We start from the raw sequence: 57,465 nt of genomic DNA on the forward strand, positions 1-57,465 counted from the left end.
AGGGCATCAACCGCCGCCTCCAACACCATAATCGAACTCATGTTCGAATACTAACGACACCCACCGACACGTAGCCGCACCCTGAAACAGCTGTGACAGAAGTGAATTCAATCGGGCGGTGTCAGCCCACTGACCTCGGCCACGATTCCCAGCGACCTCAGCTGCAGTTTCCGGTCGGGCGCATTGGGCACCACGATGAGCTCGTCGGCGTCGGCCAGCTGCGCAAAGTCATCCAGGTATGCGCCCACATGGTCAGGTGTCCCGACGGCGAAGTACTTCGTCATCGCCTGAATCTGTTGTCCAGCAGGGGACTCGAGAGCGGCGAGGGCCTCGTCGTCGGTGAGGCGGGGGCCGCCGCCGCGATGCAGGAAAAGCTTGGCGCGTTCGATCAATGCCGCGCGATGCTGCTCCCGCGCGGTGGCTTCGTCGTCCGCGGCAATCACATTGACCCCCGCGATGACATACGGTTCCTGCAACTGCTCGGAAGGCTGGAACTCTCGCCGGTAGAGCGCGACCGCATCCTGCAGTGCCGGCGGCGCGAAATGCGAAGCGAAACCATAGGGCAGGCCTAATACCGCCGCCAGCTTCGCGCCGAACAGCGATGAGCCGAGGATGTAGAGCGGCACATGCGTGCCGCGTCCCGGCGTTGCGGTCACGCCCTGGACCCGACTCTGCTCGCCCAGATACGCCTGCAGCTCGATGACGTCCTGCGGGAAGTGCTCGGCGTCCGCGGGAGAGTGCCGTAACGCGCGCAGAGTCACTTGGTCCGTCCCGGGGGCCCGGCCGAGGCCGAGGTCGATGCGTCCCGGGTGCAGGGTCTCGAGCGTTCCGAACTGTTCGGCGATCTGCAACGGCGAGTGGTTGGGCAGCATGATGCCGCCCGCGCCCAGTCGGATGGTTGACGTCTGGGTGGCGACATGTCCGATCAGGACACTCGTCGCCGACGAGGCGATGGACCGCATGTTGTGGTGTTCGGCGTACCAGACGCGGTGAAATCCCAGCGCTTCGGCGTGCCGCGCGATCTCGACGCTCGCGGCGAAGCTCTCCGCCACGGTCTCGTTCGGCGCCACCCGCGCCAGATCCAGAATCGACAAAGGTCTCGCCATGAACTGGAGCAACCCTCGGAGTTTCTTCGCTATTCCCCCGTGGGACGCACCATAGAAGGTACAAACGGATGGTGCCCTTCATTCCGACCGCAGCGGAACTGGCGGGTGCTCTCGCCGAACTGCTCGACGACCTCCAGTCCGAGCTGCCCTCATCTTCGGTGCATCGCGCCCGTGTCGGTGCCAACATCGCCAGGATTCTGCAGCGAGAACTGACCTTGCCTGCGGCGCCGCCTACCGGGGACCCTTCATGGGCCGATCTGGTCGAGGCGGTACGCGGTGAGCTCGCGGTCGTCAAACCTGGGTACGACGCCTGGGAGGGGCAGTGATGAGGCCCCCCGGCGAAGAGCATCGGGCAATGACGGATCTGAGCGACGGGCTGACTCGCTACCTGCACGACGAGTTCGGCAAGAAGTTTGAAGTGTCGGGTGTGGTCGGCGTATCCGCTGGTGCGCGGCGGCGAAATGTGCTGCTGGACGCCACTTCCGGGGGTGAAACCCTCGAACTGGTCGCGACGATTGTGCCCGCGGTCGTGCAGCAGGTTCCGGTGAGCAGTGAGGCTGGGGTCCGTGAGTTGGCGCGCAGCCACGGCGTTCCGGTGCCCCGGGTTCGCGGTGTCTGTTCCGAATCCTCGTATCTCGGTTCGCCCTTCATGATCTCCGAGCGCATCGCGGGGGAGACGGTACCGCGCAAGGTGCTTCGCCTGGTCCAATCCACGGGAATCGCCGATCTGGTGGCGGACCAGCTCGGTGCGGCCATGGGACGACTGCACGGGATCGACCCGGCGATGGCCCCGCCCGATCTACCCGGTGACCCGGAGGCCGAACCGGCAGTCGTCATGCTGGAACAGATGCGCGAGGGGGTGGCGGCGCTGCTTTCGGATCGGCCGGTGTTCCAGCGCACCCTGTCCTGGTTGACCGAGCACATGCCCGGTCCTCCGGCGCAGCGGTGCCTGGTACACACGGATATTCGCAACGGCAATGTCATCGTCGGCGAGGACGGATTGCGTGCCGTGCTGGATTGGGAGGGCGCCACGCGTTTCGGGGATCCGATGCGGGATGTGGCCTGGACGGCCCTGCGGATGTGGCGGTTCGGTGAGGACGAGCGCGAGTTCGGCGGGTTCGGGGGCCGTGACGTGTTCGTGCGCGCATACGAGAACGCCGGTGGAACATTTCACGTCGACCGATTCCAGTGGTGGAAGGTCCTCGGCACCTTGTGGTGGGGTGTGGGTCTTGCCGCGCAAGCGAAGTCGTATCTGGACGGGAGCGTGCGGGATATTGTGATGGCCGCCAGCGGTCGCCGGATACCTGAGATCGAGTGGGACTTGTTGATGTTGACGAAGCCATCGATAAATCCATAGGTACCGGAAGGAACCAGATGAATTTCGAACTGCCGCCCGAGCTCGTCGACTATCTCGCCGAGCTCGACGAGTTCATTGACCGTGAGATCGTGCCGCTCGAGCAGGCCGATGACAACATCCGGTTCTTCGATCACCGACGGGAAGACTCCCGAACCGATTGGGAGCGTGGCGGTCTGCCCAACGGACAGTGGGAAGCACTGCTCGGTGAGGCACGTCTGCGTGCCGATACGGCGGGTCACCTTCGGTACCCGTTCCCCGCGGAGTTCGGCGGGCGGGACGGCTCCAACCTGGGGATGGCGGTCATTCGCGAGCATCTGGCTCGGCGCGGCCTTGGACTGCACTGTGACCTGCAGAACGAGCACGCCATCGTGGGCAACAATGTCGGGCTGCTGCTCATGCTGGAGTACGGTTCGGCGGAGCAGAAGGCCGAATGGGTGGAGGGACTGGCCAGCGGCACCAAGTTTTTCGCGTTCGGTATCACCGAGCCGGAGCACGGCTCCGATGCCACCCATATGGAAACCCGGGCCACAAAAGATGGTTCGGACTGGGTAATCAATGGCGAGAAGACCTGGAATACCGGTGTGCACATCGCTGATGCCGACCTGATATTCGCCCGCACCTCGGGTGATCCCGGTGATGGACGCGGCATCACCGCATTCCTGGTGCCCGCGGACGCACCCGGCTTCAAGGTCGAGGAGTATCTCTGGACCTTCAACATGCCCACCGATCACGCCCGTGTCTCGCTGACGGAGGTACGGGTTCCCGACTCGGCGATCTTCGGCGGAGAGGGACGCGGGCTGGGGGTGGTACAGCACTTCTTCAACGAGAACCGGATCCGGCAAGCCGCTTCCAGTCTGGGTGCGGCCCAGTACTGCATAGACCGATCTGTCGAATATGCCAAGGAACGCAAACCCTTTGGTAAACCATTGGCATCGAACCAAGCGATCCAGTTCCCGCTCGTCGAGCTGCAGACTCAGTGCGAGATGCTGCGCGCGTTGATCCACAAGACGGCGTGGTCCATGGATACCTATGGTCCGTTCTCGGTCTCGGAACAGGTCTCGATGTGCAACTACGTCGCAAACCGGTTGTGCTGTGAGGCCGCTGATCGCGCCATGCAGGTCCATGGCGGGATGGGGTACTCGCGGCATATGCCGTTTGAACACATCTACCGCCATCACCGGCGCTACCGGATCACCGAGGGCGCCGAGGAGATTCAGATGCGCCGGGTGGCGGGGTATATGTTCGGCTTCATGAATCAGAAGGCGCCCAAGGGGGTCTAGTGGCCGAAACGTCTCCGCCCGTCGTGGTGGTCATGGGTGTGGCAGGGGTCGGCAAGTCGACCGTGGCGCAGGCTTTGGCGCAGCGCCTGGGCGCGCCCTGTGCGGAGGGGGATGACTTCCATCCGGAAGCCAACATCGCCAAGATGTCGGCGGGCATTCCGCTGGACGACTCCGATCGATGGCCGTGGCTGCAGCGGATCGCCGAATGGATGTCCGAGCGCGGGCGGGAGGGGTCCGGCGGCGTGGTGACCTGCTCTGCGCTCAAACGCCGTTACCGCGACGTTCTCCGTGCGGGATACCCGGATGCGTTTTTCGTGCACCTGTCCGGCGACAGGGCGCTCATCGGTGACCGAATGGCGCATCGCGCAGGACATTTCATGCCGACATCGTTGTTGGACTCGCAGTTCGAGATTCTCGAACCATTACAACCCGACGAGAAGGGTGTCGAGCTGAATGTGGGCATCGGGCCGGAGGAACTGGTAGCGGGAGCACTGAGGCAGCTCGGCGCATGAGCGCGAACCTGCTTCTGCTGGCCGAGCCGGCAAAGATCCCGCACACCACGAGCGACGTTCGGCTGCTTACCGCGGTGGTGCTGAGCATCGGCGTGATCATCCTGCTGATCACCCGGCTTAAGCTGCATCCGTTCCTGGCGCTGCTGCTGGGGTCAGGGACTCTCGCCGCCGTCGCGAGTGTTCCGTTCGACAAACTGCTGGGATCCTTTGTCACAGGGTTCGGCTCGACCATCGCCGGTGTGGGACTACTCATCGGATTGGGGGCGATGCTGGGTCGCCTGCTCGCCGATTCCGGCGGTGCCAATATCGTCGCCGATGCCGTGCTCGCTAGGTCCAGTCCGCGCATGCTGCCGTGGGCGGTGGCGCTGATCGCCGCAGTGCTGGGGCTGCCTCTGTTCTTCGAAGTGGGTGTGGTGCTGCTGATTCCGATCGTGCTCTTGGTGGCACGCCGGGGAAATGTGCCGCTGCTACGTGTGGGCATTCCCGCGCTGGCGGGCCTGTCTGTATTGCACGGACTGGTCCCGCCACATCCGGGTCCGTTGGTAGCGGTGGACGCGCTGAAGGCGGATTTGGGTGTCACCCTGGCGTTTGGTCTCGTGGCGGCGGTGCCCACCCTGATTGTCGCGGGGCCTCTCTATGCGCGGGTCGCGGAACGCTGGGTGGGGCCCCTGGCCATTCCCACCGCGACGGCGCCCGAGGTCGAACGCAAGGGGCCCGCCCCGAGTGTCCTCGCGGTGGTGGTTACCATCTTGCTTCCGGTGACGCTGATGTTGGCGAAGGCACTCTCCGATGTGGTGATCGATAATCCGAAATCGTTGGTGCAGAGGATTTTCGATACCGTCGGCACGCCACTGGTGGCGCTGTTGGCGGCAACCCTGGTGGCCATGGTGACCTTGGGAAGGGCTTCGGGGCTCGACCGCATGAGTGTCTCGGGAGTCATCGAGAAGTCACTCGGCCCCATTGCGGGAATCGTCTTCATCGTCGGTGCCGGAGGTGGGTTCAAGCAGACCCTGATCGATGTGGGCGTCGGGGATGCCGTGAGCACCTGGTCAGAGAAATGGCAGATTCCCGCCCTCGTGCTGGGATGGCTTATCGCAGTGCTCATTCGGTTGGCGACCGGGTCCGCCACGGTAGCGACCATCACCGCCGCCGGCATTGTCTCTCCGCTTGCGGCGGACATGTCTACCGCACACGTGGCGCTGTTGGTGCTTGCGATAGGTGCGGGATCGCTGTTCTTCTCCCACGTGAACGACGCCGGATTCTGGTTGGTGAAAGAGTATTTCGGGATGACGGTGGGGCAGACTCTGAAATCGTGGTCGGTGATGGAAACGGTGATTTCGGTCGTCGGATTCGCGATGGTGCTGCTGCTGAGCGCCTTCGTCTAACTCTTTGTCGCACTCACGAATTGCGATAAGCCCCGGACTTCCTGTTCGATGTCCTGAAATCCCGCGTGCCGCAGTGCCGACGTGATGTCGGACCGGTCGAATCCGTGCAGGCCGCCGAGGGCCGCCAGTTTCACGGATGCCGACCGGAGTAGCGCGGGGCCGCGTGTGCAGCTGGTCATTACCGCGATGCGCCCGCCCGGAGTCAACACGCGAACCATCTCGTCGAGAACCTTGAACGGTTCGGGCACCAAATACATTGCGGCAAAACAGCACACCGCATCAAAGCTTGCGTCATCGAACGGCAGAGTGCGCGCGTCCGCACGCAGGTAGCCGACACCGTCGGCGGTATTTGTCCGGATCGCGCGCCGCAGCATGGGCTCGGAGAAGTCCAGCCCGACCGCCAGTGCGTCGGAGTCCAGGTGCTGTCCCAGATACCTGGTGAAGTTCCCGGGCCCGCAGGCGACATCGAGTAGTTGGTGGGCCCCGTTGAGTCGCAGAGACTCTGCCGCGCGGCGTCGTTCGGCGGCCGGAGTGATGCCGGTGTAGAGCACCGTCTGCCCCCAGCGCCAGGGCCCTTCGTAGACCGCGGCGACGACGGGATTGTTCATGGCGCGCTGTGCGCCACGCTGGGGCTGGTCCGAAGGCGGCGGGAGCAGATCCAGGTATCCGGCCGATGAGTGTGCGCCACCGTCGAGCGCGTCGGGCCGGATCAGCTCGCGAATTCGGTCGAGTGTCGTCGTCATCGGGCCTCCTGCAGCCGGTCGTCATCGCGAAGGTGTTGAGCAAAGAAGGCGTAGACCCGTTGCCAGGCATCTGCTTCGGCTTCGGGGGAGTACCCGAATCCGGCGATCCGCATCAGCGGTTGCATGGGCAGTTGGTTGGCGAAGCTGTGGCCCGCGTCGTATTTCTTGATGTCGTGCTCGATGCCGTGGGCGTCCAGCGCCTTGCGCAACCGGGGCTCACCCCGGACCACGAATGGGTCTCGCGTGCCCAGGCTCGCGACGATGGGGCACGATCCCTCGAAGTGGTCTCCATAGGGGCCGGGCATCGCACCGTAGAAGGGTGCGGCGGCGTCGAATCCCTTGGTCGCGGTGATCATCGCGAATCCGCCGCCCATACAGAAGCCGGCCACCCCCACTGAAGTGGTGGTGTAAGGCAATGTTTGAGCGTAGTCACGGGCGGCCAGCACCTCCTCGACGGCCCGCCCGCGACGAGTGGCGAGATTGGTCAAGACCCTGGTGATGCAGCGGATCCGGCCACGTGAGTACAGATCGGGTGCCAGCGCCACGTAGCCGTTCGAGGCGACATTCTTGGTGATGCGGCGCAGGTCGGGAGTCGAGCCGTTGATGTCGTGGACCACGATGATCGACGGCCAGGGTCCGTCGCCGTCAGGTGTCTCCAGGATGGCGCTGATCTCGCCATTCGGGGTCGGAATGTGGATGTCGGTCATGCCGGGCGGGCCTCCGTGACATAATTGTTTAACGCTGACGTCAAATTAAATGAAAAGGTAGGCTGCGGCGCGATGTCTGTCAATCCCCGGAGGTCCAGGGGGCGCCCGCCCCAGACCGACGAGCAGCGTGCGGCGACGCGCGCTCGTATCCTGGTCGCCGCTGGTGCGGTCTATGCCGAGCACGGCTACCGGGGCACCACGGTCGCGCGGATCGCCGAGCGTGCCGAGCTATCGAAACCCACCTTCTATACGTTCTTCGACGGTGTGGCAGAGGTGATTACGGCGTTGGTGACGGAGAGTCAGCAGCAGATGCTGGCGCAGTGGGCGCCGGTGGTGAATGCCGGAGGCGCCCTGATGGAACAGCTCAGCGCGGGCCTGGACGTGTATCTCGATACGGCCGAACGCGGCCGTGATTCATGGCTTGTTTTCCATATCGAACAACACGATCCTTCGTCGCCCGCTCGCCTGCTACGGGCCACCTACGAGAGCCGGCTCATCGAAGTCATACAGCAGGCGCTGATCGCGAGCGGCAGGCCCGCGCCCACTGCGGAGACCTTGGGTGTGCTGCTCGCCAGCATGCAGGCGGGTTGCTATCGATATCTATCCACGCCCGGTGATGGCAGGCGTGCGGTGCGCGCCGCGATGTTGCGCAGTGCGTTCGCGCTGTTGGGCACGCCGCAGGACTGGCGCCAGGCCGCCGAGCGTCCAGAGCTGTTCGGCGAGGGCTAGATGCTGAGGTACTGGGGTGTCAGGACGATGGAATACAGGATGGTTCGGTAAGCCCGCGTCGGATCGGTAACCCATTGGCTCACCAGGAAATACAGCGTCTGGGTGCCGTCGGCGTTCATGGTGACACTAACGACCTGGGGTCCGTACGGCTGCAGCAGCTTGTGCGGATCCCGGGAGATGAACGGGTCATCCGGCCGCGGATCGGACGGATCGTTGCGGATCAGCACCGTCATGGGCTCGCTGACCAGCTCCTGCGGGGTCCGGAACAGCTTGAGCCCGATGTGTGCGTCGCCGGAGCCATTGGAATCCAGCAGTCCGAAACCGCCTGCGGGCAGGGCGAACAGCTGATTTTCGCGATCCCCGCCACCGGTGATCTGACCGATCTTCTCCCAGGCGGACGAGTCCAGGAACGCCGGATCGTCGATGGGCGGCGTGAGCCAGGCGAATCGTGGCGCCCAGGGCCCGGTTCCGACATTGCCCGCCACCAGCATGCGGCGACCGGGTACCGAGACCCCGCTCGGTTGCGAGATGCCGACCATGACTCCCATCGGCCGGTATGACGACTTACCCGACTCGCTCACGTCGTACACGGTGGTGTCGGCCGACACGAAGGTGCTGCATCCCGGCGACGGAATGCACGAGGCGAACAAGAGCGAGCGGTGCGCCAACTCCGCCGATCCGGTGGGCAGCAGCCGGGCGCCGTCCTGTGCATTCGAGGGCAGCACAAGGGGTTTTGAGCGCCCGCCCAGTGCGACCGAGGGCCTGGCGGGGTCTACGGCTATCAGCTGGATGCCGTCGCCGGTGTTCAGATAGTCGCCGGTCCATAGGCAGGCGCCGCGGTTGGTGTGCACACCGAGGTCGAACGAATCATCGCTGCAAGCGGTTTGGAAGCTGGTGTTCACCGACGGCATGTGGGGAATCGGGTTGCCGTGGACGTCCTTGAATTCCTGCTGTTGGGTTGGCCCGATCATCGCGAGCGAGTCGACGAGCGGCACCATGCGAGGCGGCAGTGGGGCAACCGTGGGCGTGTCCGGGTGAAAGGGCTTTGGTGGCACGTGCTTAACGTGACCGACCCACAATGACGAGGCGGGTACGCCAAGCTTGTCCAGCAGCCGCCCCAGCAGCGGAACGCTGACGCCGATCACATTCGATGGATCGCCGTCGATGCCTTCGACGAACCAGCTGCCCAAGCCGTCGAGTGTGAATGCGCCCGCTACCTGAAGCGGCTCGCCGGTGGCCAGGTAGGCCTCGAGATCTTCTGCCGATGGCGTGCCGAAACGCACTGTGGTCGATCGCGTTTCACTGACACGTGCGACGGGTTTACCGTCGATGACCCGCACCAGGCAGTGTCCGGTCAGCAGCTCGGCGGAGCGTCCGGCCATCAGTCCCCAGCGGCGGCGAGCTTCCTCGATGGTGCCCGGCTTGCCCTGCAACGTGCCGTCGAGGAAGAGCATCGAGTCACAGCCCAGCACCACCGCATCGGCGGCCACCGCCCCGGCCAATGTCGTCGCGACGTCAAAAGCTTTGGCGCAGGCCAGAACCTCTACGGCGCGCGTTGGCGTGGTACCCGAAGGCTGCGTCGCCATGACGAGATGTTCGTCGACGTGCGACACGATGACGACCGGGTTGAGACCGGCCTGCTCCAGGATCCGTTCGCGCGCGGGGGACGCGGACGCGAGTACAAATGCGGTCACGGGGCCTGTGACGGCTGCCTAGAACGTGCCCTGTGGACGCGCCAGCTTCGCGCGCTCGAACAACGTGACTCGCTGCCAGCTGTGCGGGCTGTAGCGCAGCATGTCAATCGGCTCGGCCCAGAGGTTTCGGGGCTTGAGGCTCTCGGTCTCGGCCTTCGAGGCCAAAGCGCTCAGCGCCGCGACCAGAGCCGCGATCTCCGCGTCGGTCGGGTTGCCGCTGAGAACCTGCACGTCGGCAGCCTTCACCTTCCCGGAATCGCTTTCGGCGGTTACGGTCTCGTCGGTCACGGACGCACCTTCTTCATTCGTCACAGCGGAATGTTTCCGTGCTTCTTCGGTGGGAGCCGCACGATCTTGCGATCGAGCAAGCGCAGCGAGGTGGCGATGTAGCCGCGGGTGTGCGACGGCGGGATGACCGCGTCGACGTATCCGCGCTCGGCAGCCATGTACGGGTTCACCAGGGTGTCCTCGTACTCGGCCTGCAGCTGAAGGCGCAGGGCGTCCACGTCGTCGCCGTTCTTGGATGCCTCGGCCAGCTGCGAGCGGTACACGAACCCGACCGCGCCGGAGGCGCCCATGACCGCGATCTGGGCGGTGGGCCAGGCGACGTTGACGTCGGCGCCCATGTCCTTCGAGCCCATGACGCAGTATGCGCCGCCGTAGGCCTTCCGGGTGATGACGGTGATCTTCGGAACGGTGGCCTCGCCGTACGCGTACAGCAGCTTGGCGCCGCGCCGGATGATGCCGTTGAACTCCTGCTCTGTGCCGGGCAAGAAGCCGGGCACATCCACCAGGGTGATGATCGGGACACCGAAGCAGTCGCAGGTGCGGATGAACCGCGCGGCCTTCTCGGAGGCGTTGATGTCCAGGCAGCCCGCGAACTGGGTGGGTTGGTTGGCGACGATGCCGACGCTGCGGCCGTCCACGCGGCCGAATCCGACGATGATGTTCTGTGCGTATCCGGCCTGCACCTCGAGGAACTCGTCATCGTCGAGAATGCGGGTGATGACCTCGTGCATGTCGTACGGCTGGTTCGGGGAGTCCGGGATCAGCGTGTCGAGCTCGATGTCCTCATCGGTGAGGTGATCCTCGATGGCGCCGTCGGTGGGCTCCGGACCCGGATGGCGCGGCGGCTCCGAGGCGTTGTTCGACGGCAGGTAGCTCAGGATGTCGCGCACGTAGTCGAAGGCGTCCTGCTCGCCGGAGGCGACATAGTGCGTGGTGCCGGATTTCGCCTCGTGGGTGTGCGCGCCACCGAGCTCCTCCATGGTGACGTCCTCGCCGGTGACGGTCTTGATGACGTCCGGGCCGGTGATGAACATCTGGCTGGTCTGGTCCACCATGACGATGAAGTCGGTCAGCGCGGGCGAGTAGACGTGGCCACCGGCGGCCGGGCCCATGATGAGCGAGATCTGCGGGATGACGCCCGACGCGATGATGTTGTTGTGGAAGATCTGGCTGTACAGGCCGAGGGAGACCACACCCTCCTGGATGCGGGCGCCGGCGCCCTCGTTGATGCCGATGAGCGGGCGGCCGGTCTTGAGGGCCAGCTGCTGCACCTTGACGATCTTCTCGCCGTACACCTCGCCGAGGCTGCCGCCGAACACCGAGACGTCCTGGCTGAAGATGCACACGTCGCGGCCGTCGATGGTGCCGAAACCGGTCACCACGCCGTCTCCGAGCGGGCGCTTGTCGCCCAGGCCGAAGTTTGAGCTGCGGTGCTTGGCCAACGCGTCCAATTCCACGAACGAGCCCTCGTCGAGCAGCGCGTAGATGCGCTCACGGGCGGTCAGCTTGCCCTTGGCGTGGATCTTGTCGACGGCGGCTTCACCGACCGGGTGCAGTGTCTCCTCGCTGCGCCGACGCAGATCGGCGAGCTTGCCCGCGGTGGTGTGGATATCCGGCTCGGTGGTCGTCATGGGTCCCGATGTTATCGCGCCCCACCCGGCAGAACACGCATGGGCCTTAGAGAGTTCTCAGAAATTTTCTCGAATAGATGTTCACCGATAGCGGTAGATAGAAGGAGACGTACGAACAGCCTGCGTTGGATGCCGACCTGGTGTTCACGATCGTGTCCCATTTCGGCCAGCTCGACGTCGCAGACACCGAGGCAGCGGTGCGTTCGGCGGGGGAACTGGCCGGATCGCCGGTCGGTGTCCGCTGGTCCGATGGCGAGACCGTGGTGTGGCTGGAATGCGCGGGTGCGATGGGTGCAACATCGGCGATATGACCGCTACGTCCACCCCCGGCACGAGCGCGCCCCGGGCCGATATCGCGTCCATGCTCCTCGACCGTGTGGGCGACAGTCATCCGGGGCTGCGTACCCGCGATCGCGACTGGACGTGGAATGACGTGGTCGGTGAGTCCGCCGCTCGGGGCGCACTCGCGCGGAAGCTGAGGGCCGGCGGGCCTTTTCATATCGGGGTCCTGTTGGAGAACGTCCCGGATTTCGTCTTCTGGCTCGGCGCCGCCGCCCTGACCGGGGCCACCATCGTGGGCATTAACCCCACCCGTGGGCCGGCGGACATGGCAGCCGAGATCCGTCACACCGACTGCCAGCTGATCGTCACCGATACCCAGCACCTCGACCGGCTGCGGGGACTGGACCTCGGTGTCACGGCGGACCGGTTCCTGGTGATCGACAGTTCCGGATACCTTGCGCTGATCGACGAGAATCGCACCGTGGCAGCGGCCTCCGAGGGGGTGGATGCCGATTCGCTACTCCTGCTGCTCTTTACTTCCGGCACGACCGGCGCCTCCAAGGCGGTGAAATGCAGCCAGGGACGGCTTGCACAGATTGCCTACCTGGCCACCGAGAAATTCGGGCATAGCCGCCGCGATGTCGACTACTGCTGTATGCCGCTGTTCCACGGGAATGCGTTGATGGCGTTGTGGGCTCCCGCACTGGCCAACGGTGCCACGATCTGTGTGACACCGACATTCTCGGCGTCGCGTTTCCTGCCCGATGTGCGCTACTTCGGTGCGACGTTTTTCACCTACGTCGGCAAGGCACTCGGATACCTGTTGGCCACCCCGGAGCAGTCCGACGACGCCGATAACCAGCTGATGCGAGGATTCGGCACTGAGGCGTCGCCGGAGGATCAGGCGGTGTTCCGGCGACGGTTCGGCGCGGAACTGTTCGAGGGCTATGGGTCCAGCGAGGGCGGGGGAGCGGTCGCACTGGATCCCGATGCGCCGACTGGCGCGCTGGGGCGTCCGGCCCACGAAGGTGTGTCGATCGTCGACCCGGGAACGCTCAACGATTGTGTCGCAGCCATTATCGATGAGCACGGGCGTGTGCTCAACGTCGACGATGCGGTGGGGGAGATCGTCGACAAACAGGGCAGACGCGGCTTTGAGGGCTACTACAAGAATGACGATGCCGACGCCGACCGCATCCGCAACGGGTGGTACTGGACTGGTGATCTCGGCTATCTCGACGCGGCCGGATTCATCTATTTCGCGGGTCGGCGTGGCGACTGGATCCGGGTCGACGGGGAGAACACCTCGGCGCTGACCATCGAACGGGTGCTGCGGCGCCACCCCGCCGTGATCGCGGCAGGGGTGTATGCGGTGCCCGACCCGCGCTCCGGCGATCAGGTGATGGCATCCATCGAGGTGGCCGACCCGGATGCGTTCGATGTGGACGGTTTCGTCGAGTACCTGTCACTACAGGAGGATCTGGGCAGCAAGGGAATTCCACGTTTTCTGCGGGTGTCGGCCAACCTGCCGGTGACCGGGTCCAACAAGGTTCTCAAACGCGAGCTGCAGGAGCAGCGCTGGCATACCGACGAGCCCGTGTTCCGTTGGGAGGGAAGGGACGCCCCGGTGTTCCGGCGGATGGGACCGCTGGACAAAACCGCACTCGATGCTCAATTCACCGCATATGGGCGACAACGGCTGCTGTAGAGCGCAGTATGAAAGTAAGTCAGCGAAAGGACAGCCCGCATGCAGACTGACGGCGCGATTCGCGAAATCGATAGTGGCACAGTGATGACTCGCTTTGCCCGGGGATGGCATTGCCTGGGATTGGCTGAGTCGTTCCATGATGGTGAGCCGCACGGCGTCGAGGCATTCGGCACCAAGCTGGTGGTGTTCGCCGATTCCCGCGGCGATATCAAAGTGCTGGATGGATATTGCCGTCACATGGGTGGCGATCTGTCGCAGGGCAGCGTCAAGGACGACAGCATCGCGTGTCCATTCCATGATTGGCGTTGGGGCGGTGATGGAAAGTGCACGCTGGTGCCCTATGCCAAGCGCACCCCGAAGCTCGCGCGCACGCGTAGCTGGCCCACTCTCGAGGTGAACGGCCAACTCCTCGTATGGCATGACCCGGAGGGATCCGCACCGCCTGTCGAGCTCGCCCCGCCGGCGATCGAAGGTTACCAAGAGGGAAAATGGTCTCCATGGCAATGGAATTCGATCCTCATCGAGGGATCGCACTGCCGTGAGATCGTTGACAACAATGTCGACATGGCGCACTTCTTCTACATTCACCACGCCTATCCGACGTACTTCAAGAACGTCATCGAGGGGCAGACCGCCAGTCAGTTCATGGAGTCCAAGCCACGGCCAGACTATGTTCCTAACCCCGAAAAGCTTTGGGAAGGAACGGGTGTACGGTCGGAGGCCACATACTTCGGCCCGGCATACATGATCGACTGGATCCACAACGACCTTGGCCCCGGATTCACCGTCGAGGTGGCGCTCATCAACTGCCACTACCCGGTAACGCACAATTCCTTCGTCTTGCAGTGGGGCGTAGCCATCCAGGAGATGCCCGATTTGCCCGCGGAGAATGCGCGTAAGCTCGCCGCCGCGATGGCCAAGTCCTTCGGCGACGGGTTCCTGGAGGACGTCGAGATCTGGAAGAACAAGACGCGCATAGACAATCCGCTGCTGACCCAGGAGGACGGCGCGGTGTATCAGCACCGTCGCTGGTACGAGCAGTTCTACGTGAATCTGGCTGATATCACCCCGGACATGACGGAACGCTTTGAGATCGAAGTGGACACCACGCATGCCCACGAGGTGTGGGTGCACGAGGTCGAAGAGAATCTCGCCGAGCGGGCCGTCGCCACATCTCACTGATCGCCCTAGGCTGGGCAGGTGACCGCGGACAAACTCACCCTCACCGACAGCCCCGGCGGACAGTGGCGCCGTATCGACGTCGTCGACGAAACCGGATCCACCAATGCCGATCTGGTCGCGCGTGCCGCGGCGGGGGAGGACATTGACGGCGTCGTGTTGCTCGCCGAACACCAGACCGCCGGCCGCGGGCGCCACGGACGTAACTGGGGCGCCCCCGCGCACACGCAGCTGTCCATGTCGGTGGGTATCGGTGTGGGTGAGGTGCCGCCGGACCGGTGGGGTTTGGTGCCGCTGCTGGCCGGTGTGGCGATCGTCGACGCGGTCGCGGAGGTCACCGGAATCCAGGCCGGGCTCAAATGGCCCAACGATGTGCTCGTCGAAGGACGCAAGCTGTGCGGGATCCTGGCGGAGGTTGCCACGCCCCAGTCGGCCATCGTGCTCGGTCTCGGTCTCAACGCCACCTTCACCGAGCGCGAGCTGCCGGACCCCAATGCCACCTCGCTGGCGATCCTTGGCTGGGCCAATCCCGATCGCAATGAGCTGGCGCGTGCGGTGCTGCGTGAGCTCGGTGACCGCGTCGAGCATTGGCGCACCGGGCGGGGTGTGGACGATCAGCTGTTGGCGGACTACCGCGCACGCAGCGTCACCCTGGGGGCGAAGGTGCGTGCCGAGCTGCCGGGCGAGCGTGAACTGATCGGCGTCGCCGTCGGGCTCGGCAACGACGGACAGCTCCGTATCGAGAGTGCCGATGGCACCGTCACCGCGGTCACGGCGGGCGACATAACGCATCTGCGCCCGCACGGCGAGCAGTAAAGTCGCCGCACGTGGGGTATCCGGAGAACGTCCTCGCCGACGACGAGCAGGTGGTGTTGCACCATCATCCGCACTGGAAGCGACTGATTGGCCCGGCGCTGGTGCTGATTCTGTCCACCGGCGCGGCGGCCTTTGTCGCCGCGATGGTCGATAACACCGACTGGCAGGCCACCGCGAAGAACGTGGTGATGATCGCGATCGGTGTCGTCTGGCTGGTGCTGGTCGGCTGGCTGAGCGTGTGGCCATTCCTGAACTGGCTGACCACGCATTTCGTCATCACCGATCGGCGCGTGATGTTCCGTCACGGATTGTTGAGCCGTTCGGGAATCGACATCCCGTTGGCACGGATCAACAGCGTGGAGTTCCGTCATGGCCTGGTGGACAGAATTTTGCGCACCGGCACGCTGATCATCGAATCGGCGTCACAGGATCCGCTGGAATTTCATGAGATACCGCGCGTGGAATACGTCCACTCGCTGCTGTATCACGAGGTCTTCGACACCCTTGGTTCTGAAGAGGGCGACAGTCGCTCCACTGGGCGGGGCCGGGAGCGGCCTCCCGCCACGTGATGCGCTGAGCCGTACAGGCCACGGCCGACCTCGGTGCCGTGATGCACGGTGGTGCTGTTCGGCAGCCCCGTATGCGGGTGCACGGAGTTGCTGCTTTCTGACGCGTCATCCTGCTCGGTCTCGCCGGTCACAAGGGTGACGGGGGCCTGGTCGTGGCGCCCGAACTCGTCGGGAAACACCCACCGGCGGAAGGCCCAGAACCGGAACGCCATCTGCAACAGATTGCCGATGAGGTAGGCGCTGATGAAGTCGGCGATGTTCTCCACCGTCAGGCTCACATTCGGCACGCGCAGCTCGAGGATGTAACTCGACACCCACAGCGGGACCATGGCGATGAGCACGCCGATGCCGCTGACCGCGAAGAACAGCAGCGCTTCGTGGTGCCGCTCGCGGCCTCCGCGGTCCCGGAAGCTCCACTCCCTGTTGAGGATGTAGGAGGCGATGACGGCGATGATGCCGGAGATGATCTTCGCGGTGAGGGGCTTGGGCTCCAGGATCGTCAGCTTGAGCGCATAGAAGATGCCCGAGTCGATGATGAACGTGGTCCCACCGACGATCGCGAACTTGATCAGCTCGTGGTGCTGCTCGGCCACAGGCCGGATAAACCGGGGCAGCCGGGCGATGGTGGCATCGGCGAAAGACACAAATGGCGAGTGTACGGAAAATGGCATGGCAGCGCGAAGCGGTCCGCCGACCTCATTGGCTACGGGTGTGTATGTGATCGCGGTATTTCAGCTGCTGACGATGGCTGGGGCGGACCGTTCCGGCCGGGCCGCGTGGCCAGCATGACAACATATGTCTGTGTCCGAAACTCCCGTCGTCACCATGATCGGTGGTGGTCAGCTGGCCCGGATGACCCACCAGGCGTCGATTGCGCTCGGTCAGACACTGCGGGTGCTGGCTCACGCGGCCGATGAGCCGGCGGCTCAAGTCACCCCCGATGTCGTGTTGGGTTCGCATACAGATCTCGACGATCTGCGGAGGGCGGCCAAGGGTGCGACCGTGCTGACCTTCGATCACGAACATGTCCCCACCGCATTCCTGGAGACGCTGCAGAGCGAGGGCGTCAACGTGCAGCCGCCGCCGTCGGCTCTCATCTACGCGCAGGACAAGACGTTCATGCGGCGGAAATTGAAGAGCATCGGCGCCCCGGTCCCGGGCTTCGCGGACGTCAGGACCGTCGCCGATGTCGAGAAGTTCGCCGCCGAGACGGGCAGCCGGGTTGTGCTGAAGGCGGTACGGGGCGGATACGACGGCCGCGGCGTGTGGATCACCGACAATCTGGACGAGGCGCGCGCGGTGGCCGCCGAGCAGTTGGCCGCCGGGGTGGAGCTACTCGCCGAGGAACGCGTCGATATGCGCCGTGAACTATCGGCGATGGTCGCCCGTTCGCCGTTTGGGCAGGGCGCCGCCTGGCCCGTGGTGGAAACCGTTCAGCGGGATGGAATTTGCGCCGTGGTGATCGCGCCGGCGCCAGGGTTGCCGGAGGAACGGGCGATGGAGGCAGAGCAGCTCGCACTGCGCATCGCTACCGATCTGGGTGTGACCGGGTGTCTGGCGGTGGAGCTGTTTGAAACCAATGACGGGCGGCTGCTGGTCAACGAGTTGGCGATGCGCCCGCACAACTCCGGCCATTGGAGCATGGACGGTGCGCGGACAGGACAGTTCGAACAGCACCTGCGTGCGGTGCTCGACTATCCGCTCGGCTCCACCGAACAGCTGGCCCCGGTGACCGTCATGGCCAATGTGCTGGGTGCACACGAGACGCCCGCGATGTCACTCGACGAGCGGATGCACCACTTGATGGGACGCATCCCGGAGGCGAAGGTGCACTTGTACGGCAAGGGCGAGCGCGCGGGACGCAAGCTCGGGCATGTGAATATTCAGGGCCGCGCGGATGGTTCGGCGGCCGATCCGCAGTACGTGGCCGAGGTGCGGGAGCGCGCCGAGCGAGCCGCGCACTGGTTATCGCACGCGGTATGGACCGACGGATGGACGGAAGGGCACTAGGGATGGTGAGCGCACGGGTCGGCCTGATCATGGGCAGCGACAGTGACTGGTCGGTGATGTCGGATGCCGCGAATGCTCTGGCGGAGTTCGAGATTCCGTTCGAAGTGGGTGTTGTGTCGGCGCATCGAACGCCGGGGCGCATGCTGGAGTACGCGCAAACAGCCGCGGACCGGGGCATTCAGGTGATCATCGCCGGGGCGGGCGGGGCGGCGCATCTGCCCGGCATGGTGGCCTCGGCCACCCCGTTGCCGGTCATCGGCGTTCCGGTACCGCTCGCGCGGTTGGACGGCCTGGACTCGCTGCTGTCCATCGTGCAGATGCCCGCGGGCGTGCCGGTGGCAACGGTGTCCATCGGCGGAGCGCGCAATGCGGGACTGCTGGCCGCGCGGATCCTCGGGGTATCCGATCGCGGGTTGCGCGAGAAGGTTGTCGCCTTCCAGGCGAGCATGGAAGCAACGGTTCTCGAGAAGGATGCTGCGCTGCAGCGCAGACTATTAGGCGACTAAATTGACCGTGACGTACAGTTAACGGCGACTAACTGTTCGATCCTGGAGGCTGTGATGGCTGGAAACCCGTCGTTTGACCTGTTCAAGCTGGCTGAGGAGCACGACGAGTTGCGTGCGGCGATCCGTGGTCTGGCCGAGAAGGAGATAGCTCCTTACGCCAAGGATGTCGACGAGAAGGCGCGCTTCCCTCAGGAAGCCCTTGATGCGCTGGTCGCCTCGGGCTTCAACGCCGTACACGTTCCCGAGGAATACGACGGTCAGGGCGCCGACAGCGTGGCCGCCTGCATCGTCATCGAAGAGGTCGCGCGGGTATGCGCCTCCTCCTCGCTGATTCCGGCGGTGAACAAGCTGGGCACCATGGGCCTGATTCTGAGCGGCTCCGAGGAACTCAAACGCCAGGTGCTGCCGTCCATCGCCAGCGGTGAGGCGATGGCCTCCTACGCGCTGTCCGAGCGCGAGGCCGGAAGTGATGCGGCCAGCATGCGCACCCGCGCCAAGGCCGACGGCGACGACTGGGTGATCAACGGCTCCAAGTGCTGGATCACCAACGGCGGCAAGTCGTCCTGGTACACCGTGATGGCGGTGACCGATCCCGAGAAGAAGGCGCACGGTATCTCGGCGTTCATGGTGCACAAGGACGACGAGGGATTCACCGTCGGCCCGCTGGAGCACAAGCTCGGCATCAAGGGTTCGCCGACGGCAGAGCTGTACTTCGAGAACTGCCGGATTCCGGGCGACCGGATCATCGGTGAACCGGGTACCGGATTCAAGACCGCGCTGGAGACGCTGGACCACACCCGCCCGACCATCGGTGCGCAGGCCCTCGGGATCGCGCAGGGTGCACTGGACCAGGCCATCGCATACACCAAGGACCGCAAGCAGTTTGGCCGGTCCATCAGTGACTTCCAGGGTGTGCAGTTCATGCTGGCCGATATGGCGATGAAGGTCGAGGCCGCCCGCCTGCTGGTGTACACCGCCGCCGCGCGCGCCGAGCGCGGCGAGAAGAGCCTGGGCTTCATCTCCTCGGCGTCTAAGTGCTTCGCCTCCGATGTGGCCATGGAGGTCACCACCGATGCCGTGCAGCTGTTCGGCGGCGCCGGGTACACCACCGACTTCCCGGTGGAGCGGATGATGCGCGATGCCAAGATCACCCAGATCTACGAGGGCACCAATCAGATTCAGCGCGTCGTGATGACCCGCGCACTGCTTGGTTCCTAACTTGCGTTAGGGGAGGGTGCGGGTGACCTTCTCGGCGACAACCCGCCGTTCTTGTCCGGCGGGGTCGGGATTGGCCACCTGCACCAATGAGGCGCCAGCGATGAGCACCGCCAGGAGATTGGCGGTCAGCGTGTCCGGCGTGTCCCAGGAGCCCGAGCTCAGCACCCGATCCTCGGCCGTGATGCTCTGGGCGGCGGCACTTTCCCGTGCGGCGGCGGCGACCTCATCGGCGGTGCGGCCGTTCAAGGCGGGCCCGGCACCTGCGGGTGAGAACCGGTCTCCGTGGACTCGAACCGCCGTCGAATAGTCGGTCAACCCAAGCGGCAGGTGGGGCACCGGGCGCCCGAAAGCGTCGAGCGAGAGCACGCAGACCTCGTCGGCGTCCGGTTCGTCACCGGGCGTGCAGAACGCGACATCGGAGCTGTCCTCACCGTTGAGCACCACTTCGGCACCGGCCCACCAGATTCCGAGGAGCACACCCGCGGTCTGCCAATGGGCGGGCAGCCGCACCGCGACCGTGGACCCTGGTCCCGCACCAAGCTCGTCGCGCAGCATGTTGGCGGTCTTGGCGGCCCAGTTGGCCAGCGTCACCGTCGAGAGCTCGATGCGTTCGCCGGTGGCGTCGTCGTAGTAGGTGATCCGCGGCGCCGGACTGTTCGCGTCGCCCAGCAGCAGAGAGGTGAGGTTCATCAGTTGACGCAGCGCGGCCCGTTGGCCGCGGTGAAGATGGGCGACGGTGGCGGCGGGGGCGCTTCTTCCTCTGTGGTCGAGCCGCTCTCCGCGGATGCCAGCGTGGTATCCCGTCCGGACCCGGGTCCGTGGTAGTCGTTGGACAGCACCACGCGAACGGTGCGCTCGGGCAGGCCCTGTTTCTCGACCACCTGCAACCCCAACGCCTCGGCCACCGCCTTGGCGCCTACGTCGTCCTGCTTGGCGGCCTGGACCTGGCTGCTACCCGCGTGGTCGGCATCATTGTTGCCGATCTTGCCCGCGGTGAATCCCTTGCCCACCAACAGTTCCGACACCGCAGCGGCGAGGCCGTTGATCTCCGTCTCATTGACCACGTCGGCGGTCGTTTGGTCCTTGGAGTAGGTGGCCTGTTCGGTCTTGCCGGCGGCCTGCTGGTCCAGGAGGCCGGACACCCAGCTGCGCACCTGATCGGGATCGACCTTCACGACACTCTGCGTACCGTCCTCTGTCCAACCGTCCTCGCGCAGGATGGGAATGGTCGCGAACGCCACGTTGCCCCCGGACAGCTTCTGCAACTGCTGAATGAAGTCCATGACGTCCCAACCCTCGCTGAGCACCACGGTGCGCGTGATCGCATCGCGAAGCTTGCTCAGGGTCGTTCCGTTGGTCAGCGTTCCGCCGGAGAGCGCCGAATGCGCCAAGGAGGACATCACCACCTGCTGGCGGACCACGCGATCGAGATCACCGCGGGGCAGGTCGTGGCGTTGCCGCACGAAGCTCAAGGCGTTCGGACCATCGAGGGTCTGCGGACCGGCGGGGAAGTCGGCGCCCGACATCGGTTCGTAGACAGCCTCGTTGAGGCACACGTTGACGCCACCCAGCGCGTTGGTCATCAGCACGAACCCGAGCATGCTGACCTCGGCGTAGCGGTCGACGGTGACACCGGTCAGCTTCGCCACGGTCTGGATCAGCGCCGAACGCCCCGCATCTACCGACTCGCGCTCGGCTGCCTCGAGGGTCTCACCGGATTCGACGCGCTTCTGCCGGTCGTTCTCTTTGGCTTCACCGTAGACGCCGTTGATCTTTCCCTTGGTGCCGTCCGGGACGGTGACGTACGAGTCGCGGGGAATGGAGATCGCCGTTGCCGATTTTCCGTTGTTGGGGATGCGGATGAGAATGATCGTGTCCGTGTTGGTGGCCGTCTCGTCGCCGGCGCGCAGCATCGCCAGCTCGTCCTGCGAGAGCGGATTGCCGTGCGCGTCGCTGCGGCTGTCGACGCCCACCATCAGAATGTCGATCGCGCCATCATTGGGTTTCCCGGCGTTGCCGAACAGGCCCGGCAGGTCGAACCGGGCGATGTTCGGATCGATGTTGCCGATCTTTCCCCAGGCGGCTCCGGTGACCACCATGACCGCGACCGCGGCCAGCGTCGCGATGCCCCGCCACAGGGGGCGTGGTGTCTCCGTCTGCGGTGAGCCGCTCGCGCGAAGAGCGTGAGGGTCGGTCACGGTGATCCGTTTCTTTCCGGGCCGGGCGTTCGCCGGGCAACATGTCTCAAGCCTTGTCAAGGCTACGTCGGGGCGGCGCTCATCCCTCGGAAGCGAAGTCGGCGTGCCAGACTCTTGGTGTGCTTGTTATCACCGGAGCGGGCGGTCAGCTGGGCACCCACCTCATTGCTCGCGCCGCACGCCGTAACCTCCCCATCCGGGCTCTGAACTCGACTGACTGGGATATTACCCGCGACAGTGCGCCCGACGGGGTGATTGCTGCGGGGGATACCGTCATCAATTGCGCCGCCTATACCGCCGTGGACGCCGCGGAAACCGATGAGGCCAGGGCGCACGCGGTTAACGCGACGGGGGCCGAGAGGGTGGCCCAGGCATGTCGTGAGGTTGGCGCCAGATTGATCCATATCTCTACCGACTACGTGTTCAGCGGTGAGTTCGGTGTTGCCAGCCCACGGCCCTACCGTCCCGGTGACGCCACGGGTCCGACCGGTGTGTACGCGCGCACCAAGCTCGCAGGCGAACAGGCCGTTCACGCTGTCCTGCCGACAGCTCAGGTGGTGCGCACCGCGTGGGTCTACACCGGAATCACCGGCGATTTCGTCGGTGTCATGAGGCGACTGGCGGCCGGGGACGGGCCAGTGCGCGTGGTGACCGACCAGACCGGGTCCCCGACGTATGCGGCAGACCTCGCCGAGGGGCTGTTGGACTTGGCGGCCTCCGGCGTCGAGGCTCCGATCCTGCATGCGGCCGGCGGCGGTGTGGTGAACCGGTTCGACTGGGCGAAGGCCGTGTTCGAGCTGGTCGGGGCGGATGCCTCGCGAGTGCAGCCCTGCCTGTCCGTCGATTTTCCAAGTGCCGCGCCCAGGCCGGTGTACACGGCGCTGGACAGCGATCATTGGGCCGGCACGGGCCTGGCGCCGCTGCGCCCATGGCGGGACGCGTTGGCTGAGGCGCTGGCCACAAACTAGGAGTAGGTACCCTCAAGCACCGTGCCTGATCCCCTTCGCCCGAGTGGCTCGTCGGTTTCCCCCGAGCAGCTCGCCGTGGTGACGGTGACGTACTCGCCCGGCGAGCACCTCGACCGCTTCCTGCGCACGCTGCGCCACGCCACCGATCGCCCCGTGCGGGTGATCATGGCCGACAACGGCTCCACCGACGGAGTGCCCGAAGGCGCTGCCGAGGAGCCCGACGTGGAGCTGCTCCGCACCGGGGGCAATGTCGGCTATGGGAAGGCCGCCAATCTGGGGGTGGGGCAGGTCGATCCCGGCGCCGAGTGGATTGTGATCGCGAACCCCGATGTGCAGTGGGGCCCGGGAAGCATCGACGCGCTGCTCGAGGTTGCGCAGCGATGGCCCGCGGCGGGCGCACTGGGTCCGCTGATTCGTGAGCCAGACGGCTCGGTGTATCCCTCGGCACGAGTGGTCCCGACCCTCACGGGGGGCGCGCTTCACGCGTTGTTGGGATCGGTATGGCCCACCAACCCCTGGACCGCGGCATACCGCCAGGACCGGATGGAACCGTCCGAGCGCGTCGTCGGCTGGCTATCGGGGTCGTGCCTGTTGCTTCGGCGCAAGGCCTTCGACGCCATCGGCGGATTCGACACGCGCTACTTCATGTACATGGAGGATGTCGATCTCGGGGACCGGCTCGCGCGCGCGGGCTGGCAGAACGTATACGCGCCCAGTGCCGAGGTGGTGCATGCGAAGGGGCACGCGGCCGGACGTGACCCCGCACGCAGCCTCACCGCTCATCACGACAGCGTCTACATTTATCAATCCGACCGGCACCCACACTGGTGGCAGGCGCCGTTGCGCTGGAGCATTCGGAGCGCGCTGGCGGCTCGATCCGCGATCGTGGTGCGCGCGGCGGTCCGCGCCAATCGGCGCCGGGACAAGCAAGGAGATGCGAATGCCTGACAGTGTTGTATCTGGCAGTGTTGAATCGGGGACCGTGAAAGCCGATGCCGTCATCTTGGTGGGAGGGCAGGGCACCCGGCTGCGCCCACTGACCCTCTCGGCGCCCAAGCCGATGCTGCCGATCGCAGGCTTCCCATTCCTGACACATGTGTTGTCGCGGGTGGCGGCGGCCGGGATCGATCACGTGGTGCTCGGGACGTCCTACAAGGCCGAGGTCTTCGAGTCGGAATTCGGTGACGGATCCAAGCTGGGCCTGTCGATCACATATGTCACAGAGACAGAGCCGCTGGGCACTGGCGGGGCCATCCGGAATGTGCTGGAGCATCTGCGCCACGACACCGCCCTCGTCTTCAACGGCGATGTGCTGTCCGGTCTGGATCTGAAAGATCTTCTCGCGCACCATGAGAAGACTCAGGCCGACTTGACATTGCACCTGGTGCGCGTCGGTGACCCGCGCGCGTTTGGTTGTGTGCCAACCGATTCTGATGGTCGTGTCACCGCGTTTCTGGAGAAGACCGAAGATCCGCCCACCGATCAAATCAACGCCGGATGCTACGTGTTCCGGCGTGAGCTAATCGAACAGATTCCCTCTGGTCGGCCGGTCTCGGTTGAGCGAGAGGTCTTTCCGGGACTGCTGAGCGGTGGTGCCAAGGTGTGCGGATTTGTGGACACCAGCTATTGGCGCGATATGGGAACTCCCGAGGATTTCGTGCGCGGCTCGGCCGACCTGGTCCGCGGCATCGCGCCGTCACCGGCGATTCCCGAACATCCGGGTGAGGCGCTGGTGCACGATGGCGCGTCGGTGGCACCGGGCGCGGTGGTGATCGGTGGCACCGTGGTGGGCCGGGGAGCCGAAATCGGCCCGGGGGCAAGGCTTGACGGTGCGGTGATCTTCGACGGTGCGCGCATCGAAGCGGGCGCCGTGGTGGAACGTTCCATCATCGGGTTTGGCGCCCGCATCGGTCCGCGCGCACTGGTGCGCGACGGCGTGATCGGTGACGGTGCCGACATCGGCGCGCGGTGCGAGCTGCTGCGCGGCGCCCGGGTGTGGCCCGGAATCACCATTCCCGACGGCGGCATCAGGTACTCCTCGGACGTCTAAGCGCCCGGCCGCAGGTCGGCGTCGGATGGTGCGTATTCGGCCGAGGATCCGAATATGCCTGAGGGGTTGGCGTTCTCGATGATCGTTGACGCTTTCGTGCTTGACAGCGGATTCTCCAGCGAGTCATGGGTGCCGAAGAACGGCAACAGTATCGGTGTGGTCGCTCCAGCGGCCTGCACCATCGTGAAGATCCGTAATACGGGGTGATCGGAAACCAGTTCCTCGATGACACCACGGGATGCGAACTGGGTTTCGGTACACAACGCCTTACCGCCCAAGAAATCGTGGACGACGGTTGATTCGCGCAGGAACCCGATGACGTCCTGGCCGAGTGCCACCTGAGGGGAGTAGCAGGTGCGTGTTTCCTTCACCGATCGGTGGGTGACCGCGATCATGGTGACCTTCATGACCGCCAACCGGACGGTCCGCGAATCGATGTCGATGATGGAGGTGCCCTGGCTCGTCGATCCGGGAGCCAGGAACGCCCCGCCGGACGAGCCGGCCGCACCGGCATAGATCAGGTGTGCGTCGGCGGGCATCGCCGGAGTCTCGCGGTAGTCGCCGAACTGACTCCCGAGTGCATTCAGGTGCGCGGCTACGGTCTCCGGCGTAGGGGGCTCCGTGGGTGTGCCTTTCGGATACACGACGACGCGGGTCAGGCTGGCGGGCAGGTCGACGCGGAACGATCCACGGTTGTGCAGCGTGGTTTTCGCCAGGACGTGGATGATGGGGCCGGTCGAGCCGACCGGCGACAATTCGGTCTGCACGTCGATCAGGGGAAGTGAACTGTGTGGCACGTATTCGTTCTGAATCCAGAACTGCACCAACCCAATCAGGGGAAAGAGTGCGACGATGGCAATGCCGGTTCTGGTGAGGGCGCCCACCGCGTACCGGCTTAGATACAACACCCAGCACAAGGCAATAGCGCCCAGCGCCAACGCGATTCCCGTGATGCCCCAGATCTGGCTGGCCGGACTGCGCAGGTCGAGCAGCCACACATAGGTGGCAAGGCACACCACGAAGACCTGGCTGACGAGTGTGGTGAGCACTGAGCTGTGCCTGTACTTGAGCATTGCCCCGATCGCCAGTGCGCAGGTAATGCCGATGGCGAGGAGCAGTGCCGTCCCCAGTAGGTCCCACGCGTTCTGGGTCAGCGTGGCGTTCCAGATGGCCAGCCACATGACGATCGCGCCGTCGGCGGCCACGCAGAGCACCAGGAGCGCGCGGATTGGCGGTCGCAGGTTGCCGAGCGTGAACGTCTGTTGTGGCTCGACCTCGCCGGGGGATCGCCCCGGATTGTCTTTCGCTATCTTCGCGGTGGCGCCAAAGGGCGTCTCAATCTTGATTTCCATGCGTGCACCTCACCAAATAACCGCTGATGAGGGCACGATACGACCGTCGATGTCGCGAGACGCGCGTAATGCACTACCTGACTTCGCGGAGCTTGGGTCGCGCGCTCAGCGCAGACGTGCCCGCGCCCGTTGGGCCAATACGACGACCGAGTGGTCTTCATCCGGAATCTGATCGATGGGCCACCAGCGCAGGTCGAGTGATTCGTCGCTGACGGTGATCTGAGCGCCTTCGGGTGCGTGAGCCAAGAACTGCAGGTCGAGATGGCGCGTCGGCACACCCAGCGAGCACGTGATCGGATGTACGTGTATTCCAAGAAGATTCGATGTCAGAGTCAGATTCGCGATCCCGGACTCCTCGGTGGCCTCGCGCAGGGCGGCGTCCCGGATCGTGGAGTCTTCCTCCTCGCAGTGGCCGCCCAGCTGCAGCCACTTACCGACGCGAGGATGCAGGGTCAGTAGCGCCTGCGATCCGTCGTGATTGACCACCAGCGCCGAGGCGGTGATATGGCCGGCGGCACTGCGGCGGCGGCAGGCGTCCGGGTTGGCGTCGAGGAATGCCAGCACCGAATGCCGGAGGCTGTCCTGCTCCGCATCGGGCGCCTCCCACAAGGAGAGCAGCTCGACGGCAGACTCGCGCAGTCCGGTCACAGCTCCACCAGCATCTGGCCGGCCGGCAGGGGAGTGCGTGGTGTCAATCCCTCGTCGGGGTAACCGTGGGGATACCCAATGGCGATGGCGCCCATCGGTTCCCATGAGGTGTCCAAGACGAGCTGCCTGCGTACCACGTCTGCCGCGAAGATGGTGGAGCCGATCCAGCAGCTCCCCACGCCCCGCGCGGCCAATGCCACGAGGAGTGCCTGCACCGCGGCACCGACCGCGACAGTGAACATGGTGCGTTCCGCCGCATTCCGGCGCTCGTCGGGATAGTCATGTGCGCCGTCGGGTACTAGGAATGGAATCACGACCTCGGGCGCGTCATAGAGGATCTGTCCGCGTGCTACCCGCTTCTCCACGGACTCGGGGGTGCGACCGTCCCCGCTGAGGTCGACGGCCCACGCCTCCTTCATGGCGTCCAGCAGTGCACGTCGTCTCGTCAGATCCCGCACCCACACGAATCGCACCGGGTGGGTGTGATGCGGCGCGGGCGCAGTCAGCGCCTCGCCGATGGCCTCGCGTAGCAGGTCGGGATCGACTGCGATGTCGGCGAATTGCCGGATGGAGCGGCGCACCAGCACCGCATCGCGGCGCCCCTGCTCCAAGGCCTCCGCGGTGCCGAGCCAGAACAGGTCGTCCGGGCCCGAGCGCTGGAGATCGCGGGCTGCGCTGCCGTCATCGGACACCGCCAGGCCGCGCACCACCGCGACGGGCACGTCGGTGAGCTTGCCCTTGACAAGGTCGGCGGCAGCGGCGATCTCATCGACGATGGCCACCTCGGTCACCTGAAGTTCGTTACCGTGCTTATCTTTTGCACCGGCGTAGCCGTAGAGGACGGAGATGCCGGAAGATCCGATGGCCGCATCGGTCTGGCCGTTGCGCCAGGCCCGGCCCATGGTGTCGGTGATCACCACCGCTACGTTCACGCCCAGCTGGCGCGACAGTGCGGCCCGCACCGCGGTCGCGCTGGCATCGGGGTCAACGGGAAGCAGCACGAGTTCGGCAGTATCCACATTGGATGCGTCGATTCCGGCCGCGGCCTGCACGATGCCAATGGTGTTCTCGGTGATCAGCGTCTTGCCCTTGCGGGCCAGCACGCGGACCGATTCGGAGTCGATCAATTTGCGCCGTAAGGCGTCTCGAGCCTCGGGGTCGGTGGGCGCGGCGACGATTCGGCCCTCGGCCTTCGAGATGATCTTGCTGGTGATCACGATCACATCGCCGTCGCGGACCCACGGCGCTGACTCGGCGATGGCCCCGGCGATGTCGTCACCAGGGCGGAACTCGGGCAGGCCCGGAACGGGTAAGATCTCTACCGGAGCCGCTGAACCATGTTCCGGTGCAGGGGAATCCGCAGCTAAGGTCATAGGGTAACTCCGGCCAGGTCAAGTCCCGCACGCACCATTGCCGCCGTCGCGTCCGGGTCGGTCATGAGCAGCGGAACTGACCGTACCTGAACTCCCGCAATGTGAGCCGCGTCACCCTCGCCGACCAGCCAGCCATCCAGGATGCCGGTCTGTGAACGGGCGCCGAAGTGTTCCCCGACACCTTGCGAGCTCACCTCGACACCGATCACGCGCAAACATTCATCGGCCATTCCGCGGAGCGGCTTGCCCGACACGATCGGCGAGTATCCGATGACCGGAGCGGGGGTTGTGCGGAGCGCTCCGCGAACTCCACCGACCGCCAGTACCGCCCCGATGCTCACCACCGGATTGGACGGAGCCAGCAAGACGACATCGGCCTCGCCAATGGCCTCGGCAACACCCGGCCCGGCCTTTGCTTCGTCCGCGCCGACGAACGCGAAGCTGTGCGTGTGAACCTGCGCGCGGTGTTGTACCCACCACTGTTGAAAGTGGATGGCACGCTGCTGTCCGTCGGCGGGGTCGGTGATCACCACGTGGGTCTCGCAGCGGTCATCGCTGGCGGGTAACAGCCGGACTCCGGGCTGCCATCGATTGCATAACGCTTCGGTGACCGCTGATAGCGGGTAACCGGCTCGCAGCATTTGACTGCGTATCAGGTGAGTGGCCAGGTCCCTGTCGCCGAGTGAGAACCAGTCGGGCTGGGCGCCGTAGGCCGCCAGCTCCTCCATGGCGTTCCAGGTCTCGCCGCGGTGTCCCCAGCCTCGCTCGGGGTCGACGCCTCCGCCCAGGGTGTACATGCAGGTGTCCAGGTCAGGGCAGATCCTGACGCCATGCATCCAGGCGTCGTCGCCAATGTTCACGATGGCGCTTATCTGATGCTTGCTGGAGTCTGATCCGAGCAAGCGCTGGACGCCGAGCAGGAAGCGTGCTCCGCCGACGCCGCCGACGAGGACGGTGAGTTTCACGCTGACCCAGACTAGTGCGCCGGCAATGATGCGACACGCCACGAGGGCGCCACGCCGATTTTGTCGGTCGCAGATGGTATGAATTTTCGTCCTTCGCTTGACCCCGGCAGCGAACACGTGTGTAATCACACCAGTGTCATTCCTCGGGCTGAGTTTGGAAGTTACAGGCGCAGACCGAGATTCGATCAGATGTTCGAATGGAAATGGCCGAGAAAACAACGATGTGGCACGAAACCGGGCATTACGAGCTGTATTGGGATGCAAGAGGAACAGTGAGGAGGCGGGACGATGCTGTTTGGGCGCAATGAATTTGGCGTACACGACGAGCTGAGTTCCGGCGTTGGCACGGGTGCGACGGGCTTGCCGCCCGCACGTCCGCATCTGACGTTGGTGCAGAACGATTTTGATGCGTTGATCGGTGTAGCTGACGATCAGTGGCAAGAGAAGGCACTGTGCGCACAGACCGATCCCGAGGCGTTCTTCCCTGAGAAGGGCGGGTCGACTCGCGAGGCCAAGCGCATCTGCCAGGGCTGCGAGGTCAAGGACGAGTGCCTTGAGTCCGCGCTGGCCAATGACGAGCGGTTCGGCATCTGGGGTGGGCTGTCCGAGCGTGAGCGCCGCCGCCTGAAGCGGGGCATCATCTAACTCCGGGTTCTGTGCTCGACCAGGGCGGGTTAATCGCCCTCGTCGGTGATGGATGGGTCGATCACCGACGGCTCCACCCCCAGGTGGGTGGCAACCTGCGCGACCAGTAGATCGTGCAGGAGATCCGACAAATCTCCAGATTTCTTCGCGCGTAATTCGATCGGCTTGCGGAACAGGACAATTCGCGCCCGGGTGGTGTTACCCCGGGTGTCCACGCCAGCAGGAATCAGCCTTGCCAGCGGGATCGGTCCGTCCGCGATGACCTCCGGCGGCCACTGCACAGACTCGGGATCCTTGGGCTGGATGCGGGGAATCTCATCGACCGCGACATCCAGCCCCTCCAATCGTGACTGCCACGCCCGTTCGATCGGCTCGTAGGCCTCCAGGACCGCCATATCGAAACGCTCGGCCCGTGAGCGCCAGCCGGGAACGGTTGGCGGTAGGAGGGGGCCGCGGAAATCGCGTCCCCTTCGAGAGCCCTGCGAGCTCGACCCGCTAGCCGAGCCGCCGCGCCGTCCGTCACGTGACATACGAGAAATGGTAACGGTGTGGCTGCTGTGGCTGGCGAATCGCAACGAGCCGGTCACCCCGGGGTCTCTGCCCGATCACCGGAGGGTCTCGGTCGGTTCACAGCGCGTGTCTGCGGGTCGGAACGTGTTTGCGCACGCTAGCCTCAACGTTTGTGAGAGCCCCCCGTCGTTGCTGTCGGCCCGGGTGCCCGAGTCCCGCCGTGGCGACGTTGACGTTCGTCTACGCGGATTCGACGGCCGTGGTCGGGCCGCTGGCCACGTCCAGCGAGCCGCATTCGTGGGATCTGTGCGCGCAGCACGCGAGCCGGATCACCGCGCCCCGTGGGTGGGAGCTCGTCCGGTACAACGGCCCCTTGCCGTCGAATCCCGAGGATGACGACCTGGTCGCCCTGGCCGACGCGGTGCGGGAACCTGCCGGTGTCCGGGTGGCCGCTGCTGGATTCAGCGAGCCGGCACTCGATATGGGATCGCCCGCCACCTCCGCTGCCCCCAGGCCCGTGCATCCGGCTCCGGTCGGGCGGCGCCGTGGGCACCTGCGCGTTCTGCCTGATCCAGCCGAGTAACTCTGATCAGGTAGTTTCGGCTCGGCCCGATGACATTCTGTAGCCTCTCGCCGGACGTTCACGTTGGATACTCGCCGACCACTAGGCTGGCCAGCGACACCTAACGTCCCCCTCTCTCGATAGATCAATAGGAGCACTCTCGTCATGGCCCGGTCCGCCGACGCTGTCCACGCAGTCATCAAGGCGTACGACGTCCGTGGTCTCCTGGGCGAGCAGATCGACGAGTCTTTTGTCTTCGACGTGGGTTCCTCGTTCGCGCGGCTGGTCAAGGCCGAGGGGGCGGACGCCGGTACACCGCTGCGGATCGTGGTCGGTCGCGATATGCGGGACTCGTCGCCCGGTCTGGCGCAGGCGTTCACCGAGGGTGTTACCGCACAGGGTGTCGACGTCGTGCTGATCGGGCTGGCATCCACCGACCAGCTGTATTTCGCTTCGGGGTTGTTGGACTGCCCGGGGGCCATGTTCACCGCCAGTCACAATCCGGCCGCCTACAACGGAATCAAGCTATGCCGCGCGGGTGCCAAGCCCGTGGGCAAGGACACCGGCCTGTCCATCATCAGTGATGAGCTGATCAACGGTGTGCCGGTGCATGACGGTCCAGTGGGCAGCGTCTCCGAGCGCGATGTCCTCGCCGAGTACGGCGATTTCCTGCGGTCACTGGTTCAGTTGAGCGGAACGCGCCCGCTCCGGGTGGCAGTGGATGCCGGAAACGGGATGGCAGGGCATACGACCCCGGCGGTGTTGGGTCCTATTGCGTCGATCGCGCTCGCGCCGTTGTACTTCGAGTTGGACGGTAATTTTCCCAACCACGAAGCCAATCCGCTCGATCCCGAGAACCTGCGTGATCTACAAGCCTTCGTCCTTTCCGAAGGGGCCGACATCGGGCTGGCCTTCGATGGCGACGCCGATCGGTGCTTTGTGGTCGATGAGCGCGGGCGGGCCGTATCTCCCTCTGCGGTAACTGCTTTGGTAGCGCGCCGAGAGCTGGAGCGGGAAATCGGTGGCACCGTCATCCATAACCTGATCACCTCGCGTGCCGTCCCCGAGCTCGTCGTCGAGCACGGGGGAACACCAGTGCGGTCCCGGGTGGGCCACTCGTTTATCAAGGCGTTGATGGCCGAGACGGGGGCGATCTTCGGCGGTGAGCACTCCGCGCACTACTACTTCCGCGACTTCTGGGGAGCCGACTCCGGCATGCTGGCGGCGCTGCACGTGCTGGCGGCTCTGGGTGAGCAGGACCGGCCGCTGTCGGATCTCATGTCCGACTACGAGCGGTACGCGTCCTCCGGCGAGATCAACTTCCGCGTTTCGAATGCCAAGGCATGTATCGATGAGGTGCTGAAGTCATTTGGCACACAAATAGTTTCGATCGACCACCTCGATGGTGTCACCGTCGACATCGGCACCGGGACGTGGTTCAACCTGCGTACCTCGAATACCGAGCCGCTGCTGCGTCTCAATGTGGAGGCGCGCACCGACGAAGATGTCGCGGCCGTGGTCGCACGCGTCACCGAGTTGGTTGACCGCACCGAGGCCGCGACCTGATGAACGTCACCATCGATCTGGACGACGCCGAAGCGCTGTTGGCGGCGGATCGCGATGGCTCGCTACAGGCCGCGTCGATGGCCGGCTCTCAGGTGCGTGCGGTCGGCACGGCTATCGCCGAGGGCGCCCTGGAGCCTCTTCAATCCGAAGACCGGTCGCGCGCGGTTGTCTGGGTCGCGGGTCGCGGCACCGCCGCGACGGCGGGAGCGGTTCTGGCTGGGGCGCTGTCGGACACGGTGAGCCTTCCGTTCGTGACTGCCACTCGGGCCCCGGTATGGGTGGGCCCGCTCGATGTCATGGTGGTCGCTGGCGACGATGCCGGTGACCCGGTACTCAGCGCTGCGGTGTCGGTGGGCACGCGCCGTGGTGCCCGGGTAGTCATCGCCGCCCCCGATGAGGGCCCTTTGGCATATTCCGGTGCCGGGCGGGCGATTTCGCTGGCGCCCCGGTTACGGGTCCCGGACACTTTCAGCCTTGCCCACAATCTTGCCGTCGGCGCGGCCGTGCTGGGAGCGCTCGATAAGGCCATCGCGCCTGACGTCATGACCATCGCCGACGAGGTGGATGGTGAGGTATCCCGGAACACTGTGGGCCGCGAGATCTTCACCAACGCCGCCAAGGTGATTGCCACGCGCTTGACCGCTGGTCCGGTGGTGTTCTGCGGAGATCGTTCGGTGACCGTGGCGCTCGCTCAACACGCCGCGGCGACGCTGCTGAGGCTGACGCAGCGCACCGCGACCGCGTGCGGTCTTCCGCAGGCGTTGGCCGCGATGCGGGACACGTTGTCGGGTAGGAGCTCTGGTGAGAGCTCGCTGTTTCATGATGAGTTCATCGATGGTCCTCGCAGTGGTGGTCGACCGCGGATCCTTGCCCTGGCGACCGATAGTGACTTCCAATCGGTCGCCTCGAGGATCGACGGTATCGACGAGACCGAGCTGGTGAGCACCACCGACCTGGGCGACGTGGGGGCACGGCCGTCGGAGCTCGCGCAGTTGATGATGCTCGCGACGCGGCTCGAAATGGCCTCGGTGTACGCCCGGCTTGGCGGGGGGAGATCCGGGCTGTGAATCTGCTCAGGGGGGCGATCAGGACGTACGCCTGGGGTTCGCGGACGGCGATCGCCGAGTTCACCGGACGCCCCACGCCTACGCCGCATCCGGAAGCCGAGCTGTGGCTGGGTGCGCACCCAGCCGATCCCGCCTACCTGGAAACCGGCAGTGGCGCACAGTCATTGCTTGATGTGGTGGCGGCGGACCCGGCCGGTCAGTTGGGGCCGGCATCGGTGGCGGAGTTCGGTGATCAGCTGCCATTCCTGCTCAAGGTGCTGGCGGCCGACGAGCCGCTGTCGTTGCAGGCTCACCCCAGCGCGCAGCAGGCGGCCGACGGGTACGCCCGCGAAGAGGCAGCGGGGATGCCCCTCAACTCTCCGGTGCGCAATTATCGCGATCGCAATCACAAGCCGGAACTGGTTGTGGCGCTGGACCGTTTCGAGGCGCTGGCTGGCTTCCGCGATCCCGGAGATACCGTCGAACTCTTTCGCGCTTTGAATGTCGATGCGCTGACACCGTATGTGAATCTGCTCGCCGGTCAATCTGATGCCGACGGGCTGCGCGCCCTGTTCACCACCTGGATAACCCTGCCGCAGCCGAGCCTGGATGTGCTGGTGCCGGCGGTGCTCGACGGCGCGGTGCGCTACTTGTCCTCCGGGCATGAGCGTTTCGTCGGCGAGGCGCGCACCCTCTTGGAGTTGGGCGAGCGGTATCCCGCCGATGCGGGAGTGCTCGCCTCGCTGTTGTTGAACCGGCTCACCCTGGAACCGGGGGAGGGGATCTACCTGCCTGCCGGAAACCTGCATGCGTACCTGCGCGGCCTGGCGGTCGAGATCATGGCCAACTCCGATAACGTGCTGCGGGGCGGGCTTACCCCCAAGCACGTTGACGTACCCGAATTGCTTCGGGTGCTGGATTTTTCACCTGCCGCCGAGAAACATCTGCACGTCGAGACGGTGACCGACGGCGCCCAGACCCGGTATCTCACGCCCGCCAAGGAATTCGCGCTGTCGCGTTTCGATCTGGTGGATGGCGAACGCATACCGGTAGGGATCAAAGGGCCACGGATACTGCTGTGCACTCGGGGCAGCGTGCGGTTGGACGGTTCGGGGCCGGACCTCGCGGTGCATGCGGGCCAGTCGGTATGGGTGCCGGCCGACGGTGGAAATGTCACGCTGGTCGGGCAGTCCGATGCGCGCGTGTTCATGGCAACAGTCGACGTGGACGCATAGCGAGTCACCGGGCAAGGCGCGAAGGGAACAGAAGGAGAGTCGATGTCGGCAGGCGGCAGTAAGAAGGCGATCATCGCGGCGCTGGCAGCCAATGCGGGGATTGCGGCGGCCAAGTTCGTCGGCTTCCTGATCACCGGGAGTTCGTCGATGCTTGCCGAGTCCGTGCACTCGGTGGCGGACACCTCCAACCAGGGTCTGCTGCTCTACGGGCAGCGCGCGGCGAGTAAGGAAGCAGATCGTCTGCACCCGTTCGGATATGGGCGCAGCCGATTCTTCTACTCCTTTGTGGTCGCGCTGGTGCTGTTCACGCTCGGTTCGGTCTTCGCCCTGTACGAGGGCTATCACAAGATCCATGCGCCTGAGCATCTTCAGTCGCCCATCGTCGCGGTCGTGATTCTGGTGTTGGCGATAGGGCTGGAGGGCTACAGCTTCCGCACGGCGTTCGTGGAGTCCAAGCCGCTGAAGGGCAAGGCCAGCTGGTGGCAGTTCATCCGCAACTCACGCAACCCCGAGCTTCCCGTCGTACTGCTCGAAGACACCGGCGCCCTGCTGGGGCTGGCCTTTGCGCTGTTTGGCGTTGGCATGACGATCCTGACCGGCGACCCGGTGTGGGACGGGATCGGAACCATGGCGATCGGTGTGCTGCTGGGCATCATCGCGATTGTTCTGATGGTCGAGATGAAGAGCCTTCTGATCGGTGAGGGTGCGACCGTGGCGCAGGAGCAGGCGATCCTGGACGCGCTGACCGGAACCGATCACGTTGAGCGGGTAATTCATTGCCGTACGCAGTATCTGGGCCCGGAGGAGCTTCTGGTTGCGGCCAAGATCGCGATCGCACCTAACGCGGATCTGCCGCTGGTCGCTGCCACGATTGACGCCGCCGAACGGCGGGTGCGCGAGGCGATACCGATCGCGCAGGTGATCTACCTCGAGCCTGATCTGGATCGTTCGACCGTCAATTCCTAGTTAGCCGGTGTGATCAACCATCGTGAGCATGGGGCTTGTGCGAGACTGCCGTAATGCCAGGTAGTGGATTGTGGCGAACGAAGTCTGTTGAACAGTCGATCGCAGACACGGACGAGCCGGAAACAAAGCTCCGTAGGGACCTAACGTGGTGGGACCTCACCGTTTTCGGGGTCTCGGTGGTCATCGGAGCCGGTATCTTCACCGTCACCGCATCGACTGCGGCCAATGTCACCGGTCCGGCGATCTCACTCTCGTTCATCATGGCCGCGATCGGGTGCGGTCTGGCCGCCATGTGTTACGCCGAGTTCGCATCGACCATTCCGGTTGCCGGCAGCGCCTATACGTTCTCCTATGCGACGTTCGGTGAGTTCGCCGCCTGGATTCTCGGCTGGGACCTCATTCTCGAGTTTTCGGTGGGCGCGGCCACCGTCGCCAAAGGCTGGTCGAGCTATCTGAGTACGGTGTTTGGGTTCTCCAGTGGCGCAGTGCATCTCGGAGCGCTCAAGATCGACTGGGGGGCATTTCTCATTGTCTCGGTGTTGACGGTGCTGCTCGCTGTCGGCACCAAGCTGTCCTCACGGGTGTCTCTCGTCATCACCACCGTCAAGGTTCTGGTGGTGCTGCTGGTGATCATCGTCGGTGCCTTCTTCATCAAGGCGTCCAACTACACACCGTTCGTCCCGCCGGCGGAGGCGGGGAGCTCCAGCAGGACCGGACTGGATCAGTCCCTGTTCTCGTTCATCGCCGGCGGTTCCGGAAGCCAGTACGGCTGGTTCGGGGTGCTGGCGGGCGCATCGATCGTGTTCTTCGCGTTCATCGGCTTCGATGTCGTCGCCACGACAGCGGAGGAAACACGGAACCCGCAGAAGGATGTGCCGCGCGGCATCATCGCCTCGCTCGTCATCGTCACCGTCCTGTACGTCGCGGTCACGGTCGTGCTGTCCGGGATGGTCAAGTACAGCGATCTGCGGGCGGCCGATTCGCATCCGAACCTGTCCACGGCATTTCACCTCAACGGTGTCGACTGGGCAGCGAAGGTCATCGCGATCGGTGCGCTGGCCGGGCTGACCACGGTGGTCATGGTGCTGATGCTCGGACAGATCCGGGTCATCTTCGCGATGTGTCGCGATGGACTGCTGCCGCGCGAGCTCGCGCGGACCGGATCGCACGGTACGCCGATACGCATCACCCTGATCGTGGGCTTTCTCGTCGCGATAGCGGCGTCCCTCACCCCGATCGAGGGCCTGGAGGAGATCGTCAACGTCGGCACGCTGTTCGCCTTTGTGCTGGTGTCGGCCGGTGTCGTCGTGTTGCGGCGATCCCGTCCCGATCTGCCCCGCAGCTTCCGCACGCCGGGGGTGCCGTGGCTCCCCGTCGTCGCGATCCTGGCGTGCGGGTGGTTGATGCTCAACCTTGCCGTGCGTACCTGGATGTTCGCGTTGGCCTGGATGGCCATCGGCGTGGTCGTCTACTTCGCCTACAGTCGCCGGCACTCGGTGCTCGGGCTTCGCGTGGCCGTCGAGCAGTAACTCACCTCCTTCTTCGCGGGTCCCTTCTGGGTGACGCGCACCACCAGGCGCTTTACAAAACATACTCATTTGTCTAGACAAGCGACGAATCATGTCCTATCGTCAAATCCGTTCGGTGACGCACCTCACGAAGATTTGAACCGAGGAGAAGTGACGATGACGTCAAACCTTGATGCAGCCCACGACCTGCCCGTCCAGTGGCGCGACCGCAAGCGCCACATGTGGCTGTACGGCATGATCCCGCCCACCGCGATCTTCATCGCGACGGCTCTTGTCTATGCGATGAACCAGCTCGGATGGCAGCAGTTCTCGCCATTCTTCTTCTGGATCGGTCCACTGCTGGTGTACGTGATCCTGCCGCTGCTGGATCTGCGCTTTGGCGCCGACGGCGAGAACGCACCCGACGAGGTGATGGAGGCGCTGGAGAACGACAAGTACTACCGGTACTGCACCTACATCTTCATTCCGTTCCAGTATGCGAGCTTCTTCCTGGGGGCCTACTACTTCACCGCCGCCGACCTGAGTTGGATCGGGTTCGATAACGGCATCAGCTGGATCTCCAAGCTGGGCATCGCGCTATCCATCGGTGTTCTCGGTGGAGTCGGTATCAACACCGCCCACGAAATGGGACACAAGAAAGACGAACTGGAGCGCTGGCTCTCGAAGATCACCCTGGCGCAGACGTTCTACGGCCACTTCTACATCGAGCACAACCGTGGACACCACGTGCGCGTCGCGACACCTGAGGACCCGGCCAGCTCGCGATTCGGCGAGACGTTCTGGGGCTTCTGGCCGCGCAGCGTCTGGGGGAGTCTGAAGTCCTCCTGGAACCTGGAGGCCACGCGCATGAAGCGGCTGAATCGCTTTGTGCTGCACCCGAGCAACGATGTGGTGAATGCCTGGCTGATGACGGTGGTGTTATTCGGGGTCACCATCGCGATCTTCGGCACCGCGGTCATCCCGTACCTGATCATTCAGGCCATCTACGGATTCACCTTTCTTGAGACGGTGAACTACCTGGAGCACTACGGGCTGTTGCGGCAGAAGGTCGCCGGCGGGCGGTACGAACGCTGCACCCCTAAGCACAGCTGGAACTCGGATCACCTGGTGACCAACATCTTCCTGTACCACTTGCAGCGGCACAGCGACCACCACGCCAATCCCACGCGGCGCTACCAGACCCTGCGCAGCATGGACGGTGCTCCGAACCTGCCCAGCGGGTACGCGACGATGCTGACGCTGGCGTACTTCCCGCCGCTGTGGCGCAAGATCATGGATCAGCGGGTGCTGGACCACTACAACGGCGATATCACCAAGGTGAACGTCCAGCCGAGCAAGCGCGCGAAGATTCTGGCCAAGTACGGCGTGACGGAAGAGGCGGCCTGACATGTCCCAGTACCGTTGCCCCGTATGTCAGTACGTGTACGACGAGAGCACGGGGGCCCCTCGCGAGGGATTCCCGGCCGGGACGGCGTGGTCGGGGGTTCCCGACGACTGGTGCTGCCCCGACTGCGGAGTGCGCGAGAAAGTGGATTTTGAGGAAGTAGTAGGAGCGGACTCATGAGCGAGAACGACTACAAGTTGTACGAATGCATGCAGTGCGGATTCCAGTACGACGAGGCTGTGGGCTGGCCGGAAGACGGTATCGAGGCGGGTACGCGCTGGGACGACATTCCCGAGGACTGGAGCTGCCCGGACTGTGGCGCCGCGAAGGCCGACTTCGTGATGGTGGAGATCGCGCGGCCATGACAGATGTGTTGCCTGCGAGGGGCGCATTGACGACAGCGAGCGCCCCTGTCAGGCTCCCCGGTGTGACGCCACGAGTGCCGTATGCCGAGGCCGCGCGGGCGCTGCTTCGTGAATCGGTTCTCGATGCACTCGGGGATCTGCTGCGGCATCAGGACTGGTCGGCGGTGACGATGTCCGCGGTGGCCCGTCGGGCGGGAGTCAGTCGGCAGACGCTGTACAACGAGTTCGGCTCCCGGCAGGGGCTGGCCCAGGGATACGCCCTGCGGTTGGCGCTGCGCCTGGCCGACTCCGTCAACAACGCGATATATGCCAATGTCGGCGATATCCATGGCGCGCTACATCAGGGGTTTGCCGCATTCTTCGCCGAGAGCGCCGCAGATCCCATGGTCATCGCATTACTGACGGGTGAGGCCAAGCCTGAGCTCATGCGCCTCGTGACGGTGGACAGCGCCTTGATCGTGTTGCCGGCATCGGCCCGATTGACTGAGTCGTTCGCGAACAGCTGGGTGTCGGCCAGTGAAGAGGACGCCGCGATCCTCGCGCGGTCGATTGTGCGGCTGGCGATGAGTTACGTGTCGATGCCGCCCGAATCGGATCATGATGTGGCGCTCGATATGGCGCGCCTGTTGTCTCCGTTCGTCGAGGCCAACGTACTTGCCGATAAGGCCCCCGCAAGCGGGACGGGCTCCCAGTGACCTGCGCGTCCATAAATCTCGCTACCTGATCTAACTATCTATCGCTCACACGCGCTAACCTGGTGACGGACCCGTGTGTGTCAGTTGCCTTGACATGCAAGAAATATTCACGAGACGCGATTGAGGTGGCGATGACCGAGCTGGTGGCCGACGTACGCAACGGCATTGATTACAAGGTGGCTGATCTTTCCGAGGCCGAGTTCGGCCGTAAGGAGATCCGTCTCGCCGAGCACGAGATGCCCGGCCTCATGGCGCTGCGTCGGGAGTACGCGGAAGTGTTGCCGCTCAAGGGCGCCCGCATCTCCGGCTCGCTGCACATGACCATCCAGACCGCGGTGCTCATCGAGACGCTCGTCGCGCTCGGTGCTGAGGTGCGGTGGGCGTCCTGCAATATCTTCTCCACCCAGGACCACGCGGCGGCGGCCATCGTCGTCGGGCCGCATGGCACCCCGGAGGAGCCCCAGGGCACCCCGGTCTTCGCCTGGAAGGGCGAGACGCTGGAGGAGTACTGGTGGGCCGCCGAGCAGATGCTCACCTGGCCCGGTGAGCCGGCCAACATGATCCTCGATGACGGCGGCGACGCCACCATGCTGGTGCTGCGCGGTGCGCAGTTCGAGCAGGCTGGTGTGGTGCCGCCCGCGGACGAGAACGACTCGGCCGAGTACAAGGTCTTCCTGAACCTGCTGCGTGAGCGGTTCGAGACCGACAAGGACAAGTGGACCAAGATCGCCGCATCGGTTCAGGGCGTCACCGAGGAGACCACCACCGGCGTGCTGCGCCTGTACCAGTTCGCCGCGGCCGGCGAGCTGGCGTTCCCGGCCATCAACGTCAACGACTCGGTGACCAAGAGCAAGTTCGACAACAAGTACGGCACCCGGCACTCGCTGGTCGACGGCATCAACCGTGGCACCGACGTGCTCATCGGTGGCAAGAAGGTCCTCATCTGCGGCTACGGCGATGTCGGCAAGGGCTGTGCCGAGTCCCTCGCGGGGCAGGGCGCCCGCGTCCAGGTCACCGAGATCGACCCGATCAACGCGCTGCAGGCGCTCATGGACGGGTTCGACGTGGTGACCGTCGAGGAGGCCATCGGCAATGCCGACATCGTGGTGACCGCCACCGGTAACTACGACATCATCCTGCTGGACCACATGAAGGCCATGAAGGACCAGGCGATCCTGGGCAACATCGGCCACTTCGACAACGAGATCGATATGGCGGCTTTGGAGAAGTCGGGTGCCACCCGGCTCAACATCAAGCCGCAGGTGGACCTGTGGACCTTCGGGGACTCCGGCAAGTCGATCATCGTGCTGTCCGAGGGCCGTCTGCTCAACCTGGGTAACGCCACGGGCCACCCGTCCTTCGTGATGAGCAACAGCTTCTCCAACCAGGTGATCGCGCAGATCGAGCTGTGGACCAAGAATGATGAGTACGACAACGAGGTCTACCGCCTGGCCAAGCACCTGGACGAGAAGGTGGCGCGCATCCACGTCGAGGCTCTCGGCGGCACGCTGACCAAGCTCACCAAGGATCAGGCCGAGTACATCGGTGTGGATGTGGAAGGTCCGTACAAGCCGGAGCACTACCGCTACTGATCTATCGAGAAACTCGTACAAGGCCCTCGGCACTCCGGTGCCGGGGGCCTTTGCGTAGGCTGACCAGCCGTGGGTCAGCTGATTGCGATCGAGGGTGTCGACGGCGCGGGCAAGCGCACGCTTACCGAGAAGCTGATAGCGCGCTCGAATGCCCGGGGGTTATCCGTTGCGACGCTGGACTTTCCGCGCTATGGGCGCTCGGTGCACGCCGACCTCGCCGCCGAGTCGCTCAAAGGGGGGCATGGCGATGTGGTGTCCTCCGCGTACGCGATGGGGCTGCTGTTCGCCCTGGACCGGCGCGATGCCCGTGACGAGCTCGCGGGGCTGGAGCGCACAAACGACCTGGTGATCCTGGATCGCTGGGTGGCCTCTAACGCCGCGTACGGTGCGGCGCGGCTGCATCAGGACGGCGACGGCGAGATGGCCCGCTGGGTGTATGAGCTCGAATACGGGCGATTCGGTCTGCCGCATCCCGATTGGCAAGTGTTCCTGAACATTTCCCCGGAGCTCGCCCAGCAGCGGGCGCGGAAGCGCGAGCAGCAGGACAGCGACCGCACCCGCGACACCTATGAGCGTGATTCGGATCTGCAGTCGCGGGTGTCCGCGGCATACGCCGATCTGGCGCAACGGAATTGGGGCGGCCCGTGGGTAGTCACCGACGGCGGCGATCCGGATGCGCTGGCCGAGGAACTGCTACGCCGAGTGTGAAGGCACGGCGGATATTCGGCCGAAATACCGCCATGGCTTCACACTCGACGGGTCGTCAGCGCCTACCACTCACTGGCTTCGGCTTCTTCCTCGCGGTCGACATGCCAGCGCACCGATGAGACCGCGGGTTCCATGGACAGGCGGCTTACCGCGGACTCCAGCAGCGAGTCGTTGCGTTCTTCGGCGCTCAGCTTCGCCACCACGCGCACATGCTTGCCGTCTTCCACGTCATAGGACCGCACCGATTGCAGCGCGAATTCAGGCCTGTTGACGGCCTGTACGGTGAGCGCCCGGATATGCGCCTCGGTTTCATCGGTGGTGGTGACCTCGAAGAGATATGCCGCGGGCGCGGACTCGCGGCCGATGGCCGGTTGGCGATCCAGCAGATGCCCGAGTGGCCGCAACAGGACGTTGGCCAGCACGATGGCCACGGTGCCGACGATCGCGACGTCGTACATGCCGCCGCCGGCCAGCGCGCCCACGGCGGCGGTGGCCCACATCGTGGCGGCGGTGTTCAGTCCGGTGATGGTGGCGCCCTGTTTCATGATCACTCCGGCGCCGAGGAAGCCGATGCCTGAAACGATCTGCGCCGCAACGCGAGTCGGGTCGGCACCGGGGCCATGGAAGCTGTAGCCGCCCATGATGACGAAGAGTGTCGCGCCCAGGCACACCAGCGCGTTGGTGCGCAGGCCGGCATTCTTGGCGCGCCACTGCCGTTCGATCCCGATGACACAACCCAGGCCAAATCCCAGGGCTACGCGGATGATGACATCCCAATGACTCATAAAGGGTCCTGTTCTCTCGCAGTGGCTTCGAGGTGCACACACATGTGTGGTGCAACAAGAGCGCCTTCGAGCGCAACCCGGGTCTGCGTTAGAAGGCGCTGTGGATACTCGGAGGTTGACTATCGGACATAGTCGCGTCACCTCCTAGGCGCTGGCGCAAAGCGCACATGAACCACTGCTGAACAAAGCGCCCTCATTAAACACCCGTCCACCAGTGACCGGCAAGATGTCCCCGCGCTTCGTGGATATCCACGCCACATGGGGAGCGGGACGGCAGGATTGGTGCGTGTTCTTCGACCTGAGTGTGCGAGATTTTCTGGACCGTGCCGAGCTGGTCTATCCCGACCGTGTCGGGGTAGTCGACGAGCCGGCACAACCGGCGCCCTCCTGGGGAGCGTTGAGCTACCGGCAGCTCGCCGCGCGGGCACGTGGGCAAGCCGCGGCGCTCGATGATCTCGGCGTCGGACCAGGGGAGCGCGTGGCGATCGTCTCTCAGAACAGTGCGCGACTGCTCACCTCGTTCTTTGGGGTGTCCGGGTGGGGACGGATCCTGGTGCCCATCAACTTTCGCTTGGCGCCCGCCGAGATCGAATACATCATCGAGCATTCGCGCGCCTCGGTGCTGATAGTGGACCCGGAGGTGCGCGGCCTGCTGGATACCGTGCGCGCCCCCCACAACTTCGTGTTGGGAGAGGATGACGCCGCGATATTCGGTGAAACCGGCTCGCCACATATCGCGGATCCGAGACCCTGGTCGTGCACCGAATCAGACACCGCCACTTTGAATTACACCTCAGGAACCACGAGCCGGCCCAAGGGTGTGCAACTCACTCACCGCAACATCTGGATCAACGCAGTCGTTTTCGGGTTGCATGCCACGCTGCGTGACGACGATGTTCTGCTGCACACATTGCCGATGTTCCACTGCAACGGCTGGGGTTGGCCGTACGCGGCGACCGGAATGGGTGGCCGGCACATCGTGCTGCGCAAGGTCGACGGAGACGAGATCCTGCGACGCGTGCAGGAACACGGTGTCACCGTGATGTGCGCGGCGCCAACGGTCGTCGATTCCGTTCTGGATGCCGCGGCGCGTTGGCAGGGGCCTATTCCGGGCCGGGGCCGGGTCCGGATCATCGTCGCGGGAGCGCCGCCTCCGACGCGCACGATCGCCCGGGTGCGTGCCGAGCTCGGCTGGGAGTTCATCCAGATTTATGGACTTACCGAAACCGCGCCGCTCATCACGATGAATCGGTTTCGGTCAGAATGGGCCGACCTCGACGACCGTCAGCAGGCGCGCATGCTGGGCCGCGCGGGAGCCCCGGCGATCGGTGTCCGGGTGTCGATCGCCGAGGATGGCGAGGTGCTCACTCAGTCGAACACGAATCTCGACGGTTACTGGGACCAGCCGGAAGCCACCACGGAAGCGTTGGCAGGCAATTGGTTTCACACCGGTGACCGCGGATCGATCTCCGAGGGTTACCTCAGCATCTCGGACCGCAAGAAAGACATCATCATCACTGGTGGCGAGAACGTGTCGTCCATCGAAGTGGAAGACGCGCTGATATCTCATCCGGGGGTTCGGGAGGCCGCGGTCGTTGGCGTGCCCGACGAGAAGTGGGGCGAGCTGGTGACTGCGGTGGTGGTGATCGCCGAGGCGGCCCCAGGGGCCGATCCGCCCACAGGACCGGATCTCGTCGCGCACTGCCGGGAGCATCTGGCCGGATACAAGTGCCCCAAACGTGTCGAGTTCGTCGACGCTTTACCCAGAACCGCCACCGGCAAGATCCAGAAGTTCAAGGTCCGCGCGCAGCTCGCCGGAGACTAGTTCGCAACTCGCCCCCTTGGTACCCCGGTTTTGTCACGATCTAGTGACACGATGGGATCTATGAGGCAAAGGATCCTTGTTGTCGACGATGACGCGTCATTGGCAGAGATGCTCACCATCGTGTTGCGCGGGGAGGGCTTCGAGACGGCAGTGGTGAGCGACGGTACCCAGGCGCTCACCGCCGTTCGCGAGCTGCGTCCCGATCTGGTTCTGTTGGACCTCATGCTGCCCGGGATGAATGGCATCGACGTATGCCGGGTGCTGCGTTCCGATTCCGGTGTGCCGATCGTCATGCTCACCGCCAAGACCGACACCGTCGATGTGGTGCTCGGCCTGGAGTCCGGTGCCGACGACTACATCATGAAGCCGTTCAAACCCAAGGAACTCGTCGCCCGCATCCGTGCCCGGTTGCGGCGCAACGACGACGAACCCGCCGAGCTGCTGAACATCGCGGGCATCGACATCGATGTGCCCGCGCACAAGGTGACGCGCGAGGGCGAGCAGATCTCGTTGACCCCGCTGGAGTTCGACCTGCTGGTGGCGCTGGCACGCAAACCGCGCCAGGTGTTTACTCGTGATGTGCTGCTCGAACAGGTGTGGGGTTACCGTCACCCGGCCGATACCCGGCTGGTGAACGTCCACGTGCAGCGGCTGCGGGCGAAGGTCGAGAAGGATCCCGAGAATCCGACCGTGGTGTTGACCGTTCGAGGAGTGGGATATAAGGCCGGACCCCCGTGATCTTCAGCTCGAAGCGGCGCATTCAGCGGCGATCGGCACCACTGATACGCGGACTGAAGGCACTGAGTCGAGCGGTCGGGTTCACCTGGCGCCGTTCCCTGCAGGTGCGGGTGGTGGTGTCCAATTTGGCGCTGTCCTCCCTGGTCATCCTGATCCTGGGATTTGTGCTCACGAGCCAGGTGACCGATCGGATCCTGGAATCGAAGATTCGGGTCGCGACGGAGGAGATGGAACGTGCGCGGGTCATCGTCAGCGATGATGTCGGCGGCGAGGAAACCCGTTCACTACAAAGCAGCCTGGAGCTGGCGCGTAACCAACTGCTGAACGGCAGTAAGGGCTCCGAGGGCGGCGGCGCTGGGGCATTCGACGCCGTCCTGCTGGTTCCCGGTGACGGACCCCGCGAGGCGACATCGTCGGGGCCTGCCACTCAGATCCCGGGCCCGCTGCGCGAATTCGTGAAGGCCGGCCAGGTCAGTTATCAGTACTCGACCGTGCACACCGAGAGCTTCTCGGGGAAGGCCCTCGTCATCGGTTCGCCGACCACGTCGAAGGTCACCGCGCTCGAGCTGTACCTGGTCTTCCCGTTGTCGAGCGAGGAAAGCACCATTTCGCTGGTGCGCGGAACCATGGTGACCGGTGGTCTGGTGCTGCTGGCGCTCCTGGCCGCCGCCGCGCTGTTGGTCGCCCGTCAGGTGGTGCTGCCGGTGCGGTCGGCCTCCCGCATTGCCGAGCGGTTCGCCGAAGGGCATCTGTCCGAACGCATGCCGGTACGCGGTGTCGACGACATGGCGCGGCTCGCGGTGTCGTTCAACGACATGGCCGAGAGCCTCTCACGCGAGATCACTCAGCTCGAAGAGTTTGGAAACCTGCAGCGCCGCTTCACCTCTGACGTCAGCCATGAACTGCGCACCCCATTGACCACGGTGCGGATGGCGGCCGATCTCATCTACGACAACCGCGAAGAGCTTGACCCGGCGCTGCAGCGTTCCGCCGAGCTGATGACCAATGAGCTGGACCGGTTCGAAACACTGTTGGCCGATCTGCTGGAAATCTCCCGGCACGACGCCGGTGTGGCCGAACTTGCCGTGGAGCAGGTGGACCTGCGTGACACCGTCAAAACCGTGGTGGCCTCGGTCAAACACCTCGCCGACGAGCTGGACACCGTGGTGGAGCTCGACATGCCCGACAGCGAGATCATCGCTGAGGTGGATCCCCGTCGCGTGGAACGGATTCTGCGCAACCTGGTTGCCAACGCGATCGACCACAGCGAGCACAAGCCCGTCACCATCCGGATGGCCGCCGATGTCGACAGCGTTGCCGTCACCGTGCGAGATCGCGGAGTCGGTCTGCGCCCCGGCGAGGAAAAACTGGTGTTCAACAGGTTCTGGCGTGCCGATCCGTCGCGTAAGCGGCATTCCGGGGGCACCGGACTCGGTTTGGCGATCAGCGTCGAGGACGCTCGGTTGCACCAGGGACGCCTGGAGGCGTGGGGCGAACCGGGCAACGGGGCACTGTTCCGGTTGACGGTGCCGTTGGTTCGCGGGCATAAGGTGACGACGAGCCCCCTTCCGCTGAACCCGGTGAGCCGTCCGAGTGCTGCTATGCGCAGGCCGGTTTCGCGGGGAACGCAACCGGCGGAGCGGGGAACCCAACCGGGGGAGCAGGAGACCACGCCGATGCGCACCCCGGGTACCAAGGCCGAACACGTACGGGAGTCGTCCTGATGCGCCGCAAGGTGGCCGCCGCCCTCATCGCGGTGGCACTGGGGATCACCGGCTGCGCCGGGGTGCCGTCGTCCTCTTCTCCGCGGGCCATCGGAACGGTGCAGCGACCGCTGCCGCCGGGGGTGCCGGCACCCACACCGGGGATGGAGCCCGAGACGGTGTTGCGCGAGTTCTTGAAGGCCACCGCCGAACCGTTGAACAGGCACCGGGCCGCCCGGCAGTTCCTTACCGAATCCGGCTCGCGGACATGGGATGACGCGGGCGACGCGGTGCTCATCGAGTCGCCGATATTCGCCGACCAGCGCGGCCTCGACCGGTGGACGATCAATGTGCGCGCCAACAAACTGGGCACCTTGTCCGATGTCGGGGTGTTCGAGACCGCTCAAGGGGATACCCAAGATCCCCAGTTCACGTTGGTCAAGGTCAACGGCGAGTGGCGAATCGACTCGCTACCCAATGGGGTCTTCCTGGACTGGGCGCAGTTCCAGGCCACCTATCGGCGCTACACCGTGTACTTCGCGGACCCGGCCGGGCGCACCGTGGTGCCCGATCCGCGCTATGTGGCGGTCAATGACCCCGATTCGCTGGCCACCGAGCTGGTGTACAAACTCTTATCCGGTCCGCGACCGGAACTGGCCGGGGCGGTGCGTAATCACCTGAACGGCCTGCGGTTGCGAGGCCCCGTGACACGCGCCGATGGCAGCAGGGTGGACGTGGGGCGCGGGTACGGCGGCGTGCGGGTCGAGCTGGAAGGCGATCTGACACCGGATCAGCGGACCCGCCAGTTCCTTGCCGCGCAGGTGATTTGGACGCTGTCGCGGGCCGGCATCGCCGGGCCGTACGTCCTGCAGGTCAATGGTGCTCCGCTGGATGAGCAGTTCGCACAGGGCTGGAGCACGCAGAACGTCGCATCGACCGACCCCGGTGCGTCGGAGGGCGCAGGGGTGGGCCTTTACGGACTGCTGAATGGATCGCTGGTGACCGTTGACCGTGACACGGCAACGCCGGTGCGCGGATCGTTCGGTCAAGTGGGAAGCCAGGTGTCGGCGGCGCTGTCGCGCAGCGGGCGTCAGGTTGCGTCGGTGATCCGGGTGCAGGCCGGAGAAGATCCGCTGATGTCGATGTGGGTGGGCGCGAACGGCGCGAACGGCAGCGAGGCGGTCGGCGGTAAGACGTTGACCCGCCCGACCTGGGCCCTTGACGACGCGGTGTGGGTGGTTATCGATGGTGGCCGGGTGGTCAGGGTCATCCAGGAGGCCACCACGTCCATGGTGGCGGTGTTGCCTGTCGAATCATCGGCGGTGGCACAGAAGTACAAGGGGCAGATCACCGAGCTGGCGTTGTCACGCGACGGCACGCGTGCCGCCATGATCATCGACGGCCAGGTGATCATGGCGACGGTTCTGCAAACCGACAGTGGTGATTACGCGCTGGTGCACCCGCGCCGTCTTGGTTTTGGTCTCGGAAACTCCGCGGTGTCGCTGGCCTGGCGCACCGGTGACGACATCGCGGTGGCCCGCAATGATGGGTCGCACCTGGTGGCCAACGTGAATCTCGACGGAGTGAACTCTGATCTGGACGACCGCAATCTGTTGACTCCGGTATCGACGATTGTGGCCTCGCCGGCGATCATCTACATCGCCGATGCGCGTGGCGTGCTGCAGCTGACAGGACTGGGCACACCGGAGGAGCGGTGGATCGAGGTGCGTCCACTCATGACGCCGCAGGCGATTCCCGTACTGACGGGCTAGTTCTCGGCGATCATCTCCGTGGTGAGCAGCGCCTCGGGAATTCCGAAAGCGTCCACCAGGGTGCGCAAATGGGGGCGCAGCTCCTCGCACAGTTGGTTGACCCCGCGTCTGATGGCCTTCGCCCGTTCGGTCGAAACATGCCGGTGCATGAGGAACCAGGACAGGTCGGTCTCGAGCACGCTGTAGACAAACAGGTCGCATAGCTTTTCCAGCAGCTCTTGTGCCGATTTGCTGTCGCAGCTGTCGATGGCCTCGATGAAGGACTCCAGCACCACCCGCTCGGTGTGCGCGGAGCCGACCTTGAGGATGTGGTCCTGCGCGGAGTTGAAGACCTCGAACGGATCCTCGTCATCGGATTGTGCGCGCTGCATCCGGGTGGCCGCAGTGCGCAGCAGGTGGTCCTCGCGGTTGCGCAGCAGCCGCAGCTGGGTGCCGCGGTTGCTCAGCTCGGATTCCTCGACGTCCTCGTCGGAGGAGTCCAGGATGGTCTGGATGACCTGCCGTGCCGCGGAGCGCTCCAGGATCACGTCGCGGGCCATGCTTGCGATAAACCGGGTCCAGCCCACGGCGTTGAGGCCGCGTACGTCCTCGCCGTAGGCCGACAGGAGTTCCTTAGCCACCAGCTGGGTGAGCACGGTGTTATCACCCTCGAAGGTGGTGAACACGTCGATATCGCGCCGCAGAATGGTGAGCTGGTTGGCGTCGAGGTACCCGGCGCCGCCGCAAGCCTCCCGGCACACGGTGATGGTGTTCTGGGCGTGCCAGCTGGTCATCGCCTTCAAACCCGCTGCGGCGCTTTCTAGCTGGCGCTGTCGGTCGCCATCCACCTCATCTGCGGTCTGTACTTCATGCAGCTCTTCGGTGAGTTCGTTCTGTGCGAACGCGAGTGCGTACGACCGCGCGATCAACGGCAGGAGCTTGCGCTGATGCACCAGGTAGTCGGCGATGATCACCTCGTCGTCGCTATCCGGAGTGTCGAATTGCTTGCGTACCAGGGCATAGCGCGATGCGATGGTCAGTGCCTTGCGGGCCGCCGCGCCCGAGGTGGCGGCGACGCTGACCCGCCCGCGGATGAGGGTGCCCAGCATGGTGAAGAACCGCTTGTTCTCGTTCTCGATGGGCGAGCTGTACGAGCCATCGGCGGCGACGTCCGCATATTTGTTGAGCAGGTTGGCGCGCGGCACCCGCACGTTGTCGAACACGATGCGCCCGTTGTCGACCCCGGCGAGGCCGCCCTTGTATCCGCAGTCGCTGGTGGTGACGCCGGGCAGGTCGTTGCCGTCCGCGCTCCGGATCGGGACCACAAAGCAATGCACTCCGCGGCCGGTTGCCTCCTCGCCGGGCCCGCCGGTGACGAGCTGCGCGAAAACCGCTGCCACGGTGGCATGCTCGGCCGCGCCGCCGATGTAGTCCTTGCGCGCCAGCGAGCCCTCGGAGTTGAGGGTGAAGTCGCCGGTCTGGCGGTCGTAGGTGGCAACGGTCTGCAAGGCCTGGACATTGGAGCCGTGGCCTGTCTCGGTCATACCGAAACAGCCGAGCACATCGAGGTTGATCAGCGGGACCACGTACTGCTTGTGATGGCTTGCGGTGCCCAGATTTTCGATCGCGCCACCGAACAGGCCCCACTGCACACCGGCCTTGACCATGAGCGACAGGTCGGCGTAGCCGAGCATTTCGATGCCGACGATCGCGGCCCCGACGTCGCCGGTGCCGCCGTGCTCCGTGCGGAATCCCGCCTGCGGTAAGCCGTGTGGAACCAGCTCGCGCATGATCTGCAGTGATCGCGCGCGCGCCTCATTGAGCGTCAGCGACGGGTCGGGTAGCAGGTCGGCGCGGTTCAGGTATTCGCGGGCGGCGTCGCGTATCGGACCAAATCGGCCGTCGAGTGCGACGCGCAGGTTTGAGGTGAGGATGTCGGCATCGGCGGGTGCTGTCCGGGTCTCCATGAATCCGAGCCTAGTCAGATCGAGTCGGCGGCAGCGGTGTTCTGCGGCACGCCGTGCGCGTATACCGACCAGTGGTCTAACATACCGACCAGTGGTCTATTCACGCCGTTCGGAAGGAGTTCGCGTCATGACAACCGCGCCCACTACGGGGGTTCCGGCCCAGCGCACGCGCGCGTTTGCGCGGGTGATCGGTCCATTCGTCGCCATAGTCACCACCGTCATCGCGATTCGCGCGGGTGGGCCCGGCTTCCTCAGTGACAGCTTCTTCAGGGACCCCATGTGGGCGTGGCTCTTCGGCGCGCTGCTGCTCTTCTGTGGGCTGATGATCATCGCCTTTCACCAGTACTGGAAGGGCCTCGCGCCGGTGATCATCTCGCTGTTCGGCTGGTTTCTGGCACTTCGGGGATTTGTGCTACTGGCATTTCCTCAGCTGATGCAAAGTGGCGTTGAGGCGTCGGTGCCCGCGGTCGGAGCGGTCCGTGCCTTCTTCGCGGTTCTGGCGCTCATCGGCGTGTATCTGACATACGTGGGCTGGATCAGGAAGCCCTGACCCATGCCGCGTGTGGTGAAACATCCGGAGGTACGCCGGACCGAATTGCTGGATCTGGCGATGGCCCTGTTTCTCGAGCGCGGCTACGACACGGTGAGTCTCAACGATCTCGTCGCCACCTCCGGGATTTCGAAAGGTGCCTTTTACCACTACTTTTCCTCAAAGGAGGCCCTGGTGGCCGCGCTGTCGGAGCGCAGCGCGGATCAGGCCTTCGCGGCGTTGAGGCCTGTCTTCGCCGAGCAGGGGGTGGGTGCGCTGGAGCGGCTGAACGCTGGCCTGCGCGCCAGCTACGAGGTGAAGATGGCTCTCGGCGCGCCGGAGAGCATCGCGGCGATGAGGTCGATGTTGCGGCCGGAGAATCAGTCACTGCTGCGCAGGATCTCGGCGATCTGGGAGGACAAGTTTCGGCCGGTGCTCACCGAGGTGATCACGTGCGGGGTTGCCGAGGGAGTGTTCGAGACGTTCGATCCCGAGGGCGTCGGTGACATGATCCAGGGCTTCGCGGCCAACATGGGTGCCACCGTGCACCGGATCATCGCCGCGCCTGATGCGCATGCGCGCGCCGAGGCGATCGACGCCGCGGTCCAGCGTCAGCGGCTCTATGGCGTCGCCACCGACCGGATTCTCGGGCTGCCCGACGGGACGGTCGCGGTGCTGGATCGGAGTCAGATCGAGACGCTGGTCGCGGCGCTGCCTCGCAGTTACTAACTCGGGCGCAGCGGCATGCCCGCATGGATGGCGAATGCGAGGCCCGCGCCGACGGCGAGGCCAACGACAAGGGCGATCGGCACGCGCCAAGCCGCGTGCGCGCGTGCCGCGCTTACCGCGGTGAGGGTCGCGATCACCACTGCGGCGAGGCCGGTGACCGCGGCGCCGTACGACGTAAAGAGAACGTCCCCGTAATGGCTCCGGAGCCTGAGCAGTGACGCCAGACCGATGGCGTCCAGAACGTTCTCCGCCACGTACGCCTGCCATACCGGCACGAGACCGGCCAGCGCGGCAGCCGAGGCGGCCAGCGCGCACGCCACCAGACGTGAACGCACGCAACCGAAACGGCCGCGAGTCCACATGACTGCTATGACCAGGATGAGAATGCCCGCGACGGCGCTCGCGACCCCTGGTTGTCCGGCCTCGCTGGACAGTGATGCAAACGAGGGATCGCCGGTCATCCGGCCGATGCCGGTGACGGTGATCGGTTCCGAAGTTCCGATATCCGCGGAGATGCCCCACCACGGTAAGAAACTGAAACCAACGACGAGAAGTGCCAGCGGTCCCGTCATCAATCCCAAGGCTCGTGACGGGATGCTTTCGATATCGGCGGGGTCTGTCGACATGAGGAGTTGATACCACCACGGCGCAGGTGTGGAACGTGGAAATTGCGTGAAGGTGAGATGTCGGACCCTGCGCGCACAGTCATCGCATGCTCGATCTGATGCTGCCGCTGGCCTGCGGCGGTTGCGGGGCGCCCTCCACCCGCTGGTGTGAAGCCTGTGCGGGCGCGTTCACCGCGGAGCCCGTGGTGGTGACGACGCGGGTCGATCCGGGTGTGCCCGTCCTGTCCCTCGGGCGGTACGCGGGTGCTCGGCGCCGGGCGATCGTGACGATGAAGGATCGCGGTCGCCGCGACCTGACGGTTCCGTTGGGAGCGGTGCTGGCACGGGGAGTGGGGGAGCTTCTGCGCTGGCATCTCGTCGAGCGGCCGGTGACATTGGTTCCGGCACCCACTCGGTGGATTGCGGCGCGTGGACGCGGCGGGGATCCGGTGACAGCGGTAGCGACGGTCGCCACCCGGATTCCGGGCGTGCACGTTGCGTCCCTGCTGCGCATGAAGGTGGGTGCGCGAGATTCGGTGGGGCTGTCCAGTTCGGCCCGTCAGCACAATGTCGCCGGACGTGTCGCGCTGCGCCGGGCCCCGCGGCCGGTCACCGAATTGGTGCTGGTCGACGATGTCGTGACCACCGGGGCCACCGTTGCCGAATCAGTCAGAGTGTTGAAATCCGCAGGATTTCGGGTCGCTGCCGTGCTCACGCTGACGTACGCCTAAAGATCGTATGACGATCTCGAAACGACTCTCCCGAATCGGTGGCAAGGCGAGTGAACACGGACTACCGTCGGGGCCAACAAGCTATGAACGTTCCGCGTGTGGGCGATCACACCACTGGCCAACACGGAACGCCTGCGTCCTATTCGGCGGAGGAGGTGGTTACCGACCCCAGCGCCGGCGGGCTGCCGTCTCAGCGTTTCAGGCGACTCCGGCGTACGTCAAACATCAAACATGCGCATCGCCAACATCTTTAGTCCCTAGCGGATGGGTTGAGCGCAAGCGCACTCTCAGTACCGGAGGTATGAGTTGTCAAGCACATCAAAGGCATCCGTTGCTATCGAGGACGGGGAGCGGACGGCCCAAGCCGACATCGTGGTCAAGGGCCGAAACGTAGATATCCCCGATCATTTCCGAATTTTTGTGAACGACAAACTGTCCCGTCTGGAACGCTACGACAAAACCATTTACCTCTTTGATGTAGAACTCGAACACGAAAAGAACCGTCGCCAGAAGAAGGTCTGTCAGCGCGTGGAGATCACCGCGCGGGGCCGGGGACCGGTCGTCCGGGGCGAGGCATGTGCCGACACGTTCCACAGTGCTCTCGAAGCTGCCGTCGCCAAGCTGGAGAGCCGTTTGCGCCGAGGCCGTGACCGCCGCAAGGTTCACTACGGAGACAAGACGCCGGTATCGCTCGCCGAGGCCACCAAGGTTCTGCCCGCCGATGCCTTCACGCCTCCCGCCGCGGTGAATGGCGCACACAGTCACAACGGGGCGGAGGCCGACGACGGGCACGGCCCGGGTCAGATCGTGCGGACCAAGGAACACCCCGCCAAGCCGATGACGGTCGATGATGCGCTCTACGAGATGGAACTGGTTGGTCACGACTTCTTCCTGTTCCATGACGAATCCTCCGGTTGCCCGTCCGTGGTGTATCGGAGACACGCGTATGACTACGGCCTGATACGCCTCGGGGAGTAGGGCGCGCGGTCAACCGCGCCAAGGACCCCCGCACCAGGTCTGGTGTGGGGGTCCTTTCACGTCGCATACTTCGTCCGTGAGTACTGCTCGCCGAAACCTCTGTTTCTTGTACGGCGCGATAGCGCTGATCGCCGTGGTTGCCACCTGGTGGCACAACATCGCGTATATCTCGTCCGGCGGGAAGCTGCTCGATGTCGTGACCAGCGCGTATGCAAATCACGTCGCGGGCTCTCTGACCAACGACCTGATGCTGCTCACGATCGCGGCCCTCGTGCTCATGGTTGTCGAGGCCCGACGGTTGGGTATCAAGCACATCTGGGTGTACGTCGCGCTCTGCTTCCTCGTCGCCATCAGCGTCGCGTTCCCGTTGTTCCTCATAGCCCGCGAGCGGCGCCTGGCGGTGCTGGCGGATGGCGCGACGGCCGTCCAAGGGTGACTGCTCGGGGAAGCTGGTGCGGACGACGCCTACGATGGGACTCGCTGAAGTCTGACAAGTCCTAACGAGTACAGGGGATATTGACGTGCTGTCGAAGTTGCTGCGCCTTGGTGAAGGTCGCATGGTCAAGCGTCTCAAGGGCGTGGCCGATTACGTCAACACCCTGTCCGATGACGTCGAGAAGCTTTCCGATGCCGAGCTGCGGGCCAAGACCGGCGACTTCAAGGGGCGTCTGGAGAAGGGCCAGACCCTCGATGACCTGATGCCCGAGGCCTTCGCCGTCGCGCGCGAGGCCTCCTGGCGGGTGCTGAGCCAGCGCCACTTCGATGTACAGGTGATGGGTGGCGCCGCGCTGCACGCCGGGAATGTCGCCGAGATGAAGACCGGTGAGGGCAAGACCCTTACCTGTGTGCTGCCGGCCTACCTGAACGCGCTGGCCGGCAAGGGCACGCACGTCGTCACGGTCAACGACTACCTGGCCAAACGTGACTCGGAGTGGATGGGCCGCGTACACCGCTTCCTGGGCCTGGATGTCGACGTGATCTTGTCGCAGATGAACCCGCAGGAGCGGCGCGCGGCCTACAACGCCGACATCACCTATGGCACCAACAACGAGTTCGGCTTCGACTACCTGCGCGACAACATGACCCACTCGCTCGACGAGCTGGTGCAGCGCGGGCACGCCTACGCCATCGTCGACGAGGTCGACTCGATCCTCATCGACGAGGCTCGTACCCCGCTCATCATCTCCGGCCCTGCCGACGGAGCATCGAACTGGTACCCGGAGTTCGCGCGGATTGTCCCGCTGATGGAGAAGGACACCCATTACGAGGTGGACATCCGCAAGCGCACCATCGGTATCCACGAGGTCGGGGTCGAGTTCGTCGAGGACCAGCTGGGCATCGACAACCTGTATGAGGCGGCCAACTCGCCGCTGGTGAGCTACCTCAACAACGCCATCAAGGCCAAGGAACTGTTCAACCGCGACAAGGACTACATCGTCCGCGACGGCGAGGTGCTGATCGTCGACGAGTTCACTGGTCGTGTGCTGCTGGGCCGACGCTACAACGAGGGCATGCACCAGGCCATCGAGGCCAAGGAGCGTGTGGAGATCAAGGCAGAGAACCAAACGCTGGCCACCATCACCCTGCAGAACTATTTCCGTCTCTACGACAAGCTCGCCGGTATGACCGGTACCGCCCAGACCGAGGCGGCCGAGCTGCACGAGATCTACAAGCTCGGTGTCGTGTCGATTCCCACCAACCGGCCGATGGTCCGCAAGGACCAATCCGACCTCATCTACAAGACCGAGGAAGCCAAGTACATCGCGGTCGTCGACGATGTGGTGGAGCGCTACGAGGCCGGCCAGCCTGTCCTGATCGGTACCACGAGTGTGGAGCGCTCTGAGTACCTTTCACGGCAGTTCACCAAGCGCCGCATTCCGCACAATGTGCTCAACGCCAAGTATCACGAGCAGGAAGCCCGCATCATCGCCGAGGCCGGCCGCCGGGGCGCCATCACCGTGGCCACCAACATGGCCGGCCGCGGTACCGACATCGTGCTGGGCGGTAACCCGGACTTCTTGGCGGACACGCACCTTCGCGAACAGGGCCTGGACCCGGTGGAGACCCCGGACGAGTACCAAGACGCCTGGGACGCGACGCTGCAGAAGTTCAAGGATGCCGCCGAGACTGAGGCCAAGGAGGTCCAGGAGGCCGGTGGCCTGTACGTGCTGGGCACCGAACGGCACGAGTCGCGCCGTATCGACAACCAGCTGCGCGGTCGTTCCGGACGTCAGGGCGACCCAGGCGAGTCTCGCTTCTACCTGTCGTTGGGCGACGAGTTGATGCGACGCTTCAATGGCGCTGCGCTGGAAACGATTCTGACGCGGATGAACGTCCCCGACGACGTGCCGATCGAGGCCAAGATGGTGACCAGCGCCATCAAGAGCGCACAGACCCAGGTGGAGCAGCAGAACTTCGAGGTTCGCAAGAACGTCCTCAAGTACGACGAGGTGATGAACCAGCAGCGCAAGGTCATCTACGCCGAACGCCGCCGCATCCTCGACGGCGAGGATCTGCAGCCGCAGATCGAAGAGATGATCACCGACACCATCGCCGCCTACGTCGACGGTGCCACTGCCGACGGCTATCACGAGGACTGGGACTTCGAAGCGTTGTGGACCGCGCTCAAGACGCTGTACCCCGTGAGTCTGAAGCCCGAGGAACTCATCGCATCCGACACCTACGGTGAGGCCGACGAGCTGAGCCCCGCCGACCTCAAGTTGGCCCTGCTCGACGACGCCAAGAAGGCGTACAAGGCAAGAGAAGCCGAGATCGACGGGCTGGCCGGCGAGGGCTCGATGCGCCAGCTGGAACGCAACATCCTGCTCAGCGTGATCGATCGTAAGTGGCGCGAGCACCTCTACGAGATGGACTATCTCAAGGAGGGCATCGGCCTGCGGGCGATGGCGCAGCGCGATCCGCTGGTCGAGTACCAGCGCGAGGGCTACGACATGTTCACCGCCATGCTCGACGGCCTCAAGGAAGAGTCGGTTGGCTTCCTGTTCAACATCAACGTCGAGGTCCAGCAGCCCGCCGATGGAACCGTT

At 64.7% G+C, this 57,465-nt stretch carries 56 protein-coding genes and 1 pseudogene (1 of these 57 only partly in view); 40 read left to right on the forward strand and 17 right to left on the reverse strand.

Translation table 11 applies throughout. The annotated features are described in order from the left end of the window. Positions 1-107: 107 nt before the first annotated feature. Positions 108-1,106 (reverse strand): LLM class flavin-dependent oxidoreductase, encoded by a 999-nt coding sequence (locus B4394_RS09405; protein ID WP_078314854.1) that lies wholly within the window; start codon positions 1,104-1,106, stop codon positions 108-110. A gap of 71 nt (positions 1,107-1,177) precedes the next feature. Here B4394_RS09405 and B4394_RS09410 point away from each other — a divergent pair, with 71 nt between their 5' ends. From B4394_RS09410 to B4394_RS09430, 5 genes are read left to right on the forward strand one after another with little or no spacing between them, the layout of a single operon-like run. After that, a complete protein-coding gene (locus B4394_RS09410; protein WP_078308992.1) occupies positions 1,178-1,432 on the forward strand; it encodes a hypothetical protein in 255 nt (84 codons plus the stop codon). A gap of 29 nt (positions 1,433-1,461) precedes the next feature. After that, positions 1,462-2,463 carry a phosphotransferase family protein gene (locus B4394_RS09415; RefSeq protein ID WP_078314855.1) on the forward strand — a complete coding sequence of 334 codons (1,002 nt, stop codon included), beginning with the start codon at positions 1,462-1,464 and terminating at the stop codon, positions 2,461-2,463. 17 nt (positions 2,464-2,480) lie between these two features. Next, the gene (locus tag B4394_RS09420; protein ID WP_078314856.1) at positions 2,481-3,743 is read left to right on the forward strand and encodes an acyl-CoA dehydrogenase family protein; all 1,263 of its coding nucleotides are present in this window, start codon (positions 2,481-2,483) and stop codon (positions 3,741-3,743) included. Further along, a complete protein-coding gene (locus B4394_RS09425; protein ID WP_078314857.1) occupies positions 3,743-4,255 on the forward strand; it encodes a gluconokinase in 513 nt (170 codons plus the stop codon). Before B4394_RS09420 ends, B4394_RS09425 begins: the two co-directional genes overlap by 1 nt. Continuing rightward, entirely contained in the window at positions 4,252-5,640 is a 1,389-nt protein-coding gene (locus B4394_RS09430) for a GntP family permease (RefSeq protein ID WP_078314858.1), read from the forward strand. Before B4394_RS09425 ends, B4394_RS09430 begins: the two co-directional genes overlap by 4 nt. On the opposite strand, the gene B4394_RS09435 is transcribed toward B4394_RS09430, so the two are convergent. Next, complete coding sequence (locus B4394_RS09435) at positions 5,637-6,383, reverse strand: class I SAM-dependent methyltransferase (protein WP_078314859.1); 747 nt, start codon at positions 6,381-6,383, stop codon at positions 5,637-5,639. The genes B4394_RS09430 and B4394_RS09435 overlap by 4 nt on opposite strands. Continuing rightward, a complete protein-coding gene (locus tag B4394_RS09440) occupies positions 6,380-7,090 on the reverse strand; it encodes a dienelactone hydrolase family protein (RefSeq protein ID WP_078314860.1) in 711 nt (236 codons plus the stop codon). Before B4394_RS09440 ends, B4394_RS09435 begins: the two co-directional genes overlap by 4 nt. Before the next feature lie 72 nt (positions 7,091-7,162). Here B4394_RS09440 and B4394_RS09445 point away from each other — a divergent pair, with 72 nt between their 5' ends. Beyond that, complete coding sequence (locus B4394_RS09445) at positions 7,163-7,819, forward strand: TetR/AcrR family transcriptional regulator (protein ID WP_078314861.1); 657 nt, start codon at positions 7,163-7,165, stop codon at positions 7,817-7,819. On the opposite strand, the gene B4394_RS09450 is transcribed toward B4394_RS09445, so the two are convergent. Genes B4394_RS09450 through B4394_RS09460 form a run of 3 tightly spaced genes read right to left on the reverse strand, consistent with a single transcriptional unit; the run spans position 7,816 to position 11,432 of the window. Beyond that, positions 7,816-9,513 (reverse strand): Maf family protein, encoded by a 1,698-nt coding sequence (locus B4394_RS09450; RefSeq protein ID WP_078314862.1) that lies wholly within the window; start codon positions 9,511-9,513, stop codon positions 7,816-7,818. The two genes, B4394_RS09445 and B4394_RS09450, sit on opposite strands and share 4 nt — an antisense overlap. A gap of 18 nt (positions 9,514-9,531) precedes the next feature. Beyond that, positions 9,532-9,801, reverse strand: coding sequence for an acyl-CoA carboxylase epsilon subunit (locus tag B4394_RS09455; protein WP_078308993.1), 270 nt, complete (start codon positions 9,799-9,801; stop codon positions 9,532-9,534). 20 nt (positions 9,802-9,821) lie between these two features. Further along, complete coding sequence (locus B4394_RS09460; RefSeq protein WP_078308689.1) at positions 9,822-11,432, reverse strand: acyl-CoA carboxylase subunit beta; 1,611 nt, start codon at positions 11,430-11,432, stop codon at positions 9,822-9,824. Positions 11,433-11,557: 125 nt separating this feature from the next. Here B4394_RS09460 and B4394_RS09465 point away from each other — a divergent pair. From B4394_RS09465 to B4394_RS09485, 5 genes and pseudogenes are all read left to right on the forward strand, one after another. Further along, positions 11,558-11,740: pseudogene (locus tag B4394_RS09465) on the forward strand (PucR family transcriptional regulator); the annotation flags it as partial. Beyond that, positions 11,740-13,422 (forward strand): steroid-22-oyl-CoA synthetase, encoded by a 1,683-nt coding sequence (gene casI, locus B4394_RS09470; protein ID WP_078308691.1) that lies wholly within the window; start codon positions 11,740-11,742, stop codon positions 13,420-13,422. The pseudogene B4394_RS09465 and the gene casI, both read left to right, overlap by 1 nt. 39 nt (positions 13,423-13,461) lie before the next feature. After that, positions 13,462-14,604, forward strand: coding sequence for a 3-ketosteroid-9-alpha-monooxygenase, oxygenase component (locus B4394_RS09475; protein WP_078314864.1), 1,143 nt, complete (start codon positions 13,462-13,464; stop codon positions 14,602-14,604). A gap of 18 nt (positions 14,605-14,622) precedes the next feature. Further along, positions 14,623-15,417 carry a biotin--[acetyl-CoA-carboxylase] ligase gene (locus B4394_RS09480; protein WP_078308693.1) on the forward strand — a complete coding sequence of 265 codons (795 nt, stop codon included), beginning with the start codon at positions 14,623-14,625 and terminating at the stop codon, positions 15,415-15,417. Between the two features lie 11 nt (positions 15,418-15,428). Then, positions 15,429-15,986, forward strand: a complete 558-nt coding sequence (locus B4394_RS09485; protein WP_078296681.1) for a PH domain-containing protein — start codon at positions 15,429-15,431, stop codon at positions 15,984-15,986. Here the strand turns inward: B4394_RS09485 and B4394_RS09490 are convergent. Next, complete coding sequence (locus B4394_RS09490; protein WP_078314913.1) at positions 15,902-16,630, reverse strand: GtrA family protein; 729 nt, start codon at positions 16,628-16,630, stop codon at positions 15,902-15,904. The genes B4394_RS09485 and B4394_RS09490 overlap by 85 nt on opposite strands. Before the next feature lie 157 nt (positions 16,631-16,787). Between B4394_RS09490 and B4394_RS09495 the strand changes: the two genes are divergently transcribed. Genes B4394_RS09495 through B4394_RS09505 form a run of 3 tightly spaced genes read left to right on the forward strand, consistent with a single transcriptional unit; the run spans position 16,788 to position 19,720 of the window. Continuing rightward, a complete protein-coding gene (locus tag B4394_RS09495; protein WP_139360075.1) occupies positions 16,788-17,996 on the forward strand; it encodes a 5-(carboxyamino)imidazole ribonucleotide synthase in 1,209 nt (402 codons plus the stop codon). Between the two features lie 2 nt (positions 17,997-17,998). After that, the gene (purE, locus tag B4394_RS09500; protein ID WP_170914904.1) at positions 17,999-18,502 is read left to right on the forward strand and encodes a 5-(carboxyamino)imidazole ribonucleotide mutase; all 504 of its coding nucleotides are present in this window, start codon (positions 17,999-18,001) and stop codon (positions 18,500-18,502) included. A 54-nt stretch (positions 18,503-18,556) separates the two neighbouring features. After that, entirely contained in the window at positions 18,557-19,720 is a 1,164-nt protein-coding gene (locus tag B4394_RS09505) for an acyl-CoA dehydrogenase (RefSeq protein ID WP_078308696.1), read from the forward strand. 6 nt (positions 19,721-19,726) lie between these two features. On the opposite strand, the gene B4394_RS09510 is transcribed toward B4394_RS09505, so the two are convergent. Together B4394_RS09510 and B4394_RS09515 are read right to left on the reverse strand one after the other, a co-directional pair. Continuing rightward, positions 19,727-20,413, reverse strand: a complete 687-nt coding sequence (locus tag B4394_RS09510; RefSeq protein ID WP_139360076.1) for a TIGR03089 family protein — start codon at positions 20,411-20,413, stop codon at positions 19,727-19,729. Then, entirely contained in the window at positions 20,410-21,918 is a 1,509-nt protein-coding gene (locus B4394_RS09515; RefSeq protein WP_078308698.1) for an LCP family protein, read from the reverse strand. Before B4394_RS09515 ends, B4394_RS09510 begins: the two co-directional genes overlap by 4 nt. 119 nt (positions 21,919-22,037) lie before the next feature. On the opposite strand from B4394_RS09515, the gene rfbD reads away from it, so the two are divergent. The 3 genes from rfbD to manB all read left to right on the forward strand — a co-directional run bounded on the left by rfbD (position 22,038) and on the right by manB (position 24,936). After that, positions 22,038-22,886, forward strand: coding sequence for a dTDP-4-dehydrorhamnose reductase (gene rfbD, locus B4394_RS09520; RefSeq protein WP_078308699.1), 849 nt, complete (start codon positions 22,038-22,040; stop codon positions 22,884-22,886). 75 nt (positions 22,887-22,961) lie between these two features. Then, positions 22,962-23,834 carry a glycosyltransferase family 2 protein gene (locus B4394_RS09525; RefSeq protein ID WP_078308700.1) on the forward strand — a complete coding sequence of 291 codons (873 nt, stop codon included), beginning with the start codon at positions 22,962-22,964 and terminating at the stop codon, positions 23,832-23,834. After that, positions 23,827-24,936 carry a mannose-1-phosphate guanylyltransferase gene (gene manB, locus B4394_RS09530; RefSeq protein WP_078308701.1) on the forward strand — a complete coding sequence of 370 codons (1,110 nt, stop codon included), beginning with the start codon at positions 23,827-23,829 and terminating at the stop codon, positions 24,934-24,936. The genes B4394_RS09525 and manB overlap by 8 nt, the downstream gene beginning before the upstream one ends. On the opposite strand, the gene B4394_RS09535 is transcribed toward manB, so the two are convergent. From B4394_RS09535 to cofD, 4 genes are all read right to left on the reverse strand, one after another. Further along, complete coding sequence (locus B4394_RS09535; RefSeq protein ID WP_078314866.1) at positions 24,933-26,288, reverse strand: hypothetical protein; 1,356 nt, start codon at positions 26,286-26,288, stop codon at positions 24,933-24,935. The two genes, manB and B4394_RS09535, sit on opposite strands and share 4 nt — an antisense overlap. 105 nt (positions 26,289-26,393) lie before the next feature. After that, on the reverse strand, positions 26,394-26,936 hold the full coding sequence (locus B4394_RS09540) for an NUDIX hydrolase (RefSeq protein ID WP_139360077.1): 543 nt from the start codon (positions 26,934-26,936) through the stop codon (positions 26,394-26,396). Continuing rightward, positions 26,933-28,309, reverse strand: coding sequence for a coenzyme F420-0:L-glutamate ligase (locus B4394_RS09545; RefSeq protein ID WP_078314868.1), 1,377 nt, complete (start codon positions 28,307-28,309; stop codon positions 26,933-26,935). The genes B4394_RS09540 and B4394_RS09545 overlap by 4 nt, the downstream gene beginning before the upstream one ends. Then, the gene (gene cofD / locus B4394_RS09550; RefSeq protein WP_078308995.1) at positions 28,306-29,274 is read right to left on the reverse strand and encodes a 2-phospho-L-lactate transferase; all 969 of its coding nucleotides are present in this window, start codon (positions 29,272-29,274) and stop codon (positions 28,306-28,308) included. The genes B4394_RS09545 and cofD overlap by 4 nt, the downstream gene beginning before the upstream one ends. 390 nt (positions 29,275-29,664) lie before the next feature. On the opposite strand from cofD, the gene B4394_RS09555 reads away from it, so the two are divergent. Further along, the gene (locus B4394_RS09555; RefSeq protein ID WP_078292359.1) at positions 29,665-29,919 is read left to right on the forward strand and encodes a WhiB family transcriptional regulator; all 255 of its coding nucleotides are present in this window, start codon (positions 29,665-29,667) and stop codon (positions 29,917-29,919) included. Positions 29,920-29,948: 29 nt separating this feature from the next. On the opposite strand, the gene B4394_RS09560 is transcribed toward B4394_RS09555, so the two are convergent. Continuing rightward, the gene (locus tag B4394_RS09560) at positions 29,949-30,449 is read right to left on the reverse strand and encodes a metallopeptidase family protein (RefSeq protein WP_078292358.1); all 501 of its coding nucleotides are present in this window, start codon (positions 30,447-30,449) and stop codon (positions 29,949-29,951) included. A 152-nt stretch (positions 30,450-30,601) separates the two neighbouring features. On the opposite strand from B4394_RS09560, the gene B4394_RS09565 reads away from it, so the two are divergent. From B4394_RS09565 to B4394_RS09620, 12 genes are all read left to right on the forward strand, one after another. Next, a complete protein-coding gene (locus B4394_RS09565) occupies positions 30,602-31,012 on the forward strand; it encodes a DUF3499 domain-containing protein (protein WP_078292357.1) in 411 nt (136 codons plus the stop codon). A 144-nt stretch (positions 31,013-31,156) separates the two neighbouring features. Beyond that, complete coding sequence (locus tag B4394_RS09570) at positions 31,157-32,557, forward strand: phosphomannomutase/phosphoglucomutase (RefSeq protein ID WP_078308705.1); 1,401 nt, start codon at positions 31,157-31,159, stop codon at positions 32,555-32,557. Then, entirely contained in the window at positions 32,557-33,624 is a 1,068-nt protein-coding gene (locus B4394_RS09575; protein WP_078308706.1) for a TobH protein, read from the forward strand. The genes B4394_RS09570 and B4394_RS09575 overlap by 1 nt, the downstream gene beginning before the upstream one ends. After that, positions 33,621-34,838: a mannose-6-phosphate isomerase, class I gene (gene manA, locus B4394_RS09580; RefSeq protein ID WP_078308707.1), complete on the forward strand. Its 1,218-nt coding sequence runs from the start codon at positions 33,621-33,623 to the stop codon at positions 34,836-34,838. Before B4394_RS09575 ends, manA begins: the two co-directional genes overlap by 4 nt. A gap of 42 nt (positions 34,839-34,880) precedes the next feature. After that, positions 34,881-35,804, forward strand: a complete 924-nt coding sequence (locus tag B4394_RS09585) for a cation diffusion facilitator family transporter (protein ID WP_078308708.1) — start codon at positions 34,881-34,883, stop codon at positions 35,802-35,804. A gap of 53 nt (positions 35,805-35,857) precedes the next feature. Further along, positions 35,858-37,333, forward strand: coding sequence for an amino acid permease (locus B4394_RS09590; RefSeq protein WP_078308709.1), 1,476 nt, complete (start codon positions 35,858-35,860; stop codon positions 37,331-37,333). A gap of 156 nt (positions 37,334-37,489) precedes the next feature. Continuing rightward, complete coding sequence (locus B4394_RS09595) at positions 37,490-38,719, forward strand: alkane 1-monooxygenase (protein WP_078314869.1); 1,230 nt, start codon at positions 37,490-37,492, stop codon at positions 38,717-38,719. Between the two features lies 1 nt (position 38,720). After that, positions 38,721-38,897, forward strand: a complete 177-nt coding sequence (locus B4394_RS09600) for a rubredoxin (protein ID WP_078308710.1) — start codon at positions 38,721-38,723, stop codon at positions 38,895-38,897. Next, the gene (locus tag B4394_RS09605) at positions 38,894-39,082 is read left to right on the forward strand and encodes a rubredoxin (RefSeq protein WP_078292346.1); all 189 of its coding nucleotides are present in this window, start codon (positions 38,894-38,896) and stop codon (positions 39,080-39,082) included. Before B4394_RS09600 ends, B4394_RS09605 begins: the two co-directional genes overlap by 4 nt. Before the next feature lie 74 nt (positions 39,083-39,156). Then, positions 39,157-39,777 carry a TetR/AcrR family transcriptional regulator gene (locus B4394_RS09610; protein WP_078314870.1) on the forward strand — a complete coding sequence of 207 codons (621 nt, stop codon included), beginning with the start codon at positions 39,157-39,159 and terminating at the stop codon, positions 39,775-39,777. Positions 39,778-39,908: 131 nt separating this feature from the next. Next, complete coding sequence (gene ahcY, locus B4394_RS09615) at positions 39,909-41,369, forward strand: adenosylhomocysteinase (protein ID WP_078308712.1); 1,461 nt, start codon at positions 39,909-39,911, stop codon at positions 41,367-41,369. A gap of 69 nt (positions 41,370-41,438) precedes the next feature. Next, positions 41,439-42,077: a dTMP kinase gene (locus B4394_RS09620; protein WP_078314871.1), complete on the forward strand. Its 639-nt coding sequence runs from the start codon at positions 41,439-41,441 to the stop codon at positions 42,075-42,077. 62 nt (positions 42,078-42,139) lie between these two features. Here the strand turns inward: B4394_RS09620 and B4394_RS09625 are convergent, their stop codons facing one another. Next, positions 42,140-42,862, reverse strand: a complete 723-nt coding sequence (locus B4394_RS09625) for an MgtC/SapB family protein (protein ID WP_078308714.1) — start codon at positions 42,860-42,862, stop codon at positions 42,140-42,142. 286 nt (positions 42,863-43,148) lie between these two features. Between B4394_RS09625 and B4394_RS09630 the strand changes: the two genes are divergently transcribed. From B4394_RS09630 to lpqB, 4 genes are read left to right on the forward strand one after another with little or no spacing between them, the layout of a single operon-like run. Continuing rightward, positions 43,149-44,687, forward strand: a complete 1,539-nt coding sequence (locus B4394_RS09630) for an AMP-binding protein (protein WP_078314914.1) — start codon at positions 43,149-43,151, stop codon at positions 44,685-44,687. Positions 44,688-44,738: 51 nt separating this feature from the next. Further along, complete coding sequence (gene mtrA, locus B4394_RS09635) at positions 44,739-45,425, forward strand: two-component system response regulator MtrA (protein WP_014850711.1); 687 nt, start codon at positions 44,739-44,741, stop codon at positions 45,423-45,425. After that, complete coding sequence (mtrB, locus tag B4394_RS09640) at positions 45,422-47,149, forward strand: MtrAB system histidine kinase MtrB (protein WP_078308715.1); 1,728 nt, start codon at positions 45,422-45,424, stop codon at positions 47,147-47,149. Before mtrA ends, mtrB begins: the two co-directional genes overlap by 4 nt. Further along, positions 47,146-48,900 (forward strand): MtrAB system accessory lipoprotein LpqB, encoded by a 1,755-nt coding sequence (gene lpqB, locus B4394_RS09645; RefSeq protein ID WP_139360079.1) that lies wholly within the window; start codon positions 47,146-47,148, stop codon positions 48,898-48,900. Before mtrB ends, lpqB begins: the two co-directional genes overlap by 4 nt. Here the strand turns inward: lpqB and B4394_RS09650 are convergent. Beyond that, entirely contained in the window at positions 48,897-50,846 is a 1,950-nt protein-coding gene (locus tag B4394_RS09650; RefSeq protein WP_078314872.1) for an acyl-CoA dehydrogenase family protein, read from the reverse strand. The two genes, lpqB and B4394_RS09650, sit on opposite strands and share 4 nt — an antisense overlap. Before the next feature lie 127 nt (positions 50,847-50,973). Between B4394_RS09650 and B4394_RS09655 the strand changes: the two genes are divergently transcribed. Together B4394_RS09655 and B4394_RS09660 are read left to right on the forward strand one after the other, a co-directional pair. Then, a complete protein-coding gene (locus B4394_RS09655) occupies positions 50,974-51,396 on the forward strand; it encodes a hypothetical protein (RefSeq protein WP_078308718.1) in 423 nt (140 codons plus the stop codon). Positions 51,397-51,399: 3 nt separating this feature from the next. Beyond that, positions 51,400-52,104 (forward strand): TetR/AcrR family transcriptional regulator, encoded by a 705-nt coding sequence (locus tag B4394_RS09660; RefSeq protein WP_078314873.1) that lies wholly within the window; start codon positions 51,400-51,402, stop codon positions 52,102-52,104. On the opposite strand, the gene B4394_RS09665 is transcribed toward B4394_RS09660, so the two are convergent. After that, the gene (locus tag B4394_RS09665) at positions 52,101-52,730 is read right to left on the reverse strand and encodes a hypothetical protein (RefSeq protein ID WP_078314874.1); all 630 of its coding nucleotides are present in this window, start codon (positions 52,728-52,730) and stop codon (positions 52,101-52,103) included. The genes B4394_RS09660 and B4394_RS09665 overlap by 4 nt on opposite strands. 86 nt (positions 52,731-52,816) lie before the next feature. On the opposite strand from B4394_RS09665, the gene B4394_RS09670 reads away from it, so the two are divergent. The 4 genes from B4394_RS09670 to secA form a co-directional block, all read left to right on the forward strand. After that, positions 52,817-53,440, forward strand: coding sequence for a ComF family protein (locus B4394_RS09670; protein ID WP_078308721.1), 624 nt, complete (start codon positions 52,817-52,819; stop codon positions 53,438-53,440). 306 nt (positions 53,441-53,746) lie between these two features. Further along, positions 53,747-54,418, forward strand: a complete 672-nt coding sequence (gene hpf, locus B4394_RS09675; protein WP_078308722.1) for a ribosome hibernation-promoting factor, HPF/YfiA family — start codon at positions 53,747-53,749, stop codon at positions 54,416-54,418. A 76-nt stretch (positions 54,419-54,494) separates the two neighbouring features. Beyond that, positions 54,495-54,854, forward strand: a complete 360-nt coding sequence (locus B4394_RS09680) for a DUF2834 domain-containing protein (RefSeq protein WP_078314875.1) — start codon at positions 54,495-54,497, stop codon at positions 54,852-54,854. A gap of 85 nt (positions 54,855-54,939) precedes the next feature. Next, positions 54,940-57,465: the 5' portion of a preprotein translocase subunit SecA gene (gene secA / locus B4394_RS09685; protein WP_078308724.1), read on the forward strand. 267 nt of this gene lie beyond the right edge of the window; the window shows 2,526 of its 2,793 coding nt (coding positions 1-2,526); its start codon is at positions 54,940-54,942; its stop codon lies beyond the right edge, outside the window.

The organism is Mycobacterium sp. D16Q16, from assembly GCF_002013745.1.
Classification (GTDB): domain Bacteria; phylum Actinomycetota; class Actinomycetes; order Mycobacteriales; family Mycobacteriaceae; genus Mycobacterium.

What these genes read in the sequence shown, in the direction of transcription:
- B4394_RS09545 (WP_078314868.1), bottom strand. Translation starts at nt 28,309, where the DNA reads ATGACCTTAGCTGCGGATTCCCCTGCACCGGAACATGGTTCAGCGGCT.
- B4394_RS09585 (WP_078308708.1), top strand. Translation starts at nt 34,881, where the DNA reads ATGTCGGCAGGCGGCAGTAAGAAGGCGATCATCGCGGCGCTGGCAGCC.
- B4394_RS09435 (WP_078314859.1), bottom strand. Translation starts at nt 6,383, where the DNA reads ATGACGACGACACTCGACCGAATTCGCGAGCTGATCCGGCCCGACGCG.
- B4394_RS09460 (WP_078308689.1), bottom strand. Translation starts at nt 11,432, where the DNA reads ATGACGACCACCGAGCCGGATATCCACACCACCGCGGGCAAGCTCGCC.
- B4394_RS09535 (WP_078314866.1), bottom strand. Translation starts at nt 26,288, where the DNA reads ATGGAAATCAAGATTGAGACGCCCTTTGGCGCCACCGCGAAGATAGCG.
- B4394_RS09670 (WP_078308721.1), top strand. Translation starts at nt 52,817, where the DNA reads ATGCTCGATCTGATGCTGCCGCTGGCCTGCGGCGGTTGCGGGGCGCCC.
- mtrA (WP_014850711.1), top strand. Translation starts at nt 44,739, where the DNA reads ATGGGATCTATGAGGCAAAGGATCCTTGTTGTCGACGATGACGCGTCA.
- B4394_RS09420 (WP_078314856.1), top strand. Translation starts at nt 2,481, where the DNA reads ATGAATTTCGAACTGCCGCCCGAGCTCGTCGACTATCTCGCCGAGCTC.
- B4394_RS09600 (WP_078308710.1), top strand. Translation starts at nt 38,721, where the DNA reads ATGTCCCAGTACCGTTGCCCCGTATGTCAGTACGTGTACGACGAGAGC.
- B4394_RS09560 (WP_078292358.1), bottom strand. Translation starts at nt 30,449, where the DNA reads ATGTCACGTGACGGACGGCGCGGCGGCTCGGCTAGCGGGTCGAGCTCG.
- manB (WP_078308701.1), top strand. Translation starts at nt 23,827, where the DNA reads ATGCCTGACAGTGTTGTATCTGGCAGTGTTGAATCGGGGACCGTGAAA.
- B4394_RS09405 (WP_078314854.1), bottom strand. Translation starts at nt 1,106, where the DNA reads ATGGCGAGACCTTTGTCGATTCTGGATCTGGCGCGGGTGGCGCCGAAC.
- B4394_RS09665 (WP_078314874.1), bottom strand. Translation starts at nt 52,730, where the DNA reads ATGTCGACAGACCCCGCCGATATCGAAAGCATCCCGTCACGAGCCTTG.
- B4394_RS09655 (WP_078308718.1), top strand. Translation starts at nt 50,974, where the DNA reads ATGACAACCGCGCCCACTACGGGGGTTCCGGCCCAGCGCACGCGCGCG.
- ahcY (WP_078308712.1), top strand. Translation starts at nt 39,909, where the DNA reads ATGACCGAGCTGGTGGCCGACGTACGCAACGGCATTGATTACAAGGTG.
- B4394_RS09575 (WP_078308706.1), top strand. Translation starts at nt 32,557, where the DNA reads ATGAACGTCACCATCGATCTGGACGACGCCGAAGCGCTGTTGGCGGCG.
- B4394_RS09445 (WP_078314861.1), top strand. Translation starts at nt 7,163, where the DNA reads ATGTCTGTCAATCCCCGGAGGTCCAGGGGGCGCCCGCCCCAGACCGAC.
- B4394_RS09415 (WP_078314855.1), top strand. Translation starts at nt 1,462, where the DNA reads ATGACGGATCTGAGCGACGGGCTGACTCGCTACCTGCACGACGAGTTC.
- B4394_RS09595 (WP_078314869.1), top strand. Translation starts at nt 37,490, where the DNA reads ATGACGTCAAACCTTGATGCAGCCCACGACCTGCCCGTCCAGTGGCGC.
- B4394_RS09660 (WP_078314873.1), top strand. Translation starts at nt 51,400, where the DNA reads ATGCCGCGTGTGGTGAAACATCCGGAGGTACGCCGGACCGAATTGCTG.
- B4394_RS09590 (WP_078308709.1), top strand. Translation starts at nt 35,858, where the DNA reads ATGCCAGGTAGTGGATTGTGGCGAACGAAGTCTGTTGAACAGTCGATC.
- B4394_RS09430 (WP_078314858.1), top strand. Translation starts at nt 4,252, where the DNA reads ATGAGCGCGAACCTGCTTCTGCTGGCCGAGCCGGCAAAGATCCCGCAC.
- B4394_RS09475 (WP_078314864.1), top strand. Translation starts at nt 13,462, where the DNA reads ATGCAGACTGACGGCGCGATTCGCGAAATCGATAGTGGCACAGTGATG.
- B4394_RS09440 (WP_078314860.1), bottom strand. Translation starts at nt 7,090, where the DNA reads ATGACCGACATCCACATTCCGACCCCGAATGGCGAGATCAGCGCCATC.
- B4394_RS09625 (WP_078308714.1), bottom strand. Translation starts at nt 42,862, where the DNA reads ATGAGTCATTGGGATGTCATCATCCGCGTAGCCCTGGGATTTGGCCTG.
- purE (WP_170914904.1), top strand. Translation starts at nt 17,999, where the DNA reads ATGGTGAGCGCACGGGTCGGCCTGATCATGGGCAGCGACAGTGACTGG.
- B4394_RS09505 (WP_078308696.1), top strand. Translation starts at nt 18,557, where the DNA reads ATGGCTGGAAACCCGTCGTTTGACCTGTTCAAGCTGGCTGAGGAGCAC.
- B4394_RS09605 (WP_078292346.1), top strand. Translation starts at nt 38,894, where the DNA reads ATGAGCGAGAACGACTACAAGTTGTACGAATGCATGCAGTGCGGATTC.
- casI (WP_078308691.1), top strand. Translation starts at nt 11,740, where the DNA reads ATGACCGCTACGTCCACCCCCGGCACGAGCGCGCCCCGGGCCGATATC.
- B4394_RS09570 (WP_078308705.1), top strand. Translation starts at nt 31,157, where the DNA reads ATGGCCCGGTCCGCCGACGCTGTCCACGCAGTCATCAAGGCGTACGAC.
- B4394_RS09650 (WP_078314872.1), bottom strand. Translation starts at nt 50,846, where the DNA reads ATGGAGACCCGGACAGCACCCGCCGATGCCGACATCCTCACCTCAAAC.